Origin of the sequence: Nocardia crassostreae (assembly GCF_001613405.1) — a bacterium.
GTDB classification, from domain to species: Bacteria; Actinomycetota; Actinomycetes; order Mycobacteriales; family Mycobacteriaceae; genus Nocardia; species Nocardia crassostreae.
The window spans coordinates 227,153-282,557 of sequence record NZ_BDCH01000028.1; the positions used below are offsets into that span (position 1 = coordinate 227,153).

The following is a 55,405-nucleotide window of genomic DNA, read 5'->3' on the forward strand; positions in this document are numbered from 1 at the left end:
GTCGGTCTCGCCGCCTGGCGGCTGGGCGCGGGCCGCGCGCGTCAGGGCGGTCCGGTGCAAGCGGGCGCGGGCATCCGAATCCATGCCAAGCCAGGCGATTCCATCAAGGCGGGCGAGCCGCTGCTGACCCTGCACACCGATACCCCCGAGGCGTTCCCAGCCGCGCTGGACGCCTTGCGGGACGCGTTCACCATCGAGGACGCCGCACCGCGCCCCGCTGCGCCCCTGGTGCTCGATCGCATTACGGCGTAGCGGCGGCCCTCCGCGAATATTCGATGACGCCCGCACGACCGGCAGCAACGTGCGGGCTACGAATCGCCAAATTGAGAATGGACACAGGCCCACCCGCCGCCCGACCACCACCCCTCACGGAGTCGCTGCGCGACGCGGTATTCGATCGTGGTGCCGCAGAACGTGAATGCGGCTACCGTTTGAACATGACTGGACCGACGCCTCTCACTCTCGCCTCAATCCGCCAGGCTCCGAAGGCGGTCCTGCACGATCGCCTGGACGGCGGGCTGCGCCCCGCGACCGTCCTGGAACTCGCCCGCGACTGCGGTTACGACCAGCTACCGGCCGACAATGCCGAAGCCCTCGGCGCCTGGTTCCGTGATGCGGCAGACAGCGGATCGCTCGAGCTGTACCTGGAAACCTTCGCGCACACCGTCGCCGTCATGCAGACGCCGGAGGGCTTGCGCCGGGTCGCCCGCGAATGCGCCCAGGACCTGGCCGCCGACGGCGTCGTCTACGCCGAGGTGCGCTTCGCCCCCGAACAGCATCTCGAGGCGGGCCTCACCCTCGACGAGGTCGTGGAACACACCCTCGCCGGATTCCGCGAGGGCGAGGCCCTGGCCGCCGCCGCGGGCACGCCCATCCGCACGGTCTGCCTCCTCACCGCCATGCGCCACGCGGCCCGCTCCCTCGAGATCGCCGAACTCACCGTCCGCTGGCGCGACCGCGGCGTCGGCGGCTTCGATATCGCGGGCGCGGAGGCTGGGTACCCTCCCACCCGCCACCTCGACGCCTTCGAATACATGCGCGCCAACAGCGCCCACTTCACGATTCACGCCGGTGAGGCCTTCGGCCTGCCGTCCATCCACGAGGCCCTGGCCTTCTGCGGCTGCGACCGCCTCGGTCACGGCGTCCGCATCACCGACGACATCACCGACGCCCCCGACGGCCCCCGCCTCGGCCTGGTCGCAAACTACGTGCGCGACAAGCGAATCCCCCTCGAACTCTATCCCTCCTCCAACGTCCAGACCGGCGCCGTCCCCTCCCTCGACAAGCACCCCTTCGACCTCCTGGCCCGCCTCCGCTTCCGCGTCACCGTCAACACCGACAACCGCCTCATGAGCGACACCACCATGAGCAAGGAAATACTGAAGCTCTCGGAAACCTTCGGCTACGGCTGGAGCGACCTGGAACGCTTCACCATCAACGCCATGAAATCGGCCTTCATCCCCTTCCCCGACCGCCTCCGCCTGATCGACGAAGTCATCAAACCCGGCTACGCCGTCCTCATCGGCTAGCGTTCACACCCTTTCTCCCCGGTTCACACCGTCTATCGCCGTCTATAGGGGGTGTGCACCGTGGACAAGGGGTGTGAAGCACCGGTTCGGGTCATTACCGTAGCGAAGTATGAGGACGTTGGAGATTCCCGCCAGATTCAATGGCCCGCCGGGCTCCGGCAATGGCGGCTATGTGGCGGGATTGCTGGCCGAGCAGCGGGACGAGCCTGTGGTGAAGGTGATTCTGCGGGGGCCGCCGCCGCTCGAGGTGCCGTTGCGGGTTGCGGAGGGGCGGCTCTACGACGGGGAGAACCTGTTGGTGGATTCCGCTGTGGGGGAGTTCGACGCGGATGCGCCACCGGCGGTGTCGTACGCGGAGGCCGCTGCTGCGCGCAGTGAATACCAGGGCAACGAGTTGTTCGGGCACTGCTTCGTGTGCGGGACGCAGCGGGAGGACGGGCTGGCGATCGAAGCCGGGGCGGTGGGCGAGGGCATGGTGGCCGCGCCGTGGACGCCGGATGGCACGGTGCCCATCGGCGCGCCGCTGCTGTGGGCCGCCATGGACTGTCCGGGCGGGTGGTCGCTGCCTGAAATGTTCTCTAGCCCAGCGGTTCTCGGGTCCATGACGGGTACCGTGCTGGATCGTCCGGCGGCCGGTGAGCAGTGCGTCGTGGTCGGGCAGCTGCGGGGGGAGCAGGGGCGCAAGGGGTTGACCGCGACCGCGGTCTACGGGGCCGACGGGCGGTTGTTGTGCCGGTCCGAACAGGTGTGGATCAGGCTCGGGGCGTCCTGACACCGGTGTTGAAATGACTTGGGCTGCACCTGATTACAGGTGCGGCCCACGTCGTGTTCGGGTGTGTCAGGCCTTGCGGAGGTGGCCTTCGAAGGCGACCTCGAGGGCGCGCCACTGCTCGGCCTCGGCATTGAACGGGGGGTTCGGGGCCATGCGGGTCGGGTCCGGGTTCAGCAGGTAGGAGACGTACCAGCCCAGCGGGGTGGAGACGGCGAGGGCGGTTTCCACCGCGTCGTCGTCGGCGTAATCGGCTGCGTCGGTGAACAATTCGACGGCGAGGTCGAGCTGGTCGGTATCGACGGACTGGGGTCCGGCGGCGAGATCGTCGGCAATGCCGGGCAGGACGTAGACGTTCTCCTCGTCGACCTCGACCACCAGGGAGCCGTCCACGGCGGCGGTCTGGACCTCGCCGTAGGTGCTGACATGGGCCAGGTCGTGATCGTGGTCGTCGGCCAGATAGCGGGCCAGGGCGCGCTCGGACGGGAAGACCGTGATGACGCCGTCGGCGCCGAGGAAGATCGGGTCGTCGTCGACATAGCAGCGCAGGGTGAATAAGGTACCGTCGGAGCTGATGATCTGGACCGGGTCGATGCCGACCTCGTGCCAGAAGGAGAGATCCTCGTCCTCCTCCTCGTCGTCCTCGTTGAGGTCGACGGTCTCGAACTCGTTCTCCTCATCGCTGTCGGCGGCGTCCTCGGCGTCGACGATGTTCTCCTCGGCCGCAAGCAGTTCCGCCTCGGCGACCGCCACCGCGTCGGCGTCCACGTCCGGGATGCTCACCACCGTGTCGATGGCGTCCAGGACCGCGTCCCAGTCCTTGCTGATGGCCGCGCCGATCTGATCCCAGAGCTCTTCGCCTTCCTTGCCGAAGAAGGTGCTCACGCCGCCCGCGAGGGCGCCCACCACCGGGTGCGAGCCGAAGAACTTGGTGACGGTGTCGAGCTCGCAGACATCGCCGATATTGCGGACGATATCGAGGGTCTCCTCGAGCTCGGACACGATCTCCGGATCCGGATCGTCGGCCGCCAGCTCCGGAACGCCGACCAGATCGAAGACGAACTGCTCCTCCGGCTCCAGTTCGGCGGCGGACAGACCTGCGATTATCTTCCAGGCCGGATGGTCGACGAGATCGTTGTCGGAGTTGGTGCGAATGAACGCCGCCAGCTCCGCGACCGACTCGAAACCGTAGAGGTCTTCCTCGTGACCGAGGAATGCCTGCCACTCATCGTCACCGTCTCGCCAGCGCGGTGCCCACAGGGTGACGAGATCGCCTTTGGTCAGGCCGAGCGCGATCGGTACGATGTCTCCAGAAGCCATGACCGGAAGCCTATCTAGTGGTCACCTCAGGCACTATCCGGGCCGCCCCCAACATTTCCCGCCACGAGGGACTCATTCAATCGGGCAACGATTTCCGAGCGCTGTGCGGTGGCTGCCGCGGCCGCTTCCCGGCACGCCCAGAGGATCAATTTCGACACCTCGGCGGGCGGTTGCGAGGTCACCGATTCGGCCAGCCACAGGCCGGTCAGCGCGCCCTCGCCATCGACCTCGGCGGTGACCGACCGGTCCTCGCTGGTGAACCGGCCGCGCACGTGGCGCAGGCCGTGCAGTGCCGTTTCTAGGGCTTCGAGCTGGTCGCCGATGCCCTTGACCAGCGCGTCCATTTCCGCGCTCATACCGTGTCCCTCCGGTTCGGGTGGTTGCTCACGCGCGGCCCGTCCAGCTCGTGGGCCCGGTGTCGGCGTCGTCGAGGCGATCCAGCTCGTCCACGGCGGCCTGGCGGGTGGGCAGGCCGAGCCGGTCGAGCACGTCCTCGGGCACCCCGGCCTCGGCCAGCAGTTCCCGCCGCCGGGACTTGGCGGCAATGGCCGAGCGCTTGGTCAGGCGCAGGATCTCGTCCGCGAGAGCCTGTGCGCCGTAGCGGTATTCGCCGCGCTCGAACCGGATCTCCACCGGCATGCCCTGATCGGTGGCGCGCACCGTGATGGTGCCCGCGCGATTGCCGCTCGCGGCCACCGTGACATTCGGGACCTGCGGCGCGCTCATGCCGTGGGCCTGTAGAACCCGAGGAATCGCATACCGGCGTTCTCCGTTCGTATCGGTCCGACCTGGACGGGATCGCCCGCCTCCACCAGCTGACCGTTCCCGATGACCATGGCCACGTGCCCGTCCCACACCACGAGGTCACCGGGCATCAAGTCCCCTGGATCGACCCGCTGATGCCCATCACCCTGTTCCTGCGCCAGCCCCGGCAGCGAAACCCCGGCCTCGGCGTACGCCCACTGTGTCAACCCGCTGCAATCGAGCCCCACACCCGGCGTGTTCCCGCCCCACACATACGGCGTGCCCACCGCGCCGAGCGCATTCCGAACCGCATCGGCAGCCTGCTGGTTCGGCGCCCCCACGCTACTGCCATCCGGCAGCGTCACCAGCACCCCGGCCCCCGCCGACCACGTCTCGGCCCCGCTCTCGATGCTTCGCGGCGGGTCACCCACCGCCGCCGGAACCGTCAGCACATCGCTCGCCAGCGCAGTCCCGGTATCCAGCAGCTGTCTGCCCGTGGACAATGCCGCCGACCCGAACTGCGCCCCGCCGACCGCGCCGATCTGCGGCACGCCGACCGAACCGGCCCCAGCCGGAACGACGGTCGCCCCGCCTGCGCCGGGATCCGGCACTCCGGCGGGCGGTGGTATCGGCGGCGGCTCGATCAACTCGCTCATCGCCGCCGTATCCGCTTCCAACTCCACGCGTACCCGCTCCACCACCCGCAGCGCCTGCCCGATGTGCTCGAGCGCCGCACCGACGAGCACCGCGATCCCGGCCGGGGTCAACCCGGCCGTCCCCACCGCCTGGACCCGCGACACGAATGAGTGCAGGATCTCCGCCACCTCCCGCTGCCCCGCCGCGACTTCCCCGGACGCCCGATCCACGATCTCCGCCATGGCATTCCCCCGATCCGACACGGTCGCCGCCGCGGTCTGCACCTGCATCGCCTTGTCCATCGCCGCATCCCCGGCGGGCCCCCGCCACGCGTCGTACATCTGATCGATCTCACCGCGCCCCACCGCCTGCACCCCCTCCACGACTGCCGAGGCCGCGCGCAACGCATCCCCCACAGCCCGGTCGGCCCCGCCCGGCCCGAAGCTGGCGAGCAGCTCGATAATCGGCCCCGCCAACGCCGCGACATCCAGCCCGCCGCTCATCCCCGCCCACCTCCTTCCTCGCCGATCTCCACCCCGCCCGGGCCGCACCAACCGCGCGCCCGAACCGGGCGACGGTGGGTTCACCCGGCCCGCCCGCCGGAGCCCAGCGACCGCAACAGGCATCGCGCGATGCCGCCGCCGATACGACCCCGCGTGCAGGTGGCCCGCCGCCGCGTGATCCGAATATCAGGTGCGAACGCGCGCACCGGTCGGGAGAGTGACCGGCGGGCGGTGGGCATCGGTGTGTCGAGCGGTGTGCCACAGCTTGGTCGCGCGAGTGGGAAGCGGTGCTCACGCGATCACCTCCGCGCTCGGTGCGTGCAGGGCGGTGGCGTAGGTCGTGTCGGTCGTCTCGTAGGAGGTGGCCGCGCCGGTGGTGGCCGTGCCGAGAGTGGCGAGGACCGTTGTGAGGGCGGTCAAGGTTGTCAGGTGGGCGGTGTGGGCGGCGGTGTAGGTGGTGACGAAGTCGGCGGCTATGAGGCCGAGGGCGGGGGTGAGTAGGGCGGGGGTGGCGGTGGCGGCTCGGGTGGTGGCCAGGGTGAGGTCGGCGGCCATGTGGGCGGCGGTGGCCGCGTAGGCGGTGAGGTCGGCGGGATGGATGGTGAGGTGGTGCATGGAAGCCCCCGTTGTGGCCGGTCGCTGGGTGGTTACGTCCGATACGGGATTGGACGCGCGACGGGGCGGGAATGGTTCCGGGGTGAGGAAATCCGACCGGCCCGGACCTCAATTTGCCTGGCTGACCTATCGTTTTCCTATGCGCACTGACATCGTGGACCACCCGCTCGCTGCCGCTTTGCTGACCACCATGAGAGATGCGCGTACCACAAACCCGACATTCCGGGCGGCGCTGCGCGACCTCACCGGGCTGCTGGTCTACGAGGCCATGCGGGACGCACCGACCGCCACCTTCCCCATCGCGACGCCGGTCGCCGCCGCCGAGGGCACCCGGCTGGCCAAGCCGCCGCTGCTGGTTTCGGTGCTGCGCGCCGGGCTCGGCATGGTGGAGACCGCCGAGAATCTCATTCCCGATGCGCGCATCGGCTTCGTCGGCCTGGCCCGCGACGAGGAGACGCACGAGCCGACCCCGTACATGGAGTCACTGCCCGAGGACCTCGCCGACACCCCCGTCATCGTGCTGGACCCCATGCTCGCCACCGGCGGCTCCATGGTCTACACCCTGGATCTGCTGGCCACCCGGCATGCCCGCGACATCATTGTCATCTGTGTGGTCGCGGCGCCGGAAGGCATTGCGGCGCTGGAGAAGTCCGGGCATCCGGTGCGCCTGGTGACCGCATCCGTCGACCGCGGCCTCAACTCCGACGCCTTCATCGTCCCCGGCCTGGGTGATGCCGGGGATCGCCAATTCGGACCGCGCTGAGGCCATCCGGTCCGAACGAGACCGCTAGGACGATCCGAACGAGCCGGTGCTCGGTCCGGTCGGCTGGCGCTGGTCGCCCTCGATCGTCCAGGTGCCGCAGCCGCTGGTGGAGAACACCGCATCGGTGGCGGGAATGCGCACGGTCACCGTGCCATTGCCGCCCTTGCCCTGCTCGATGATGTCGCCACCGGCGGTGAAGCGCGCCCACTCGCAGCCGGGGGCGGCGGTGTGGGTGGTGTAGTAGCCCGCCGAGATTTCCGTGTTCACCTGGTACGGGCCGTCGTGTTCCATGACGGACGCGGCGGCCGCGGCCGGACCCGCCGTGCTCAGCAACGCCGTGGCGGCGAGGCCGAATCCGGTGAGCCACAGGGTTTTACGCATGTGCGGGCATTCCTTTCGGGGGCTGACTAGCTCTGGACACGCTAGCCCCGGCCGGACCGGGCGGCAAGGCCTCATCGGTCCGGCCGAAACCCGCCGGGTGGCTATTTCCGCGGCGCGAACAGCTCCAGATGTGAGCAGGACCGGCAGCGGTGGGCGTGAACGGCGAAGCGGCGCTTACCTATCCGCTTCGCACCACCGAACGGCTCCAGCTCCAAGGGGCCGGGAATCCAGCGGGTGTAGCCGGGTGCGGAATCGCCCGCATCGTCGAGGAACCCCTGTTCGAGGTCGAAGCCTCCGCAGTGCGTGCAGTGCTGTTCGCTCACGGCCACCTCACAGCTTCTCGCAGAACTCCCTGATATTTGAGAGGGTAAGGGCGGTGGACGCTTTCGCGTGGGCTAATGCCGCACGCGAAGCGACCGGTTCGAATGCCTCCAGATAGCACTTGAGCTTCGGCTCGGTCCCGGACGGCCGCACCACCATGCGCAACGACTCGCCTTCGAACACGAGCGCATCGGTCCGCATCGGCCCCCGCACCTGCGCCATATCGGTGCAGGTGACCGGATGGCCCGCGATCTCGCCGGGCGGCATCTCCCGCAACCGCGCCACCACCGCGGCGGCCTCCTCGGCATCGGCCAGCCGCAGCGAAACCTGATCCCCCGCATGCACACCGAACTCGACGGCATAATCGTCGAGCACATCGAACAGCGTGCGCCCCGCCGCCTTCAGTTGCGCCACGAGATCGGCCGCCAGCACCGCGGCGGAGATCCCATCCTTGTCCCGCACGGCCGACGGATCCACACAGTGCCCGATGGCTTCCTCATAGGCGTAAACCAGCCCGTCACCCGCCCGCGCCAGCCACTTGAACCCGGTGAGCGTCTCCGCGTACCGCGCCCCCCGCGCCGGAGCCAGCCTGCTCAACAACCGCGACGACACGATCGTCGTAGCCACCAGCGAGTCCGCCGCAGCCGTCCGCAAGACGAAATCGCCCAGCAGCACCCCGGTCTCATCCCCGCGCAGCATCCGCCACCCATCCGCCCCTGGCACCCCCACCGCACACCGATCCGCATCCGGATCCAGCGCAATGGCAATATCCGCCTCCACCCGCTCGGCCAATGCCAGCAACAGATCCGAAGCGCCCGGCTCCTCCGGATTCGGAAATGCCACCGTCGGAAAATCCGGATCCGGTGCGAACTGCTCGGCCACCACATGCACATCGGTGAACCCGGCATCTCGCAGCGCGCTCACCGCGAGTTCCCCGCCCACCCCGTGCATGGCCGTCAACGCGATCCGAATCGCGGCCCGCGGCCCCGGCCCGCCGATCATGCTGGGCAGCGCCGAAACCCGCGCCAGATACCGCCGCACCAATTCCTCGCCGAGCGCGTCGGTGTCACTCGCCGCCACGGCGGGTGCGGCGGTCGCCGGGTCGGCGCGCGGGATCGGCTCCGGCACCGCCTCGATGCAGCGCTCGATCTCGGCGTCGGCGCGCGGCACCAGCTGCGACCCGCCGTCGAGATACAGCTTGTATCCGTTGTCGGTGGCGGGATTGTGCGATGCGGTGATCTGCACTCCGGCGACCGCCCCCAATTCCCGCACGGCATAGGCCACCACCGGAGTAGGCAGTGGTCGCGGCAACGCCAGCACCGAAAACCCAGCCGCGGCAAACACTTCCGCCGCAGCCGCAGCGAAGTCCGCCGACCCGTGCCGAGCATCCCGCCCGACAACCACCAGCCCCCCACCCAAGCATCGCCCCCGCAGCCACTCGGCCACCCCGGCGCTGGCCCGCGTCACCGTCTCCACATTCATGCCGTCCGGCCCGTCCTGCAACGGACCCCGCAACCCGGCCGTCCCGAACCGCAGCATGCGCGCCTCCTCGTCTTAGTTCCGGCGTGTCGCCCCCGATCATGCCGCCCCACCCCCGAACCCGGAGCAGACCACGCCACCACGGCACGATTACGCCACCCTCGACGATGATCCGCGCCCCGCATCGGTGGTGCGATAGCCGGATCGGAGAGTTCGGGCCGAAGCGAATGTCGATGACGACGGTGCCGGGTGTCCTTAGCGTGACCGATTGTGGGAGCCAAGCGATCGCATGTCGCGCGACACCTGTTCACGACCCTGCTGTACGGCGGCATGACGCTGCTCTGCGTGGGATTCGGTGTCGTGCAGCTCGTGAACGGCATCGGGTACGTGCTGGGCGAGGGCCGGTCCGCCACCGTCAGCATCGAGCGCGCGTATCCGCTCGGTGAAGGTCGGATGGTGGAGGGCTACTACTCCGACGATTCAGGTGAGCGGCGCAGGATCACCTTCGACAGCGGAAGTATTCAACCCGGCAGCACGGTCGAGGTCCGGTTCACGGTACTGCCGTGGGGGTGGCCGACGGTGATCAGTGCCGTGTGGCAGGTTTGGTTCCTGCTGTTTTCGGGGCTGGGGTCCCTGGGCGGTGCAGCATGCATCGGATGTGGCGCGTGGACCGAGGACTGACCGTCGCGCGAATCGGCTTACACGCGTTCGAGGATCCCGCGCAGCAGCTTGCCCAGACGCGGTGCGGCGGCGTGGCCTTCGGCGAGGACTTCGGCGTGGGAGAGGTGGGCGCCGGTGACGCCTGCGGCCAGGTTGGTGACCAGGGAGATGCCGAGGACCTTGGCTCCGCCTTCGCGGCAGGCGATGGCTTCGAGGACCGTGGACATCCCTACGAGGTCGGCGCCGAGGGTGCGGAGCATGCGGATTTCGGCGGGGGTTTCGTATTGGGGGCCGGTGAGGCCCGCGTAGACGCCCTCGGTGAGGCTCGGATCGATTTCCTTTGCGATGGCGCGGAGTTCGGGGTCCCAGGCGTCGACCAGGTCGACGAAGTCGGCGAAGTCGGCGCCCGTGATCGGGGTGCGGCCGGTGAAGTTGATGTGGTCGCTGATGAGGACCGGATCGCCGACGGTCAGGCCGTCGCGGATGCCGCCCGCGGCATTCGTCAGCAGGATCGTCTGTGCGCCCGCGGCAATGGCGGTGCGCACATTGTGCACGACCTGGTCGGGGGTGCGGCCCTCGTAGAGGTGCTGGCGGCCCATGAGGAGCAGGACGTGCTCGTCGTTGACGGGAACCGAATGGATGGTGCCCTGATGGCCTTGGGCGGTGGGCGATCCGAAGCCCGGGACCTCGCCCATGGGAATCGAGGTGGTGGGATCGCCGATTTCGGCGGCCGCCTCCTGCCATCCGGAGCCGAGCACCACCGCGACCCGGTGGCCCGGCACTCCAGTTCGTTCGGCGATCGTCTTCGCGGCCTGCTCGGCTTGCATGTCGCCCACCCTAGTCCCCGCCGATCTCCCGCGCAGTTGCGCAACTGTGACGTGCCCCATTTGCCGTGATTTCGCCCGGAATCGCGTTGGTCGCGGTCGGTGTCGGCGTCCTCGCCGAATGGGTGGCTACCCGCGAGTAGCAAGCCCGCGCGGGGCTATTACCCTGCACACATGCCGTATTTGAAGCGTGATGGGGACGTGTTCGTCCTGAACCTCGGGACCGAGGGCCAGAACATCGACAGTGAGAACCGCTTCCACCCGGACTGGATCACCGAAGTCCATGCGCTACTCGACGAGGCGGAGGCTTCCGAGGGGCCCGCCGCGCTGGTGGTCACGGCCAACGGCAAGTTCTTCTCCAATGGGCTCGATACCGATTGGCTGTTCGGCAATTTCGACAAGAACTGCTGTTACCTGGATCGGGTGCACTCGCTGTACTCGCGGCTGCTGGCCTTCTCCATGCCGACCGTCGCCGCGGTGAACGGGCATGCGTTCGGGGCGGGCGCCATGCTGGCGACCTCGTGCGACTTCCGGCTCATGCGCGCCGATCGCGGCTTCTGGTGCCTGCCCGAGGTGCATCTGGGCATGCCGTCCACGGTCGCCATGAACGCGCTGCTGACCGAGCGGCTCACCAATCAGGTGTGCGTGGAGGCCATGACCACCGGTCGCCGCTACGCCGCCGATGACGCCATCGCCAAGGGCATTGTGGACGGCAAGGCGGATGCCGAGGCGTTGCTCGCCGCCGCCGTCGCGCAGGCCGATGTGCTCAAGGGCAACCGCAAGCCCAACCTGCAGCAGATCAAGAAGGCGCTGCACCAGAAGGCGCTCGCGGGCCTGGCCGTGGAGACCACCCCGGAGAACCTGGGCTTCAGCCCCTCGTGATCGAGAACGCGAAGGCCGCCTGAGCGAGAACCCGACGGGGCTCCGGGGGAACACCCCCGGAGCCCCTAATCCTTCGGTGAGAGCGCGCCATGCCGTGAGATTTCCGGCTCGCCCGCTGCGACACCGCGCGCTCACAATGCAAGACTGTGTGCCATGCCACCATCGCGCAGCGGCGATGACCGGTCCGTGTTCACCGACGCCGATTCCGCCATCGCCGCCGCCCGCGACCGGCTGATCGCGCTCTCGCATTCGATTCACGCCGAGCCCGAACTCGCCTTCGAGGAATTCCGCAGCGTCGAGAAGACCATGGAGCCGCTGCGCGAACACGGCTTCCACATCGACAAGGGCGTCGCCGATCTGCCGACCGCCTTCACCGCCGAATACGGACACGGTGATCTTGTCGTGGGCATCTGCGCCGAATACGACGCGCTGCCGGAAATCGGCCACGCCTGCGGGCACAACATCATCGCCGCCTCGGCGGTCGGCGCGGCGCTGGGCCTGGCCGCGGTGGCCGATGCCTGCGGTATCACGGTGAAACTGCTGGGCACGCCCGCCGAGGAGAGCGGCGGCGGCAAGGTCCTCATGCTGGAGCGCGGCGTTTTCGACGATTGCGCCATGGCCATGATGATTCATCCGGGCCCGGAGGATATCGCCGGTGCGCATTCCCTCGCCCTGGCTGATTTGTCCGTTGTTTTTCACGGCCGTGAATCCCATGCCAGCGCCGCGCCCGAATACGGGCGAAATGCTCTGGATGCGCTCACGGTCGCTCAAGTTGCTCTAGGTTTGCTCCGTCAACATCTACTTCCTGGACAGCAACTGCACGGTATAGTCGGGTCGGGCGGCGTGGCCCCCAATATCGTGCCCGGACACGCGGAACTGCTGTATTACCTACGAGCAGTGAACTCCGCGGACCTCGAAGATCTGATGCGACGCGCATCGGCCTGTTTCGAGGCAGGTGCCCTGGCGACCGGATGCACACATGAAATCCGGAAGCTCGCGCCGACATATACCGAGCTCACTCCCGACAGCGCACTACTGTGTGCCTATCGCGAGCAGATCATCGAACTCGGACGCGAGCCCATTGCCCCGGAACTCGAGGCGCAACGGCCGCTGGGCAGCACCGATATGGGCAATGTCACCAATGTCATTCCAGGCATTCACCCGATCATCGGGATCGATGCCGGGGGCGCGGTGACCCACCAGCCCGCGTTCGCGGCCGCGGCCGTGAACACCTCCGCCGATGTGGCTGTCATCGATGGTGCTACGGCTTTGGCCCGCACCGCGATACAACTTGCAGGCGATCAATTGCACAGGGACAGGTTGTCGGAACGAGTCAGTCAACGGCAGTTTCAGCGACAGGAGGACATTCGGTGAGCACAACCGGCCGGTCCGCGGCGCGAGCTACGGGTCACACGGCGGCGGGCGCCTGCGTGGCGCCCGCGGCCGCGAGCGGCGTGAACGGCAGCTCGGTGGGGGTCGATATGGGCTTTGAAATGGGCACGGTGGGTGTTGACATGGATATGGTGAGCGGTCGAGACGTGGTGGACGCGTGGCTGGACGAGCATGCCGACGACCTGGTGTCCTGGCGGCGGCACATCCACGCCAATCCGGAACTGTCCCGCACCGAGTTCGGTACCACCGAGTTCGTGGAATCCTGGCTGATCAAGGCTGGTCTGGAGCCGCGCAAACTACCGAGCGGCACCGGGCTCATCTGCGATATCGGCCCCTCCGACGGCCCGCGCATCGGCCTGCGCGCGGATATGGACGCGCTGCCGCTGCAGGAGTACACCGGCCTGCCCTTCGCCTCGACCGTGCCGGGCGTGTCGCACGCCTGCGGGCATGATGCGCACACCACCATCCTGCTCGGTACCGCGCTCGCCCTCGCCGAGGTCCCGGACCTGCCGGTCGGTGTTCGCCTGGTCTTCCAGCACGCCGAGGAGGTCATGCCCGGCGGCGCCATCGACATGGTCGCCGCGGGCGCCATGGAAGACGTGTCCCGCATGTTCGCGCTGCACTGCGATCCCAGACTCGAGGTCGGCCGCGTCGGCATCAGAGTCGGCGCCATCACCTCCGCCGCCGATACCGTCGAACTCGTGCTGGACTCCCCGGGCGGGCACACCTCGCGCCCGCATCTGACCAGTGATCTGGTGTACGCCATCGGCACCGTCATCACCGGCCTGCCCGGCCTGCTGAGCCGCCGGATCGATCCGCGCACCAGCACCGTCATGGTGTGGGGCGCGGTGTCGGCGGGCAAGGCGCCCAATGCCATTCCGCAGACCGGCATGCTCACCGGTACCGTCCGCACCGGCGATCACGCCACCTGGTCGCTGCTCGAGCCCATGGTCCGCGAGATCGTGGAGGGCCTGCTCGCCCCGACCGGCGTGCGCTACCAGCTCAACTACAAGCGCGGCGTGCCGCCGGTGGTGAACGACGAACTGGCCGTGCGCATGTTCGAGGACGCCATTCGCGAAATCGGACCCGACGCCCTCGCCGACACCCAGCAATCCGGTGGCGGCGAAGACTTCTCCTGGTATCTGGAAGAGGTCCCCGGCGCCATGGCCCGCCTCGGCGTCTGGTCCGGCAAGGGCGAGCAACTCGACCTGCACCAGCCGACCTTCGACATCGACGAGCGCGCCCTCGCCGTCGGCGTGCAGATCATGACGAGCATCGTGCTCAACGCCTAGCGAGCAGTGAAAAGGCGGGCCGCACCCTGTGGTGCGGCCCGCCTTTCGTTCGTCTGTCAGAGGCCGAAGGTTCCGGGGCCCACGTTCTTGCTGTTGCGGGTGCGTAGCGCGTGGACGTAGTCGCTTGGCGCACCGGCCTTTTCGGCGGCGTCGGCGATCACTCCGAGGTAGCGGGCCGAGGGCAGGCCGCCCTCGTAGGCGTCGAGCACGTAGAGCCAGGCGAGCACCGGCTCGGTGGCCGGGCCCTGATTGGGCGTCACGCGCAGCCGGATCTTCTTGTGGATGCCGAAGTCCGAACCTTCCCAGCGGTCCAGGCTGACCTCGTCATTGTCGGGCACGTCGTACAGGACGACGAACACGCGTGAGCCAGGCTCCTCGACCACCGTGGCGAGCGGTCCCTCCCAGCCGATGTCGTCTCCGGCGAAGGTCAGACGCCAACCTTCCAGCCAGCCGGTTCCGTACACGGGGGAGTGCGGACAGCGCTTGAGCATCTGCTCGGGATCCATGTTGGACCCGTAGGCGGCGTAAATCGGCACTGTAAGAGCCTATCGAACAATCCCGGACAACCATCCCTGAACCCGATCTCCGGGCGGTTCGCACCGTCTCATTGGTCCGGAGTGCCGGATTCGGTGTGACCCGAGGCTCACTCGCGAAGGACGAGAATTGTGACGAAGCAGGCTACGCATGCGGTCGTAGCTGCACGGACGCCGCCCGATAACGTAATAGCGGGCACCGGAGATCCCGGGTGTCCAGGCAGAAGCGGAGGGACAATGACCCGCATTGCGATCATCGGTGGCGGCCCCGCCGGATACGAGGCGGCGCTGGTTGCGGCGCAGCACGGCGCACCGGTCACGCTGATCGACAGTGACGGCATCGGCGGCGCGTGCGTGCTGTGGGATTGCGTGCCGTCGAAGACATTCATCGCCTCCACGGGCGTGCGTACGGATCTGCGGCGAGCCCGGGACCTGGGCATCACCGTGCATCCGTCCCAGGCGCAGGTGCGCCTGGCCGAGGTGAACTCGCGTGTGAAGGCGCTCGCGCAGGCGCAGTCCTCGGATATCAAGGTGAAGCTGCAGCAGGCGGGCGTCGAGGTGCTGGCCGGGTACGGCGAGCTCATCGACCAGGCGCCCGGTTTGGCCACGCACCTGGTGAAGGCGACGCTCGCCGACGGACAGCAGCGGTTGATCGAGGCCGAGGTGGTGCTCATCGCCACCGGCGCCAGCCCGCGCGTGCTGCCCGGCGCGGAGCCGGACGGCGATCGCATTCTCAACTGGCGTCAGCTCTACGACCTCAAGGAACTGCCCGAGACCCTGGTGGTGGTCGGTTCCGGTGTGACCGGCGCCGAATTCGTCTCCGCCTATACCGAGATGGGCGTGAAGGTGAAGCTCGTCTCGAGCCGCGATCGCGTGCTGCCGGGCGAGGACGCCGACGCCGCGCTGGTGCTCGAGGAAGCCCTCGCCGAACGCGGCGTGGAACTGGTCAAGCACGCGCGCGCCGATGCGGTGGAGCGCACCGCCGACGGCATCGTGGTGAAGCTGTCCGACGGCCGCAACGTGACGGGCACGCATGCGCTCATGACCGTGGGCTCGATTCCCAATACCGACAAGCTGGGCCTGGAGCGGCTGGGCATCGAACTCGACAAGGGCGGCTACCTGCGCGTGGACCGCGTCTCGCGCACCACCGCGCCCGGCGTCTACGCGGCGGGCGACTGCACCGGACTGCTGCCGCTGGCCTCCGTGGCCGCCATGCAGGGCCGCATCGCCATGTATCACGCGCTGGGCCAGGGCGTGCAGCCGATTCGCCTGAAAACCGTTGCCTCCGCCGTGTTCACGCGCCCGGAGATCGCGACCGTCGGCGTCAGCCAGACCGCCATCGACAATGGCGAGGTCCCGGCGCGCACGGTCATGCTGCCGCTGAACACCAATCCGCGGGCCAAGATGTCGGGCCTGCGCCGCGGCTTCGTGAAGATCTTCTGCCGTCCCGCCACCGGCGTGGTGGTCGGCGGAGTCGTGGTGGCGCCCATCGCCTCCGAGCTGATCCTGCCCATCGCCCTTGCGGTGCAGAACAATCTGACCGTGAACGATCTGGCGCAGACCTTCTCGGTGTATCCGTCGCTCACCGGATCGGTCACCGAGGCGGCCCGTCAGCTCATGCGTCACGACGATCTCGACTGATAGCCATACCGTTTGACGTGATGTGATCCGGCTCGTCTTGCTGGTTCGCGAACCGTGTGGTTCACTTCGGCGCGGAAGCGATCGGTCGGGCGATCGCGAGTGACGTAGCGGGGGAGTCGATTCCGGTCCCTCGAGACCCCTCGCTCGCCTACAGTTCGATCGTGCCTGATGAGGGACGAAGGAATTGAGCGAAAAGTGAAGCACCGCAAGCCGAGTCGGGCCAAGGCGAGTACCTCCCTGCCGCTGGCCACCGCGGTCGTCGCGGTGAGCCTGCTGGCGACCCCCGCGAACGCCGCTCCCGCGGATCCGGGCGCCGTGCCGGCTGCTCCCGAACAGCAGCCCGGTGCCACCGACGACAATCCCGCCCCGGAACAAGCCGGTTCCACCAACGGGGGCAAGCCGGAGCAGGTCAAGCCGCAGCCGAGCCAGCCCGGCGTCACCACCCCGGGCTCGCCCAAGCCGGAGACCACCCAGCCCGCCGGTGAGGATCCCGCCAACCCGGAAGAGGAGCAGGTGCAGCCGGCCGGTGTCGGACCGGACGCCAAGCCTTCGCAGCCGGGCGTGAGCGTGCCGCGCGTCGCGCCGCTGCCGGTGCCGGGCCAGACCGTGCCGGGGCAGACCACCCCGGGCGAGGCGGTGCCCGCGGTCGAGACCGAGAACAAGCCGCAGCAGCCGGGCACCACCCAGCCGAGCGTGCCGAAGCCGGAAGCCACCACGCCGGGCACCACGGTCGACGAGACCCAGCCCGAGCAGCCGGACACCACGGTCAACACGCTCACCGGCGGCGAGCCCGTCGAGACCCAGCCGCGTTGGCAGGCCCCGGCCATCGAGACCGCGTCCGCCGCGCCCGTGGTCGAGATGACCGGCCCGCACACCGAGATCGGCGCCAGCCTCGACGGCGGCACCCTGCTGCCCGGCGTCGCGGCCAACACCCACCACTTCAGCAATCTGGACGGCTACGTCGGCACCATCGGCTACTCGACGCCGGGCGGTATCGGCGAAGCCGGTATGGCGCTGGACTTCACCACGATCAATCAGATCAGGGTGACCGCCTACACCCGCGTCGGCGAGGGCGGCGACAGCCAGCTGGAGTTCGTGCTGGACACCGCCGTGGTGAACGCGGTCAAGGCGGACACCGAGAACTTCATTCGCCTGCTCCCGGGCGGCGCCACCATCCTGGAGGCGGCCGCGCAGATTGGTAGGCTTCCGGCGGGCGAACACCCCGTGCAGTCGACCGACCTGGGCGGCGTGACCACGCAGGTGGGCGGTTCGGTCCAGTACTGACGAGCACGGCCCGAATTCGGTGCCGGCACGAGTTGAGTCGTGGCGTGGGGCGGTCGTCAGCGACCGCCCCACGAGTGTGTGGCGAAAGGACGGGTGATGGTTTCCGGAAAGGACGATCCCGCGCGCCCGGATCCAGAATCCACGTCGGTGCCCGCCGAGGGACAACCGGCCGGGCAGCCGGAATCGGAATTCGGCCCGCCGGTGCAGGCCGGTCCTCCAACCGGCGATTTCGGCCCGCCGCTCGCCCCGTCCGCCCCGGCGGCCGCTCCGCCCGACTCGGAGTTCGGCCCGTCCCTCAACGATTTCGGGCCCACCCCCGACACCGGGTCCGGCTGGTCGCCCGCACCGCCCGCGAGTCCCGACCTGGCCTGGCGGCCCGCGGACGCGGGCCCGCCGAGCGGGCAGTACCGGGCGTCCGAATCGTGGACTCCGCCCACAACCGGCCAGTTCCCGGTCCAGCACGGAACGCCACTCGAACCGAACGCCGGTAGCGGCGGAACGCCTTCGGCCCCAGCGCCTTCCACATCGGCCGCGGCGAGCGGCTCCGGATACGCCCCGGGGCCGGGCGTTTTCGGCGACGCCGACCAGACCAGGGTCGTCGGCGGGACGGCCGCGACGGGTGCGTCCGGATATGCCGCGGGGCCGGGCGTTTTCGATGATGCCGACGAAGCGGCGCGGGTCGGTGGGGCCGGAGCCGCAAGCGGGTCCGGGTATTCGGCGGGGCCGGGAGTTTTCGGCAATCCGGCGCAGACGACCGGCGTGACCGGGGCAGGTCCGGGAGCGTCCGGATATGCACCCGGGCCCGGTGTTTTCGGCGATGCCGAGGAGACGACCCGCTACGCCCCGACCGGCGGTGGGTCCGGGTATGCGCCGGGCGCAGGCGTTTTCGGGGATCCCGACCAGACGACCCGCTACGCCGGAACGGGTGGCGCGGCTGTATCGCCCGCTGCGCCGTCGAGCGCCGCGTCGCCGACTCCGGCCCGGAATGCGCCCGCTGACCCGTCAGCGTCGCAATCAGCCGCGAAAAACGCACCGTCCGGTACGAAGGCCGGGCCCGAGGCGGGCGGCAATGGGGCGCCTGCCTCCTGGTGGCGCACCACCGAGGAGGGATTCCCGCCCACTCCGCCGCCGGAACCCGTCACGACCCGAGGGGAATCGCTGTCGTGGGCGGATGATCCGATCGCCAAGCGGCTTGCGCCGAAATCCGTTCCGCCGGAACGGGAATAGTCGGACGGGCCACCGTGGGGCCGGATCGCCCTCGGCGGGGCGGCCGTCGTGGCCGGGCTGGCCATCCTCGGCGCGGTGATCGTGGCCGTCACCCGCGGCGGCGGGGACGACGAGCAGACGCCCGCGGTGGCGACCACCACCGGCAAGTCCGTGACCACCACCGCGCCCACGGCCGCCGCGCTGAGCTGCCCGACCAAGCGCGAGGGCAATCTGACCATCGGCAATGGCGAGGGCAGCACCGGCAGTGGCGCCGACGCCATTCTCGGATTCCAGCACGCTTTCTATGCCGACCGCAGCGGTGAGAAGGCGCGCACCTTCGTCGCGCCCGACGCCGCCAATGTGTCCCCGGCCGAGGTCATCCAGCAGGCCATCAACGACGTGATCCCGGTGGGCACCACCTACTGCCTGCGGATCGTCGAGGTCGCACCGGCCATCTACGACGCCGACCTCACCGAGCACCGGCCCGACTGCACCACGACCGTCTACCGCCAGCACATCACCACCGTGAACCGCGACGGCAAGAACCTGATCTTCGCCATCGACTAGCCCCGGCCAGCGGGTTCGGGCGCGCCCCCACGCGCCCGGCCTGTCTCAGAATATGAGAATGGAATTTCATATTCTGGTCTGGTTGTGACAGGCTGGTTCGCGCATACCCCGGCGTTCCCTCGGAGGTGTTTGGATGCCCGCGCTCACTCCGCCGCTGTCCTCGCGGCTCGACGGCCTGCAGAGCTCCGCGATTCGCGACCTGCTCAAGCTCACCGCGCGCGCGGACATCATCAGTCTCGCGGGCGGGCTGCCGGATGCCGAGCTCATGCCCCGCGACCGCATTGCGCAGGCCGCCGAGGACGCACTGTCGGACCGCTCGCGGCTGCAGTGCACCGAGTCTCCCGGCTGGGGCCCGCTGCGCGAGGTCGTCGCCAAGCGCGAATCCGGTCGTATGGGCCGCACCATCGCCACCGACGAGGTCTTCATCACCCACGGCTCCCAGCAGGCGCTGTCCCTGCTCTCCGAGGTCCTGCTGGATCCGGGCGCCCTGGTCGTCTGCGAGGATCCTGCCTACGTCGGCGCCCTCCAGGTCTTCCGCGCCGCGGGCGCCAGAATCGTCGCCGTCCCACTGGATTCCGAGGGCATGCGCACCGACGCCCTGCGCGAACTCCTCGCCGCGGGCGAACGCCCCGCCGTCGTGCACACGGTCAGCAACTTCCACAATCCCGGCGGCGTCACCATAAGCCCCCCGCGCCGCCAGGAATTGGCCGCGCTGGCAGAGGAATTCGGCTTCTGGGTGATCGAGGACGACCCCTACGGCGAACTCTGGTTCGACCGTCCCTCCCCGTTCCCCGTCGCGACCTACTCGCCCAACGTGATTCGCCTGTCCAGCGCCTCCAAAACCCTCGCCCCCACCCTGCGCGTCGGCTGGATGATCGCCCCCACCCGCGTCTGTCGCGCCATCGAACTCCTCAAACAAGGCGCCGATCTCTGCGGATCCGCCCTCACCCAGCAGATCACTGCCGACCTCCTCTCCGACTCGGCGTGGCTTGCGACGCACATCGATTCGGTCCGCACCGCCTACGGCACCCGCGCCCGCGCCCTCGTCGACGCCGTCCGAACCTGCTTCGGTGACCGCGTCGTCAGCACCAACGCCACCGGCGGCATGTTCGTCTGGGTCGACTTCACCGACGGCACCGACACCAAATCCCTACTCCCCCAAGCCCTCGAGACCGGCGTAGCCTACGTCCCCGGCTCCGCCTTCGCCGTCTCGACGGACTACACCCACTCCATGCGCCTGTGCTTCACCACCTCCGACGAGGCCACCCTCGCCGAGGCCGTCGACCGCCTGGCCAAGGCCCACGCCCTCACCGCGTCGGTTTGATCGGATCGTCCAACCTGTCCTTCGGCAAATGACAGCCAAGGGTGGCGGTGATGACCGTCGCCTTGTTCGTCATGATCCGGACGGTGGTGCCATTATCGGGATTGACGAAATTGATGTCATGACGGCCGTATTCCGGAGCGGCGGGGTCGTTCGAGGGCGCCGGACCGGTTGTGCCGGAAGGTTCTTCGCGTATCTGCTGTGACCAGGTCGCGCCGACGGTTGCCGCCAGCTCTTTCGCCTTCGCGAGGAATGCGGGCCATTCGGCCTCCGGATACGGCTGCCCCTGCGCCCACAACTTGCGCATGAAGACCTTGCGTCCGTAGGTCCGGTCGTAGGGCGCGTCACAATCGGGCATACTCCGATCGTCCACCCACTCGAATCGCACAGCGGGCACGAGTTCCGTTCCCGCCGCAGCGATCTGCTCCATGACCTGCTGGAGCTGGGCTTCCGCCTCCTCGAGACTCGGCCGCTGCTGCAGCCTACGCGCAGCCTCGTCCGTCTCCTGCTGCGTCGTCGGTTTTTCGTTGTCGCGCAACACATCACATCCCGTCACGAGTGTCGCCGTGGCTGCCAACGCGGCGGTCAGTAGGGTGATCTTCCTGCCGATGGTCATCGCTTCGCATTCTCCGGTAGGCCAGCCAGAACGGCGGCGAGGTTGTAGCCGGACCGGTGCAGCAGGCCTTTATCGCCCTCCCGGGGATATTCGGCGTGCCCTTCGGCGCCGGTGTATGTGCGTTCGTTGCCCTGCGAATCCGTCACTGTCAGCTGCGCGGTATCGAGATGCTCGATCCAATCGATCCGGTTCGGGCTGAGCCCGAACCGGTTGGCATTTGCAACCGGGTCTTTCACCTCGCTCATCTCGAATACGTGCCCCGAGGAAAGACCCAGATCGGAAGGGGATTTCACCGCATTGTTCCAATCCAGCCCCAGCACCTGTGGGGCCAGTACCAACTGGGACACGGGAGGAAGCTTCTCGCCGAGGCCGGGAGAACCGTAGAAGACGACATCGTCGACAGCTCTGCCGCTTTCCTGCAGCGCCAAGCTGGTCGCCAGGGAGCCGTAGGAATGACCCAACGCGGTGATGTGGGGATCGTTCTTCGTGCTGGCCGTGTCCAGGCCTTCGTAGAAGTTGGCGAGTACGGGCGCGGCACTTTCAGCTCGACCCTGGAGGACGACGTTGCCGATATCGAGGTTTGCGTATTCCTTCTGCGGCGGGTCGTATCCGATCCACGCGATCGTGGCCACCGTGTCACTCTTGTTCACGTCCCTGAGCTGGGACTCGGCTTCGAGTTTCAGCATTTGGGCTTCGCCCATCATGCTGCCGAGCGACTCGCGCAGATTCGTGCCCAGACCAGGAGTCGTCACCGATACGTGATCGGCATTGTCCGGGTCGCCCACGGCAATGGCGGCACGGCCCTGCAGCCCCGATTACATGTCGAATACCAACAGCTTTCGATCGGACCGCCCGTCCACCTGCGCTGCTACCGCTTCGAGATCATCCAGACGTTCCTGCAGCTCGTCGCTCCTGGTCCGCGCGCGAGCATTTCTCGGATCGGCTGCCACGAGCCCGTTCTGGATGGCGAGCTCCTGCTCTAGGCGAGCACGTTCGATCGGGATGAGATTTCGGTTCGCCCTGTCCCGCGCATCCGCGGGGAGGCCGTCGAGGTTGCCGACGCTGGCGGGTTGAGTGCTGATCAGATCGGTCTTCTCGGCCGCGGTGAGCGAATCCCACCAGGCCCGATTCTCGGCCGGGCTGCCGTCCTTCGGAGGCCGTGGAGCCGACCCTGATTTCGGTGTCGTGGCATTGCCGAAGGAGTCGGGGGTCGGCAGGTTCGCGAAGGCGGCATCGATCGCGGTCTGCGACTGCTGGTCGATCTCGGCGGCGAGATTCAAGGCTCGCTTGATGGTCGCGGTGTGCGCATCGCACGAGATCGTCAGGGCGGCGATCGCCGTGCTGTAAGCCTCGCCGCTGCGGTCGCTGCTGGCGACCGAGGCGTAGACGGCTTGCTTCTTCTTCTCGCTGATGGTGCAGGTTCCGTCGTGCGCCACGTCGAAGCCCGCCGAGGTGGCGCTGTCCACCGCATGCCGCAGGACGGATGTGGCGGTAGTGAAGTTCAGGCTGGCGATCTTGGCCGCATCGCGGCCGTCCTCCAGTGCGGCGAGGACCTGCCGTGCCTTGGTATGCACTCCATCGAAACGAGTGCGCAGTGCGCCACCCGAAGGGCCCTGCCAGGTTTCGTGGGTGCCGTCCACCGCGCGCCACTGCGCATCCATGCGGGTGCGCAGTTCCCCGGCCTGCCGATCCCATTCGCTTGCTTGCGCGATGAGCGCCGACGGTCAGGTGGCGGCTCATCGGACGCCCTCGGTCGCGGTATCGATGCCACGTGCGCGTTCGTCGTCGAGTTGCTGATGGGTGACGATCGCCGCGACGGCGAGTCCGCCCATCTCCAGTAGCGAGGTGCCGACGGCGTCCATGGCCTTGTCGGCTCGTCGCGCCACGGCTTGGTACGCGCCGGGTGTGCCAGCTCCCGCGAGGGCATCGGCCATGCCGTCGGCCAGCGCTCCGCCGCGGCCGATTATCGCGATCTCCTGGCCTGCGGTACCGAGACCGTCGGCGAGTGCTCGCACGGCGGCCTTGTCGAAATGAGAGTTGTCTTCTCCGCCCACACGCGACCCCTCGGGACACCCTATTGAAACCGGGCGATTGGTGCGCCAACTATATGCTGACGCTATCAATCGAGGTAGCTGGAGGTGTGCTCGTGGCTGATATCGATCCGCTCTCGGGTCTCATCGGGCAACTGGAAAGCGCACTCGGTGCAGCCGCGCCGAGTGTTGGGGACGCTGCTGTGACGGTGGAGGTGGAGCCGGACGGCGCGCTGCGGGCCATCCGGCTCACCGATGCGGGACGCCGGATGGATCCGGACGTGCTCGTCGAGACGATCGTGCGGTTGCACGGCGAGGCGCTGCGGCAGACGCGGAGCGCTGTCGTCGCGGCGATCGACGCCATCGAGAACGATCCGAGGCTGCGCGCCTATCGGGAGGGCGTCATCGACGCGCTCCAGCAGCCGCTGGGAAATCCGCGGCGGCGGTAGGGAACTCAGACCCAGTTGTAGGTGCGTTCGACGGCCTTGTTCCATTCGTGCATGAGGGTGTCGCGGTCGGTGGGGGACATGGTGGGGGTCCAGCGTTTGTCTTCGGCCCAGTTGGCGCGGATGTCGTCGGGGGAGGACCAGTAGTCGACGGCCAGACCGGCGGCGTAGGCCGCGCCGAGGGCGGTGGTTTCGGTGACTACGGGGCGGACTACGGGGGCGTCGAGGATGTCGGATTGGAATTGCATGAGGAGTTCGTTGGCGACCATGCCGCCGTCGACTTTCAGGGTGACCTTTTCGACGTCCAGGTGTTGGGCGGCGGAGTCGGCGCGCATGGCGTCGATGACCTCGCGGGTTTGGAATGCGGTGGCTTCCAGGACGGCTCGGGCTATGTGGCCGCGGTTGACGAAGCGGGTGAGGCCCGCGAAGACGCCGCGGGCGTCGGGGCGCCAGCGCGGGGCGAACAGGCCCGAGAAGGCGGGGACGATGTAGCAGCCGCCGTTGTCGGCGACCGTCTTGGCCAGGGGCTCGATGTCCTCGGCGGAGGAGATCATGCCGAGGTTGTCGCGGAGCCATTGGACGAGGGAACCCGTCACCGCGATGGAGCCCTCGAGGGCGTAGACGGCGGGCTGGTCGCCGAGGCGGTAGCAGACGGTGGTGAGCAGGCCGTGCTCGCTGAAGACGGGGGTGGTGCCGGTGTTCATGAGCATGAAATTGCCGGTGCCGTAAGTGTTTTTGGTGTCACCGGGGGACAGGCAGGCCTGGCCGAAGGTGGCGGCCTGCTGATCGCCGAGGATCCCGGCGATGGGCACACCGGCCAGGGCGGTGGTTGTGATGTCGCCGTAGACCTCCGACGAACTGCGGATGGTGGGCAGCATGGCCATGGGGATGCCGAAATCCGCGCAGATCTGCGGATCCCATTGCAGGGAGCGCAGATCCATGAGCATGGTGCGCGAGGTATTGGTGACGTCGGTGAGGTGCTCGCCGGTCAGATTCCACAGGATCCAGCTGTCGATGGTGCCGAAACACAGCTCACCGGCCAGGGCGCGCTCGCGCGCGCCGGGGACCCGGTCCAGGATCCAACGCAGTTTGGGGCCCGCGAAATAGGTGGACAGCGGCAGCCCGGTGCGGTCGGCGTAGCGGGTGGCGCCCTCGGAGCCGCCGAGTTCGACAGTGAGATCGGCGGTGCGGGTGTCCTGCCAGACGATGGCATTGTGAATCGGCTTGCCGCTGGCGCGTTCCCACACCACCGTGGTCTCACGCTGATTGGTCACACCGGCCGCGGCAATGTCCCCGGCGCCGATGCCCAGCTTCTCCAATACCTCGGCGATCACGGATTCGGTATTGCGCCAAATGGTTTCGGCATCGTGCTCGACCCAGCCGGGCTGCGGGAAAATCTGTTCGTGCTCGCGTTGCGCGACCCCGACGATCAACCCCTGCCGGTCGAAGATGATGCACCGAATCGACGTCGTGCCCTGGTCGATGGCAGCCACATAGCGACGCATTCCCAGCACGCTACTCGACAACGGCCGGTACTCGACGCCATGACACCACCCGCGTCGCATCGCACCGGGAGCGATTACTTTCGGATACGGTTACTTGCGAGTACGAGAGCTTCGACCAGAGCGTCATCATTACGAACGCGCGTCGTCTCCGCGGCGCGGGCTGGAGGAGTCGGGCATGACGAAGCAGCAACCGCGATCGCAGTTTCTCGGCCCCGAGCAGCGTGCGGCTGCCTGGGAAAAGCTCGGTGGCGAGCACTATGACGTGGTGGTGATCGGCGGCGGCGTGGTCGGCGCCGGGATCGCCCTCGACGCGGCCACCCGCGGCCTCGAAGTCGCCCTGGTGGAGGCCCGCGATCTGGCCTCGGGCACCTCCAGCCGCTCGTCGAAGATGTTCCACGGCGGCCTGCGCTACCTGGAGATGATGGAATTCGGCCTGGTCCGGGAGGCGCTCAAGGAGCGCGAACTGGCGCTCGCCACGCTGGCCCCGCACCTGGTGAAGCCGCTGCGCTTCCTCTATCCGCTCAGCCACTACGCCTGGGAGCGGCCCTATGTGGCCACCGGCCTGCTCATGTACGACACCATGGGAGGCGCGAAATCCGTTCCCGGACAGCATCATCTGACCCGCTCGGCGGCGCTGCGCCTGGCTCCCGGCCTGAAGCGCGACGCGCTCACCGGCGGCCTCACCTACTACGACACCGTGGTCGACGACGCCCGCCACACCATGACCGTGGCCCGCACCGCCGCCCACTACGGCGCGGTCATCCGCACCTCCACCCAGGTCATCGGCTTCCTGCGCGAGGCAGACCGGGTGGTCGGCGTGAAGGTGCACGACAGCGAGGACGGCCGCACCACCGAGGTCCGGTCCAGCGTGGTCATCAATGCCACCGGCGTGTGGACCGACGAATTGCAAGCCCTGGCCAAGCAGCGCGGTCGATTCCATGTGCGAGCGTCCAAGGGCGTGCATATCGTGGTGCCGCGCGACCGCATCGCCAGCGATACCTCGATCATTCTGCGCACCGAGAAGAGCGTGCTGTTCGTCATCTCGTGGGGCACCGACCACTGGATCATCGGCACCACCGACACCGACTGGAATCTGGACCTCGCGCACCCGGCGGCGACCAAATCCGATATCGACTACATCCTCGACCACGTGAACAAGGTGCTGGTGACCCCGCTCACGCACGCCGATATCACCGGCGTCTACGCGGGCCTGCGGCCATTGCTGGCGGGGGAGAGCGATCAGACCTCGAAGCTCTCCCGCGAACACGCCGTGGCCCGCATCGCGCCCGGCCTGGTCGCCATCGCGGGCGGCAAGTACACCACCTACCGCGTCATGGCCTATGACGCCGTCGACGAAGCGGCACAGGACATTCCGCGTCGCGTCTCGCCGACCATCACCGAGAAGGTGCCGCTGCTCGGCGCGGACGGCTACTACGCGCTCATGAACCAGACCCCGCACCTGGCCGAGAAGTACGGCATCCACCCGTACCGAATCCAGCACCTGCTCAACAGGTACGGCTCCCTCATCGACGAAGTGCTCGGCCTCGCCGACGGCAAACCCGAACTCCTGGAACCGATCACGGCGTCCCCCGGCTATCTGCGCGTGGAGGTCGTCTACGCGGCCGCCGCCGAAGCCGCCCTGCACCTGGACGACATCCTCGCCCGCCGCACCCGCATCTCCATCGAATATGCCCACCGCGGTGTGGATTGCGCCGAAGAGGTCGCCAATCTCGTTGCCCCCGTGCTCGGCTGGTCCGCCACCGAGATCGCCCGCGAAGTCGACACCTACAAGGCCCGCGTCAAGGCGGAGATCGAATCCCAGACTCAGCCCGACGACGCCTCCGCCGAAGCGCTGCGCCTGGAAGCCCCCGAAGCCCGCGCCAAGGTCCTGGTCCGCGAAGACCTGCCGATCGACAAGTAGTCAGCGAACAAGCTTGTAGTTGAACTGCTGGGTGCCGATCGCGCCCATCAGCCGCACCCACATGGGCAGCAGCATTTCGACGCCGCGCGCGGTGGTGATATCGCCGACATCGACGATGTCACGCCAGCCGAAATCGCGAAGCAGCTGTGTGACAGTACTTTTCGCGCCCGGATCATTGCCGCTGACGAATACGGTGTGATCGCCGTCGCCGACCTTGGCCGGGTGCGCCATGACATCCGCGGTGACCGTATTGAGGGTCTTCACCACCAGCGCGTCCGGGAAGGCGCGCTGGATCTGCTCGCCGATCGAATCGTCATTGCAGACCGCGAGCCGGGGCGGGAACCCGTGCGAGAAGTCGAGCGGGTTCGAGATATCGATCAGCACCTTGCCCGCCAGGTGCGCTGCGCCCGCACCCTGGAGCGCGGCAACGCTGACCTGCCCGCCGGTGGCATTTGATGACCAGCTCGGCGTGCGCGGCGGCCTCCGGGGCCGAACGCAGCGGCGCCGGGAACGGCTCCTCCGACTTCGCCTCGGTGGCGGCGACATCACGGGTGCCGATGACCACGTCGTGCCCCAGCTCAACCAGGCGCGCCGCGAGGGTCCGGCCGACCGAGCCGGTACCCAGGATTCCGATCTTCATGGCACTCACGATAAGAGCAAAGCCCCGGCCCGGCGCCGAATTTCGCTGCCGGCCAAATCAGTCGGGTCGGTTGAACTCCCCATCGGTGACACCGGCGGTGAAAGCGCCCCATTCACCCGGTGTGAAAATCAGCGCTGGACCGGTTGGATTCTTCGAGTCGCGGACGCCTACCTTGCCGCCCTCGAGGAAGGCGATCTCGACGCATTCCCCGCCTCCCGAGCTGTGACTGGACTTGAACCACTCGGCTCCGTGCAGGTCAACGTTCACTCTCGTGTCTCCTCGCAATCTCTCTGATCATGTCGCGGCTCGAACGAGCGTCCAAGCTGGCCTGTTGTAGCTTTCGGAACGCCTGCCTGAACGTCATTACGTCCGTTCGGTTCTCGAGATACGCGCTACCCGCGTACCCCTCGCAGTAGACCTGCTGAGGTTCTACCACCTGTTTGCCGCGAGGGCTACTCCCGAAGTCCATGATCGTGAACGGCGGCACCGCCATCCCAAGGGGTAGACCTGCGCGATATGGCATCACCCGGACATCGATGTTGTCGCGTGTGGAGATGTCGGCGACGTGTCGGCATTGCGCCGCCATCACCCGGCTGTTTCCCACCACAATCCTCAGCACGTTCTCGTGCAGAATAATCGACATCCTGGTCGGTTGGCGGGAGCGTGTGAGGATGTGTTGCCGCTGGACCCGGACCTGGATGCGGCGCTCGAGCTCGTGCTCGGTGTCGTCCGGGAAGAAGAGCCGGTCGAGTGCCCGGGCGTAATCGGGCGTCTGGAGCAGACCGTGCATGATCAGCGGTTGAAAGATGGTCAAAGACGTTGCGGCGGACTCTAATCCGACGAACAGGTTGGCCCATGCCGGTACGAGGTCGCTGTAGGCCTGCCACCAGGACTTGGCGGGCGTCTGCTCGGCGAGCCCCTTCGCGACGGCGGTCGCCTCCTCGTTCAGGCCGTAGGCCTCACACAGCGCCAAAATGTCGGTGACGCGCACCTTCTCGGTCTCTCCCCGTTCGAGTCGGCTCAGCGTGGGTCGGCTCCACTGCACCAGGGCGGCGGCCTGATCCAGATTCATCCCGGTGGCTGTCCGTGCGTCCCGTAGCAATCGGCCGAGCTGTCGACGTGGCAAGGTGGTGCCGGTATCTGCCGATTCGTTCTCCGCCATCTGCGGGGCCCTCTCACCAGGTCGAACCATTCCTCTCATTTTGAGACCGAGGGCATGCTTCCCGTGAGAGGTGAGCTGCGGATTCGAGCCGATCCAGCCGGTTCGCCATTCGGGTCATCCCGGCGCGGGCAGTCGGCGCATTGTTTCGGCATGATGCGAAAGATGTTGCATACGACCGAGAGTGGAGATCAAGCGGCAACCTGGACGGTCGTCGGCGAGCGGATCGCCCTGGAGACGATGACCGACGCCGCATCGACCCATCGGGCGGCCTATCGCGTGCTCACCGATGGATCGGTTGTCGACGCCCCCGACGGTGCGCCGGGGGCCGTGTACTTCGGACGAGACGACGATCGCCCCGATCTGGTCCAGGTACGCGACTGGTTCCCGAGGTTCGTTGCACTGTGGGATGCGGTGAGATCCCAGTACTGGGATGAGGTTCTACCGCTGTCACATCCGCAGTACAGGGGGCTCGACGAACTCGCCGCCCTGCTCTACCGCCGCTGAGGCGGCGGCTGGCAGTGGGGGCAGAAGTAGATGCCGCGGTCCGCGCGAGACGGGTAGGTTTCGGGGTCGCCGATGAGGTGGACGACGATCGTGGTTCCGCAGCGTCGGCACGGCCGCCGTTGCCGTCCGTAAGCCAGTGCGCGCCAGGGTGGTTCGTGCGCGGCCCGGGTGAGGACGCGGTGTGCTTCGTCGACCAGGCCGGACAGGTCGGGAATCTCGCCGACGGGGGTGGCGGGGTGGATGCGGCGCAGATAGCAGATTTCGCTGCGATAGATATTGCCGATGCCCGCGAGGTTCCGCTGATCGAGCAGAGCCAGGGCTATCGGTAGCTCCGGGTCTCGCTCCAGCCGCCGGACCGCTTCGGCCGTACCCCAATTCGGGCCGAGCAGATCCGGGCCGAGGTGATCGGTCGCCTGGTGCTCATCCGCGCGGCGCAGGACCTCGACAGTCCCGAGCGAGAACCCAACGGCTTCGGCCTCCGTGCTGACGAGTACCAGGCGCGCGGTGAATCCGGGCTTGGTCCAGCGTTGTCCCGGCCGGTAGACCCGCCACTCGCCCTCCATCTTCAGGTGGGTGTGAATACTGAGCTCGGGCGTGCGGACGAACAAATGCTTGCCATAACTGCCGACGCTCTCCACCATCTCCCCGCGCAGATCGAGCGTCGCGTACCTGGGCACCCGGAAGTCGCTGCGCACCAGCTCCTTCCCCGCCAAAGCGGCACGCAACCGCGCGGCCGTCAGAAAGACGGCGTCCCCCTCAGGCATAGCGCTTCACGGACGGCTCCGCAGCCGGAAACCCTTCGGCGTGGCGGCGAAACCAGCCTCGTTGAGGAACGTGGCGAAGGTATTGCCGTGCACCGATTCCCCGTTCACCCGATCGATCACCAGCGAATCCACCCGCCGATCGTGCACCAGCGAATCCACCCGCCGATCGTGCACCAGCCCCGCCAGCGCCGTCGCCGCAGCGGTCCGCACCTGCGGATCCTCGGTGAACGTGAGCAGCGTCTTCCCGCCCCGCTCCAGGTACAGCGCCAGCTCACCCGCCACCAGCACCACCAGCGCCCCCGCCTTGCGCCCCGGTCGATGCCCGGCGCCCTCGGCCGCCGCCTTCGGCCAAGGCAGCGCCGCCCCATAGGGATTCGCCGGGTCGCATGCCGCCAGGGCCAGCGCGGTACCGTCGCCCCCGTATCCCTCGCCGCGCGATCGATCGATATCGAAGGACCGCAACCGATCCACCACATCGGTCGTCGAGAACTGCGCCCCACCCAGCGAATCCACGAAGTACCCGCGCCTGCACCGCCCCCGATCCTCGAATTCGGTGAGCACCCGATACATCAGCGCGAACCCGCCCGGCACCCCCTCGCTCTGCACCGCCCCCCGAGTCAGCACCCCATACCGCTCCAACAGCACATCGGCCGTCGCATGCGCCCGAATCGTATTGTCCGCCACCCGCTCCGGCAGCAGCGACCACCGCCCCGCCGCCGACGGAGGACTCGTCCGCACCGGAGCCCCGCCCCCGGGCAGATACATCCGCCCCCGCGGCGCCCGCCGCGGCGTGCGATGCGCCGTGGTCGTCCGGGTAGTGCCCGACAGCAGCGCCCGCACCGGCGCGAAGGTATCCCCGGCCGCATATCCGGCCCACACCAGCTCCCACAACGCCGCGACCACTGCCGCCTCGTCCTCGACCCCGGTGGCCTCGGCCAGCTGCCGGAAGAAATACGCCCCACCGGCCGCCGTGGTCAAGACCTGATACCCCGAACCATCAGCGGGCGCGGCATCCGGCTCGTCGGCGGAACCGGATGCGGTGTGCCGCCCTATGACAGTTGCGCCCATGGCCATGAGGAGGCTGATCTGGGTTTCGGTGAGGTCGATATCTGCGGGTGGGGTGAGGGTCAGGGGCGCTTGTTCGGCGGGGTGCAGGGCGATCCAGCCGTCCTTGGCGGTGATGGAGCCGTGGCCGGACCAGATGACCTCGCCGGTGGCCATGAGTTCGTCCAGCATGGCGGGGGAGTAGTCGCGCACGCGCGAGGGGAGGATCAGGGATTCCCAGGCGGAGGCCGGGGTGGGTACGCCCGCAAGCTGTTCCACCACGGCGGCGACGCCGTCCACGCCGCGCAGTTCGCCGGTGCCGATGTGCTGCCAGGCGGGGAGGAAACGACCCAGCGCGCTGGTCGCTACCGGTTCGACTTCCTTGCGGGCGGCGGTCAGGGAGCGGCGGCGGAGGCGGCGCAGGACTTCGTTGTCGCACCATTCGGCACCGGCCGCACCCGGCGTGAATTCGCCTTCCACCACTCGGTTTTCGAGGGCCAAGCGGTGCAGGGCGGTGGCGGCCACAGCCGATCCGAGGCCGAAGCGGGCGGCCGCGGCGTCGAGGGTGAACGGCCCGTGGGTGCGGGCATAGCGGGCGATGAGATCGCCGAGGGGGTCGGCGACCGGTTCGATGAATGCGGCGGGAACGCCGATGGGCAGCGGTACCCCCAGCGCGTCACGCAGGCGGGCGGCATCCTCGATCGCCACCCACCACCGCGATCCTGCGAACGAGACCTCCAGGGCACGACGGGATTTCACCAGTGCGGCAAACCATTCGCGCGGGTCCTCGACACAGCGGTCCGCGGCTTCGGCGGCGGTGAGCGGCCCGAGCAGCCGCAGCAGATCGGCCAGCCCCTCCATATCGCGAGCCTGGCGTTCCGGCGTCAGCCGCTGCAATTCCCGCTCGGTCTGTTCGAGCACGGCCGCATCCAGCAGCTCCCGCAGCTCGACCCGGCCCAGCAGTTCGGCGAGCAGGCTGGAATCCAAAGACAGTGCGGCGGCGCGCCGTTCGGCGAGCGGACTGTCCCCCTCGTACATGAACTGCCCGATGTAATCGAACAGCAGCGAATTCGCGAACGGCGACGGCGTGGCCGTCTCCACCTCCACCAGCCGCGCCTGGCGCCGCGCCACCCGCCCCAGAAGGTCACGCAGCGAGGGCAGGTCGTAGACGTCCTGCAAGCACTCCCGCACCGTCTCGAGCAGCATGGGGAACTCCGGGAACTTGCGCGCCACGTCCAGCAACTGCGCCGACCGCTGCCGCTGCTGCCACAGCGGCGCCCGCTTCCCGGGATCTCGCCGCGGCAACAGCAGGGCCCGCGCCGCGCATTCCCGGAACCGCGAAGCGAAAAGCGCCGACCCGCCGACCTGCTCGGTCACCAGATCATCGATCTCATCCGGCTCGAACACGAACAGCTCCGCCCCCGGCGGCTCGTCGGTGGTATCCGGCAACCGCACCACGATCCCGTCATCCGACGGTGTCGGCGCCGCATCCACCCCGAACCGCTCCCGCAGCCGCGAGGCCACCGCCAGCGCCCACGGCGCATGCACCGGCAACCCGTACGGCGAATGCAACACCAGCCGCCAGTCCCCGAGCTCGTCCCGGAACCGCTCCACCACCAGCGTTCTGTCCGTAGGCAACTGCCCCGTAGCCACCCGCTGCTCCTCCAGCAGCGACACCAGATTCGCGGTGGCATTCGCATCCAGCCCCGCCGCGACCGCGACCGGCGCCAACTCCTCCAGCGCGCTCGTTGTGGCCGCGGCGCCCGCCCGGCCCCCCTGCTCCACCGCTTTCCCGGCGATACGCACGAATTCGCCCAGGGCGGCGCCCAATTCGGCGGGGCGGCCCAGGCCGTCGCCGTGCCAGAAGGGCAGACGGCCGGGAAGGCCGAAGGCGGGGGTGACCAGGACGCGATCGAAGGTGATCTCCTCGATGCGCCAGCTCGTCGCGCCCAGGGCGAAGACATCGCCGACGCGGGATTCGTAGACCATCTCCTCGTCGAGTTCGCCTACGCGGGAGGCTTTCTCGCCGACCATGAAGACCGGGAACAGGCCGCGGTCGGGGATCGCGCCGCCGGAGGTGACGGCGAGGCGCTGCGCACCGGGGCGGCCGGTCAGGGTGCCCGCGTCGCGGTCCCAGACGATGCGGGGCCGCAGTTCGGCGAATTCGTCGGAGGGATAGCGGCCCGAGAGCAGGTCGAGCACGGAGTCGTAGGCCGAACGGGGCAGGGCCGCATAGCTTCCGGTGCGGCGGACCGTGTCGAACCAGGTCTCGGCGTCGATGGGTTCCAGCGCGCAGGCGGCGACGGTCTGCTGGGCGAGAATGTCGAGGGGGTGGGCGGGAATCTGCAGTTCCTCGATCTGCCCGGCGGTCATGCGCTGGGACGCGACGGCGCAGTGGATGACATCGGTGCGGTGCTTGGGGAAGATGACGCCGCGGGAGATCTCCCCGACCTGGTGACCGGCGCGGCCGACGCGCTGCAGGCCGCTGGCCACCGACGGCGGAGCCTCCACCTGGACGACCAATTCGACCGCGCCCATATCGATCCCGAGCTCGAGGCTGCTGGTGGCGACCACGCACCGCAGGCGGCCGCTCTTGAGATCGTCCTCGATAATGGCGCGCTTCCCCTTGCTCACCGACCCGTGGTGGGCGCGGGCCAGCAGCGGAGCGGCCCCGTGAATCACCTCGGTGGACGCGCCGAGCAAGGCGGGCGGCGCGTGCTCGGTCTCCACGGCCGCACCGGTCCGCGCCGCGTACTCCTCGTTCAAGCGCGCGGTCAGCCGTTCGGCCAGCCGCCGCGAATTCGCGAACACAATGGACGACCGATGCTCGAGCACCAGATCCACGATGGCCTCGTCCACATGCGGCCAGATCGACCCGGGCTGATCCGAATCCTCGTTGCCCGCATCGGGTTCGGTCATATCCGCGACCGGCACCCGCACCGACAGATCGAAGGTCTTGGGCGCGGGCAACGATACGATGGTGATCGGCGCGCTCCCGACCAGGAACCGCCCCACCCGCTCCGGCGGCCGCACCGTCGCCGACAAACCGATCCGCTGCGCGGGCCGACCGCCATCGGCCTCGGTCAAGGCGTCCAGCCGCGCCAGTGAAAGCGCCAGATGCGCACCGCGTTTGGACCCGGCAATGGCGTGCACCTCGTCCACGATCACCGTGTGCACCTCGCTCAGCGATTCGCGCGCCGCCGAGGTGAGCATGAGGAACAGCGATTCCGGCGTGGTGATCAGAATGTCGGGCGGCGTGCGCTGCAACAGCCGCCGATCCGCCGCGCTGGTATCGCCCGACCGCACGCCCACGCTGATCTCCGGCGCGTCCAGCCCCAGCCGCTTGGCCGTCTGCGTCACCCCGACCAGCGGCGCCCGCAGATTCCGCTCCACATCCACCGCGAGCGCCTTCAGCGGCGAGATGTAGAGCACCGAGGTCTTGCGCCGCTTCTCCACGACCTCCCGGGTGGCCAGCCGGTCGATGGCCCACAGGAAGGCCGACAGCGTCTTACCCGATCCGGTCGGCGCGATGACCAGCGTGTGCTCCCCGGCGGCAATGGCCTCCCAGGCCCCCAGCTGCGCGGCGGTCGGCGCGGGAAACGCACCGTCGAACCACTGCCGGGTAGCGGGGGAGAACCGATCCATGGCCCCAGTCTGCACCCGCGCACCGACAATCGGACTGATGCCCGACCCTGAGCGAAGGTCGGGCAATCGAGTTACGGCCGTAGCGCCCGCGCGTAGTCTTCCAACCGTGCAGAAGGTGCTAAGACTCGATCTCGTTAGTCACGGGATGACCGAGGCAATGCGCAAAGCACGATTCCCCGTCGACGAACCGCTCACCGAGGCCGGTCGCCGGGCGGTGTCGGCCACCGGCCGCCTACAAGCCTCCCGGGTGCTCACCACGCCCGAACGCCGCACCGTCGAAACCGCCGCTCTCATGGGTCTCATGGGCGAGGAGGACGACCGACTACGCGATCTGGACGCCGACGCCTGGCGCGGCGGCGAACTCATGTCGGTGCCGAAGGAGGATCTCTACCTGTGGCTGACCGATCCGGCCTATCGCGGGCACGGCGGCGAATCGGTGGTCGATGTCATCGAGCGCACCGGTGAGTGGCTGGCCGATATCGCCGTCGAGGGTGAGCCCACGATCGCCATCACCCACCCCGCCGTGGTCCGCGCCGCACTGCTGATCACCCTGGACGCGCCCGCGAAATCCTTCTGGCGCATCGATGTCCCGCCGGTCTGCATCACCCGGCTGCACTACCGCGGGGAATGGACACTGCACTTCCGGTCGTGACGACTCAGGGCCGCGCCGGGGTGCCGAGCCGGACCAGCCCGCGCACCGCATCGGTGATGAGCCCGGCCGACAGGCTCGGATCGACCGCCCGCTGAATGCCGAGCCCCAACCCGAGGCTCAGTACCGACGTGGCCGCATCCTCCGCCGACATGGGCAGCTCCACCCCGATCGACTCCGCCAACGTCTGCAGCTGCGCGGCCACCATGCCGCGCATGAGCGCCAGATTCGACACCAGCGCGGCCTGCAGCGCCGGATCGTCGCGGGCCACGATGGCGAATTCGAATTCCAGCATGGTCCAGCCGACATCGCCGAGGGTCCGCTCGGCCCACTGCTGGAGCCGGGCCAGCCGCTCCTCCAGGCTGTCGTCGGTGTTCACCAGATCGGTGACCTCGCCGAACTTGGTCTCGTGAATCAGCGTCAGCACTTCCAGGCACAGCTGCGACTTGGTCTTGAAGTTGGAGTACACCGCGCCCTTGGAGAACCCGGCCACCTCGGCGACCCGTTCCAGGCTGGTCTTGGCGTATCTGTCGGCCAGGAAGAGCTCGCGCGCGGTCGCCAGCAGGTCCGCGCGGGTGCGGGCCTGGCTCTCGGACCGGGTCAGTCGTGCCATATCGCAATTCTATGTACCACAAGTTTTGGGATACCGTCGGTATCTGAAAACTGATACTGTTCGAAACCATGAGTAACAGGAACGGGTCACAGCGACGTGGCCTGGCCATCGGCTGCGGGGGCACGCTCGGCGAGGCCTGGATCGTGGCGGCACTGGCCGCGGCCCGGGACGCACTGGACTGGGATCCGCGCGAGGCGGACGTCATGATCGGCACCTCCGCGGGCGCGGAAATGCTGACCATGCTCGGCAGCGGTATCGGCGTGGACGATTTGGTGGCGATGCAGCGGGGTACCTCCACCAATCCGATCCTCACCGCCCATATGCGTTGCGAGCCGGGACGATTCCCGCCGCTGCCGCGTCCGAGCCTCACCGCCCCGGGGCGCGCGATGCGTGAACTCCTCGCCCGGCCCGGCAATGGTCATGCCCTGCTCACCGCGGGCAGCGGCCTGCTGCCACGCGGCGGCGGCGATGCCAGCTGGCTGCAGCGCCTGGCCGACCGGCTCAATCCTGGCCGGAACTGGGTCGAGCATCCGGCCACCTGGCTGGTGGCCGTGGACGATGCCACCGGCGAACGCGTCGCCTTCGGCTCCCCGTCCACTCCGGATGCGAGTCTCGGTGCGGCACTGCGCGCTTCGTGGGCAGTCCCCGGCTGGTTCCCGGCCGTCCCGATCGCGGGCCGCACCTTCATCGACGGCGGCGCGGCCTCCACCGCCTCGGTGGATCTGCTCATTCCGGCGCGGCTGGACGAGGTCCTGGTCATTACGCCCATGGCCTCCACCGGCCGCCTGCCCGCCACCGGCGCGGGTCATTTCCTGGAGCGTCAGCTGCGAAATCGCATGAGCGAGAAGCTCGACGCCGAGATCGCCCTGCTGCGCGCGGCCGGGACCAAGGTGCTGCGCATCGATGCCACCGCCGCGGATCTCGCGGTCATGGGCCCCAATTTCATGGACGGCAGTCGTCGTCTCGCCACCTTCGAACACAGTCTGGGCAGCACCCGCCGGGCAATGGAGCAAGGAGTCTTCGCATGAGCATCCTCGGAAAGAACTACCCGGCAATCGATCTCGACGGCGCGCGAGTACTCGTCACCGGCGCGGGCCGCGGCATCGGGCAATGCACCGCGGAACTGTTCGCACGCAACGGCGCCGAGGTCGCCATTGCCGATGTGGACGTCGAGGCCGCGCAGCTCACCGCGGCCTCCCTGGGCGCCAAGGCCTTCGAGCTCGACGTGCGCGACCACGAACAATGGGACAAGGCCGTCGCCGACTTCGGCCGCATCGACATCCTGGTCAACAATGCCGGTGTCATGCCCGCCGGAGCCTTCCTCGACGAACCGGATGCCGTGGGCCACACCACCATCGACGTCAATGTCTGGGGCCTGATCCACGGCATGCGCGCCGTCGCCCCCGGCATGATCGATCGCGGCAAGGGCCACATCGTCAATGTCGCCTCCCTGGCCGGAAAGATCCCCATCGCGGGCCTGGCCGTCTACAACGCCAGCAAGTTCGCCGCCGTGGGCTTGTCCGCCGCGACCCGTCTGGAGTTCGAACCGCACGGCATCAGCGTCAGCTGCGTCATGCCCTCGGCCGTCCGCACCCGCCTCTCCTCCGGCCTCACCCTCGGCGCGGGCCTGCCCACCGTCGATCCGGAGGACGTGGCCGCCGCGGTCGTCGCCACCACCCGCACCCGCAAAGCCGAAGTGGCCGTACCGAACTACCTCGGCCCCCTCGACGTGGCGCTGGCCGCCGCCCCCGAACCGGCGGTCCGCCTGGTCCGCCGCCTCTTCAACGGCGACCGCGCCCTGCACCCCTCCGATGAGGGGACCCGCGCCAAGTACGAGGAGCAGATCCGCGCCATCACCACCGACGACAGGCGCGACTGACCGCCGCGCTCGCGGGGTCACTCATTCGAACTTGATGCCCTGTGCCAGTGGGAGTTCGGTGGAGTAGTTGATGGTGTTGGTCGCGCGGCGCATATAGGACTTCCAGGAGTCCGAACCGGATTCGCGGCCGCCGCCGGTCTCCTTCTCCCCGCCGAAGGCGCCGCCAATCTCGGCACCCGACGTACCGATATTGATATTGGCGATACCGCAGTCGGAGCCGTCGGCGGCCAGGAAGCGCTCGGCCTCGCGCTGGTTCTGGGTGAAGATGGCCGACGAAAGGCCCTGGGGGACTGCGTTGTGCAGGTCCACGGCGGTGTCGAGCTCGTGGTAGGTGAGGACGTAGAGGATGGGGGCGAAGGTTTCCTCGCGGACCACGGCGGTCTGGGCGGGCATACGGACGATGGCGGGGCGGACGTAGTAGGCGTCGGCGCCGAAATCGTCGACACGGTCACCGCCGCAGATCAATTCGCCGCCGTCGGCCTGGGCGCGCTGCAAGGCTTCCTGCATGGCCTCGTAGGAGCGGCCGTTGATCAGGGGGCCGACGAGGACGCCGTCGTCGAGCGGATTGCCCACGCGCAGTTGCCGATACGCGGCGGCAATGCGATCCAGCAGCGGGCCGAACACATCCACGTGCACGATGAGCCGCCGCAGGGTGGTGCAGCGCTGCCCGGCCGTGCCCGCCGCCGCGAAGACGATGCCGCGCGCGGCCAGATCCAGATCCGCCGAGGGCGTCACCACCGCGGCATTGTTGCCGCCCAGTTCCAGCAGGCAGCGGCCGAAGCGCGCCGCGACCCGCGGCGCCACGGTCCGGCCCATGCGCACCGAGCCGGTCGCGCTGACCAGCGCCACCCGCGCATCGTCCACCAGCTGCGAGCCGACCTCGGCCCCGCCCTGAACGAGCTGGTGCACATGGGGATCCGCGCCCACGTCGATGGCCGCCTGCTGCAGCAGCGAATGACAGGCCAGCGCCGTGAGCGGCGTCGCGTCCGAGGGCTTCCACACCACGGTGTCCCCGCACACCAGGGCCAGGGCGGTATTCCACGCCCACACCGCGACCGGGAAGTTGAAGGCCGAGATCACCGCGACCACGCCCAGCGGATGCCAGGTCTCCATGAGCCGGTGCCCGGGCCGCTCCGAGGGCATGGTCCGGCCGTACAGCTGCCGCGAGAGCCCGATGGCGAACTCGCAGATATCGATCATTTCCTGTACTTCGCCGCGCGCCTCGGCCCCGATCTTGCCCGCCTCCAGCGTGACCAGTTCGCCGAGATCGTCCTTGTGCTCGGTGAGCAGCTCCGCCAGCCGCCGCACCACCGCCGCGCGCTGCGGCGCGGGCACGGTGCGCCAGGCGCGGAAGGCGTGCTCGGCGCGCCCGATGGCGGCGTCCACATCGGCGGCCGCAGTCGGTTTCAGGCTCGCCAGCTCGCTCCCGGTAATGGGGGAGCGGGCCGAGAGCGCGCCCGGTTCGGGAAGTTTCGTGCCGAGGGCGCGCAGCAGTGCGTCGGCGCGGTCGCGCAGTTCACGGCTGGTGTTCGGGCTGAGTGTGTCGGTCATCTACGGCTCCAGGGATGGGTTCCGGCCACGAGTTCGGTTCGCTGAGTTAGCCTTCGCTGATGGCGGATACATCGGCGAAACCCATACTCGACGACATCGATCGACTGCTGATTCGTGAGCTGATCGCCGATGGTCGCGCCACCCTTTCCAATCTGGCGGAAAAGGCGAACCTTTCGGTGTCGGCGGTGCAGTCGCGGGTGCGGCGGCTGGAGGCGCGCGGCGTGATCCGCGGGTATACGGCCAATGTGGGTCCCGAAGCGCTGGGGCAGCTGCTGTCGGCATTCGTCGCGATCACTCCTCTCGACCCGTCGCAGCCCGATGACGCACCCGCACTGTTACAGCACATTCCGGGCATCGAGGCATGTCATTCGGTGGCCGGAGACGAGAGCTACATGCTGCTGGTGCGAGTGGCCTCGCCCCGTCATCTGGAGCAGTTGCTGCAGGAGATCCGCGCGACCGCCAACGTCAGGACTCGATCCACGATCATTCTGCAGACATTCTACGACAAATAGGGTCGTTTCGTAATTTCTTCGGAACTTCCGGACGAAACCGTAAATATTCATTTACGCTGGATGGCGTGACGCTCGAACTCGATCGGCTCGGGGCGGTTGCCGAAACGCCACTTATCACCCCCGCCCGGGTGCATGAGATCCTGTCCGCGAACATCCTCGCCGACGGCTTCGAACTAGTGCTCGACCTGCGGAAATCCCGCGGGCGCAGGCTGGTTGACGCCCGTGACGACACCGCGTACCTGGACATGTTCGGGTTCTTCGCATCGTCGACGCTGGGGATGAACCATCCCGCCCTGGTCGGAGACCGCCACTTCCTCGCGAACCTGACCGCGGCGGCCCTCAACAAGCCCAGCAACTCCGATGTCTACACCGTCGAGATGGCGCGCTTCGTGGACACTTTCGCGCGTGTCCTGGGCGATCCCCGGCTACCGCACCTGTTCTTCATCGACGGTGGCGGACTCGCGGTGGAGAACGCGCTCAAGGCGGCCTTCGACTGGAAGTCCCGGCACAACGAGATGCATGGCCGCCCAGCCGAACTCGGCACCAAGGTGCTGCATCTGACCGGCGCCTTCCACGGCCGCACCGGCTACACCCTGTCGCTCACCAATACCGATCCGGTCAAGACCGCGCGCTTCCCGAAATTCGACTGGCCGCGCCTGGACACCCCGTACGTGGGCCCGGACCATCCCGATATCGAGGCCGCCGAGGCGCACGCCCTCGACCAGGCTCGCCGCGCCTTCGCCGAAAACCCGCACGACATAGCGTGTTTCATTGCCGAACCCATTCAGGGCGAGGGCGGCGACCGGCATCTGCGGCCGGAATTCCTGCGCGCGATCCAGGAGTTGTGTCACGCGCACGACGCCCTGTTCATCCTCGACGAGGTGCAGACCGGCGTGGGCATGACCGGCACCATCTGGGCCTACCAGCAGTTGGGCCTGGAACCCGATGTGGTCGCCTTCGGCAAGAAGACCCAGGTGTGCGGTATCATGGCCGGTGGTCGCATCGACGAGGTGCCCGACAATGTCTTCCATGTCAGCTCCCGGCTCAACTCCACCTGGGGCGGCAACCTGACCGATATGGTCCGGGCGCGCCGCGTATTCGAGGTGGTCGAGCACGAGGACCTGGTGGAGCGCGCCGCCAAGCTCGGCCCGCACCTGCTGGAGCGGCTCACCGAGATCGCGGAAACCCATCCCGCGGTGAGCGATCCGCGCGGCCGCGGGCTCATGTGCGCCATCACCCTCGAATCGGCGGACCTGCGCGACAAGGTGGTCACCCGGCTGCGCGAGGAGGAGCGCGTGCTCATTCTCGGCACCGGCGAGCGCGGCATCCGCTTCCGGCCGCCGCTGACCGTCACCACCGCCGAACTGGACGAGGCGGTCGACGCGCTCGCCCGCGTCCTGGGCTGAGCGCTCGGAGCCCGAGCGATCCGGCGGGTCGGTTCCGACCCGCCGGAAATGCCCGAGCCGCCGGACACCCCGGCGCGATTGCCGCGAAACCGCATGTCATTGCCTACGATTCGGCGATATGTCAGCTCGTTGCAAGAATGACTTGGCACGGTCGCGTGGGTGATCGCGCGGCGTGCTCGTCTGGTTCTGATCGCTTCGCTCGTTGTCCTGACCGGTTGCTCGGGAAGCACCGCCGGAACCGTGGACAAGACGGCCGCGCCGTCCAGCACCACCGCCCCCGCCGCCGCCACATCCGAACAACCCATCCTGCTGCCCGGTATGCCGCCGCCGCTGTCGCCCGACGACGTGTACGCGGCGACCCGGGAGCTGAGCCCGGCGGTGGCCGGTCACCTGCCGCGCGTATACGTGCCCAATAGCGAGGCCAACACCATTACGGTGATCGATCCGGCTACCTTCCAGGTCGTCGGCACCTACCACTCCGGCGGGCGGGAACCGCAGCACGTCGTGCCCGCCTACGACATGCAGACCCTCTACGCCAACAACGACCTGCCCATCGGCGGCGGCAGTCTGCTGCCCATCGATCCGCGCACCGGGCAAGCGGGACAATCGATTCCGGTGCGCGACCCGTACAACCTCTACTTCACCCTGGACGGCAGGTTCGCGATCGTCGTCGCCGAGGCCGATCGTTCGCTGGACTTCTACGATCCCGTCACGTGGCGGAAGACCCACGCCATCGCCGTCCCGGACTGCGGCGGCGTCAACCATATGGACTTCACCGCCGACGGCCGCATGGCCCTGGTGAGCTGTGAGTTCAGCGGGCGCATGGCCGTGGTGGACCTGGTCGGTTTCCGGCTGGTGCGCATGATCGACCTCCCGCAGGGCCGCCACGTCAAACCCCAGGACGTGAAGCTCGCGCCGGACGGCCGCACCTTCTTCGCCGCCGACATGGTCGCCAACGGCATGCACGTGTTCGATGCGAAGACCTTCGACAATGTCGCATTCGTGCCCACGGGTGACGGCGCTCACGGCCTGTATGTGACGCGCGATTCCAAGGCCATGCTGATTACCAACCGGCACGAGGGCAGCATCTCGGTCTGGGATTTCGGCACCGGGCAACTGGTCCGCAAGTGGCAGCTGCCCGGCGGCGGCAGTCCGGATATGGGCAATCTCTCGGTCGACGGCCGCATCTTCTGGGTGGCGGGCCGCCACCACAGCGAGGTGTACGCCATTGATATCGTGGACTGGAAGCTGTTGGCCCGCATCCCTGTTGGCAAAGGCGCGCACGGACTCACGGTCTGGCCCCAGCCCGGCCGTTATTCGACGGGGCATACGGGGGTCATGCGCTGACCGAATTTCACCCCGAATCCGGCCTTCTACCAGGGCATTTCTACTGGCGGGTAGTCAATAACCATACTGGTGAGTAGCCCCGCCGGGATTACAAGGAGGGGTTGGTACTGGTTACACTCCCGGTCATGACGAGTGTCCAGCAGCAGCCTTTGCCGGGGTCGGCGGGCGCCCCTGATATCCACACCACCGCCGGCAAGCTGGCTGATCTGCGCAATCGGCTGGACGAGGCCAAGCACCCCATGGGCGAGGCCGCCGTCGACAAGGTGCACGCCAAGGGCAAGATGACCGCGCGCGAGCGCATCCTCGCCCTGCTGGACGAGGGCTCGTTCGTCGAACTCGACGCGCTCGCCCGCCACCGCAGCGTGAATTTCGGGCTGGCAGACAATCGTCCGCTCGGCGACGGCGTGGTGACCGGCTACGGCACCGTCGACGGCCGCGACGTCGGCATCTTCTCCCAGGACGTCACCGTCTTCGGCGGCTCGCTGGGCGAGGTGTACGGCGAGAAGATCGTCAAGGTCATGGATCTGGCGCTCAAGACCGGCCGCCCGCTGGTCGGCATCAACGAGGGCGCGGGCGCGCGCATCCAGGAAGGCGTTGTCTCCCTGGGCCTTTACGGTGAGATCTTCCACCGCAATATCCAGGCCTCCGGCGTGATCCCGCAGATCTCGCTCATCATGGGCCCGGCCGCCGGTGGCCACGTGTACTCCCCGGCGCTGACCGACTTCGTCGTCATGGTCGATCAGACCTCGCAGATGTTCGTCACCGGTCCGGACGTCATCAAGACCGTCACCGGCGAAGAGGTCACCATGGAGGAGCTGGGCGGCGCCCAGACCCACATGGTGAAGTCCGGTGTCGCGCACTATGTCGCCTCCGGCGAGCAGGACGCCCTCGACTACGTCAAGGATCTGCTGTCCTACCTGCCCAGCAACAACCGCGCCGAGGCCCCGCGCTTCCCGGCCTCCGACCCGATCGACGGAGCCATCGAGGAATCCCTCACCGAGGAAGACCTCCTGCTCGACACGATCATCCCGGATTCGCCGAACCAGCCGTACGACATGCACGAGGTCATTCGCTGCCTGGTGGACGACGACGAATTCCTGGAGGTGCAGGCCGAGCGCGCGATGAACATCATCGTCGGCTTCGCCCGCATCGACGGCCGCAGCGTCGGCATCGTGGCCAATCAGCCCACCCAGTTCGCGGGCTGCCTGGACATCGACGCCTCGGAGAAGGCCGCGCGCTTCGTGCGCACCTGCGACGCCTTCAATATCCCGATCATCACCCTGGTGGACGTGCCGGGCTTCCTGCCGGGCACCGGCCAGGAATACAACGGCATCATCCGCCGCGGCGCCAAGCTGCTCTACGCCTACGGCGAGGCCACTGTGGGCAAGATCACAATTATTACCCGCAAGGCCTACGGCGGCGCCTACGACGTCATGGGCTCCAAGCACATGGGCGCGGATGTGAATCTGGCGTGGCCCACCGCACAGATCGCGGTCATGGGCGCCTCCGGCGCGGTCGGCTTCGTCTACCGTAAGCAGTTGCAGCAGGCCGCGGCCGAGGGCTCCGATGTGGACGCCCTGCGCCTGGAACTGCAGAACGAGTACGAGGACACCCTGGTCAACCCCTACGTGGCCGCCGAGCGGGGCTATGTGGACGCGGTCATCCCGCCCTCGCACACCCGCGGGCAGATCGTGTCGGCACTGCGCCTGCTCGAGCGCAAGATGGTGTCGATGCCGCCGAAGAAGCACGGCAACATTCCGCTCTGATGAAGCGATATAGCGCGGGATGGGGCGCACACTGTGCACAGGACATACCGCGCATTACCGCCTCATCCGAGCAAAGATGGTAGAAGACTGCCCTCGCCACCGGGGGTCGTAACGAATACCGTTTGCGGACCGGAGACCCCATTCCGCGAACTCAGCCGCCCCGGCGGCGATTGGACAGGAGGACTGGCGCTGTGACGACCATGGCTGACGAAGAGGTACTGCGCGCCGCCGAACTGGATCTAGCGGTCGACGAGTTGGCGGAAGCGGTCGATACGGCCGTCGTCGCCGGAACCGAACCGTCGCCCGGGAGCGCGGGTCCGCTCATCCAGGTCTTGAAGGGCAATCCCACCGATGAGGAGCTCGCCGCCCTCGTCGCCGTGTTCACCGCCGCCGCGGCGAGCGCCGCGGCCGCCCCGTCGAAGAACGGCCCGGCCGATATGTGGGGCCGCCCCACGCTCTCGCACCGCGGCTCCTCGCCGTTCTCGCCCTACGCCTTCCCGGCCCTGTCGCACCTGCGCGACTGACCGGCATGAGCGGTCAGGCCCGGAGGCGGCAGCTTGCGTAACCACGGAGGGCCCCGCTCATGCCGAATTGGGCGCAGCCTGTGACGACTTTCGTTCTGGCGTCCCAGTCGCCCGCCCGGCTCGGTGTGCTCCGCAATGCGGGGGTCGAGCCGGTGGTACGGGTATCCAATGTGGACGAAGACGCGGTGGCTGCCGCCCTGCCGGAGGGCACCGCGCCCGAGATCGTCGTGATCGAACTGGCCAAGGCCAAGGCTCGTGACATCGCCGCGGCCATCGCGGCCGAGGGCAATGCCGCCGGTGAATTCGCCGATTCCGTTGTGGTCGGCTGTGACTCGATGCTGCTGGTGGACGGCGTGCTCCAGGGCAAGCCGCTGACCCCCGAGGTGGCGCGGGCGCGCTGGGCCGAGATGGCCGGGCGCAGTGCGGATCTGCTCACCGGGCATTGCGTGCTGCGCGTGCGTGACGGCGAGATCGTCGGCGAGGCCGCCGAGTGCAGTTCCACCACCGTGCATTTCGCCAAACCCGAACCCGAGGAGCTCGACGCCTATATCGCCTCGGAGGAGCCGCTGTGGGTGGCGGGCTCGTTCACCCTGGACGGTATGGGCGGCTGGTTCGTGGACCGGATCGACGGGGATCCCTCCAGCGTGATCGGGATCGGGCTACCGCTGGTTCGTCGACTGCTTGCCGACGTAGGGGTCGGCATTGCGCAATTGTGGGTCGCCAGTGCGCAATTGCGGGGCGATACGGCCCGTTGAGGTCGCCAGCCGGGGCTCCCCGGCGGTGTCGTCCACATCCGGAACCGATTCGGGCGTGCGGGCTTTCAGCCATTCCAGGCGCGCCACGCACAGTTCCGGCTCCACGAACGGATGCAGGCGGACCGAGACCTGATCGCGGCCGCCATTGCGGTCCAGGACTTCTCGCATGAGCCCCAGGTGCACACCGCACACCACTTCGGAATGCGTGCGCGCGAGTTCGCGCAGCGGGCAGGCGGTGAGCCGGATCATGACCTGCTCGTCGGTCTCGGTGTCGTGCTCGCGCTCCGGCGCGAAACCGAGTTCCGAGGCCAGGGTGACGGTGAGATCCTTTGCGTCGTCCAGGGATTCGACGGGCTGATCCACCGATTCCATTTTCGCGCCCCAGGCGCGGCCCGCGGCTATCGCGGCATCGGAGCGCCGCCGCGGATCACTGCCGAGTTGATCGGCCAGCACTTGCGCCAATTCCTGATAGCCGACCGATCGCTGCACCGCGGTATATCCGATTCGCGGACGGCCGCGACCGCGTGGGGGCTGTTGAAATTGGCGGACCAGGGATTCCCGGGTGAGGACGTCCAAATGGAAACGAACCGTAGTCACATGTTGACCGGTGACGCGCGCCAGTTCCTGCGCGTCGAGAGGCTCGCTGGCGCCACGTAGGATCGCAAGCAGTCGCCGTCGCGGCCAAGAATCGGACATAGCTCACCCCTCCTCCCGGGAGACTTTATCGGATGAAGCTGCGCTTAATTCGCCCAATCACCCGATTCGTGATCTGAAACGAGTTTGGTATCCACCACATGCCTACGATCGGTGTCGAGAATCGAACCGCCAATACTTAACCCAACCACGCGCTAAGGACCACACTGTGCCCGTCGCCCCGGATCCGCATCACTCGTTCGGCTCCTACGCACATCCTCACCTACTAGTAACCACAGAATGGCTGTCGGCAAACATCGGCGCGCCGGGGCTCAAGATCATCGAGTCCAACGAGGACATATTGCTATACGACATCGGGCATGTCCCGGGGGCCATCAAGCTCGACTGGCGGAACGAGCTGATCGACCCCCTGACCCGCGATGTGATCGACGGGCAGCGCTTCGCGGCCCTCATGCGCGCCAAGGGCATCGGCCGCGACGACACCGTCGTCATCTACGGCGACCGGGCCAATGGCACCGCGGCGGCGACGCTGTGAATCTTCAGCCTCTTCGGGCACGCCGACGTGCGCCTGCTGGACGGCGGCCGCGATGCCTGGATCTCCGAGGCCCGCGACACCACCTTCGAATTCCCGGTCACCGGATACGGGGAATACCCCACCGCCGAGCGCGACGACAAGTCCGCGCGCGCCTTCCGTCAGGACGTCGTGGCCAATCTCGACGTGCCGCTGGCAGACGCTCGCGTCTTCGAGGAGTACACCGGCGAGCTCGTGGAGCTGGATCGCCCGGACGAGCAGGCGCTGCGCGCGGGCCACATCCCGTCGGCCGTCAGCATCCCCTGGACGGCCGCGGTGGGCCCCGATTCGCGTTTCCGGCCCCGCGCCGAACTCGATGTCATCTACGGCGGCGTGCTCGGCGCCAGCGCGCCCATCGTCTACTCCCGTATCGGCAGGCTGTCGGCGCACACCTGGTTCGTTCTCACCTTCCTGCTGGGCGTGGACCGGGTCCGCAACTACGACGGCGGCTGGACCGAATGGGCCAATTCGGTCGGTATGCCGACCGCCACGGGGGCCGAGCCCGGTGTGATTCCCACGGCGGCGCACCCCTGACGTCTACCCGGCTACCGCCCGATAACTTGACTGAGGCGTTCGAGGCGATAGGTTCGATGAAACCCTCGCTACGAGAGGTGTTCCTACTCTCGGGTAGCCCTATCCCCGTTCGGCGCTTGTTGGCAGACTGCCTACACTCGCCCACGACGAAAGTTTTCAGAGCACAGGAGGCTCAGTGCCCAACCATGCCAACGCGCAGATCACAAAGGTCCTCGTAGCCAATCGAGGCGAGATCGCCGTGCGCGTGATCCGGGCCGCCAAGGACGCCGGAATCGCCAGCGTCGCCGTGTACGCGGAACCGGACGCGGAGGCGCCGTTCGTACAGCTCGCCGATGAAGCCTTCGCCCTCGGCGGCCAGACCTCGGCCGAGTCGTACCTGGTGTTCGACAAGATCCTCGACGCCGCCGCCAAGGCCGGCGCGGACGCCATCCACCCCGGTTACGGCTTCCTGTCCGAGAACGCCGATTTCGCCCAGGCCGTGCTCGACGCGGGCCTGATCTGGATCGGCCCCTCCCCGCAGTCCATTCGCGATCTGGGTGACAAGGTCACCGCCCGCCACATTGCCGAGCGCGCGCAGGCGCCCATGGCCGTGGGCACCAAGGATCCGGTCAAGAACGCCGACGAGGTCGTGGCGTTCGCCAAGGAGTACGGCGTTCCGGTGGCCATCAAGGCCGCCTTCGGCGGTGGCGGTCGCGGCATGAAGGTCGCGCACACCATCGAGGAGATTCCGGAGCTGTTCGAGTCCGCCACCCGCGAGGCCATTGCCGCCTTCGGCCGCCGCGAATGCTTCGTGGAGCAGTACCTGGACAAGGCCCGCCACGTCGAGGCGCAGGTCATCGCCGACAAGCACGGCAATGTGGTCGTCGCGGGCACTCGCGACTGCTCGCTGCAGCGCCGCTTCCAGAAGCTGGTCGAGGAGGCCCCGGCCCCCTTCCTGTCCGACGAGGTGCGCTCCAAGATCCACGAGTCCGCCAAGCGCATCTGCAAGGAAGCCAGGTACTACGGCGCGGGCACCGTCGAGTACCTGGTGCAGGGCGAGACTGTGTCGTTCCTCGAGGTCAACACCCGCCTGCAGGTCGAGCACCCGGTCACCGAGGAGACCGCGGGCATCGACCTGGTGCGCCAGCAGTTCCGCATTGCCGAGGGCCACGAGCTCACCATCAAGGAGGATCCGGCGCCGCGCGGGCACTCCTTCGAATTCCGCATCAACGGTGAGGACGCCGGGCGCGGCTTCCTGCCCGCCCCCGGTCCGGTCGTCGTCTACAAGGAGCCCGCGGGCCCCGGCGTGCGCGTCGACTCCGGCGTGGTCGAGGGCTCGGTCATCGGCGGCCAGTTCGACTCCATGCTGTCCAAGCTCATCGTCACCGGCGAGAACCGCGAGCAGGCGCTGCAGCGCGCCGCCCGCGCCCTGGCCGAGTACCGGATCGAGGGCCTGGCCACGGTCATCCCGTTCCACCGCCACATTGTCGAGAACCCGGCGTTCATCGGTGACGGCACCAAGTTCGACGTCTACACCAAGTGGATCGAGAACGAGTGGGACAACCCCATCGAGCCCTACACCGGTGGCGTGGCCATCGAGGAGGACGACGAGGCCCCGCGTCAGAAGGTGGTCGTCGAGGTCGGCGGCCGTCGCCTCGAGGTGTCGCTGCCGGGCCAGTTCTCCGTCGGCGCCGGTGCGGCCGGAAACGGCGCGGGCGTCATTCGCAAGAAGCCCAAGCCGCGCAAGCGCGGTGGCGGCGCGGGCGGCGCGGCCTCCGGTGACGCCGTGACCGCGCCCATGCAGGGCACTGTCGTCAAGGTGGCCGTCGAGGAAGGCCAGACCGTCGAGGCCGGTGACCTGGTCGTGGTGCTCGAGGCCATGAAGATGGAGAACCCGGTCACCGCCCACAAGGCCGGTGTCATCACGGGCCTGTCGGTGGAGGCCGGAGCCGCCATCACCCAGGGCACCGTGCTCGCCGAGATCAAATAACAACTCTCGTAACTCTCAGGGGTTCCCCTGAAACCCCACGAGATTCGATCGGGCCGCTCACCAATGGTGAGCGGCCCGAATCGCTTTCGGGGTCCGGGGCTTGCCCCGAGGTCGTGTGGGGGTTCGGGGGCGAAGCCCCTGAGAGCTTCCGAGAGTTGGGTTCGGGGCTAAGGTCGTGGCATGGCTGAACCACCGGAGATTCGCATCGGCACCGCGGAGCGGGAAGAGGCCATGAAGCAGTTGTCGGATCATTTCGCGGCCGGGCGGCTCAGCGTGGCCGAGTTCGACGAGCGCAGTGCGATCGTGGACGCGCGGGGATCTGGCGCCCGTGTTCGCGGATCTGCCCGCGCCGGTGGTGGAGAAGGCCGCCGGGGAGCGGCAACCCAAGGGGCGGAGTCAGTGGCGCGAGCAGCGGGTCATGCCGCTGGTCCTGATTCTCGCCATCGTGCTGTTCTTTCTCACCAAGCACTGGTTGGTATTCCTGCTCATTCCGGTGGCGGCCACCCTGCTGTTCGGGAACATGTGGGCATGGTGGGCGGACGACCGCGACGAGAAGAAAAAGAAGCGCGAGGATTGATGGAACCCATCGAAATCAATGCGGGCAGTTGGTACTTGCGGGCATTGCGGGCCGACGAGCGGATCGACGACCGACCCGCACTGGCCGACGGCGGGATCACCGATCCGGAGTACGTGGCGCGGCGCACCGTCGAATGGGCTGACGAGACGCATTTCTCGTGGGCGGTGTGCGTGCCGACGACCGCGGAAATGGTCGCGGAGATCGGCGTCACCCCCGGCACGGACGGCACCGCCGCGGTGACCGGCTGGGCCCGCACGGGATTCGAAGCGGCCCTCGAGGACGGCCTGGTGACGGTGCGCAGGTTCACCGCCGGAGCGCTCGGACTGGAGCCCCGGGACCTCGCGTGATGCCATTTCCGCCGCACCGGGTGGGGTAGCCTGCGGGCATGGACAGGCCAGCGTTGGATATCGAGCGGTTGCGGCGCGAATCGGCGGCGGAGAGGTTCTTCTCCGGCGTGGAGGTGGTGGAGTCGACGGGGTCGACGAATGCGGATCTCGTTGCGCGCGCGGCCGATTCGGACCTCGATCGGGTGGTGCTCATCGCCGAGGCGCAGGAGCACGGGCGCGGGCGGCACGAGCGGGTCTGGGTGAGCCCGCCGCGGGCGCAGCTCGCCATGTCCCTGCTGGTGCGGGTGCGCGGTATCGATCCGGCGGTGCTGGGCTGGCTGCCCCTGCTGACCGGGGTGGCCGTGGTCGACGCGGTGCGGGCGGTCACCGGGGTGAAGGCCGTGCTCAAGTGGCCCAACGACGTTCTGGTGGACGGCCGCAAGGCGGCGGGCATCCTGGCCGAGATCGCGGCGGTGGGCCCCGATCCGGCCGTGGTGGTCGGCGTCGGCCTGAATGTGAGCCTCACCGAGGCGGAACTGCCTGTCCCGCACGCCACCTCGCTGCTGCTGTCCGGGGCCGCAGAGACCGATCGCACCGAACTGGCGGCGGCCGTCATGCGCGAATTCGGCCGCCGCTTCACCGCCTGGGAAGCGGTGCGCTGGGACATCACGGAATTGGCCGCGGCCTATCGGGAGCGCTGTTCCACCATCGGCGCCCAGGTGCGCGCCGAACTGCCCGGCGGCGAGATCCTCACCGGCATCGCCACCGGCGTGGACGAGAACGGTCGCCTGCTCATCGGTGACCGCGCCGTCTCGGCGGGCGACGTCACCCACCTGCGCGCCGAGTACTGACCTCCGCCGCCTCCCCGGGACTACCCGGACCTCGCGAGATCGGTTGTCACGTTCCGGGGAGGCGAGGGACGTCAGGCGGGCTGGAGGTGGCCGCGGGCGGCCTCGCGGGCGAGCATGCGGTCGCGCTGCTCCTCGAACTTGAGCACATCGGCCTCGAGCTTCTCGACATAGGAGCCGAGCTCCTCGCGCGCCTTCTCGCCGCGTGCGCCGAAGTCGTTGCGGCCGAAGATGTTCCAGTGCTTGATGACCGGGTTGACGACCTCTTCCATGTGCTGGCGCAGATCGTAGATGCCGTGTTTGGCCATCATGACGCCATTGCGGCGGAAGTTGGGCATCCCGGCGCCGGGCATGACGAAGTTGGTGAGCACCTTCACGATCGCCTCGAGCGCCTGATCGGGCACCAGATCCAGTCCGGCCCCGCACATGGTGCGGTAGAAGATCATGTGCAGGTTCTCGTCGGCGGCGATGCGCTGCAGCATGCGGTCGGCGATGGCGTCATTGCACACCTTGCCGGTATTGCGGTGCGAGACGCGGGTCGCGAGCTCCTGGAAGGTCACGTAGGCGACGTTCTCCAGGAAGCCGCCCCAGTCGTCGGGGGACTGCGCGCCCTGGGTCATGTGGATCATCCGGGCCTCTTCGAGCGCGACCGGATCCACGCCCCGGGTGACCACCAGATAGTCGCGGATGACGATGCCGTGCCGGTTCTCCTCGGCCGTCCAGCGGCCCACCCAGGTGCCCCAGGCGCCGTCCTGGGAGAAGTTCTCGGCGATCTCGCGGTGGTAGGAGGGCAGATTGTCCTCGGTCAGCAGATTGGTGATCATGGCGATCTTGGCGACCTCGGACAGCGTGGACTGCGCGGGATCCCAGTCCTCGCCGCCCATGGCGGCGAAATTGCGGCCCCGGTCCCACGGCACGTAATCGTGCGGGTTCCAATCCTTGGCCATGGACAGGCGGCGGTTCAGGTTCTCCTCGGCCACCGGTTCGAGCTCTGTGAGTATCTGGAACTGCGTCAACTCTCGGGTCACACACGCCTCCTGTGTCATGCGCCGGTCAGGCTCCGGACGGGTCGTGCAGGGGACAGCTCGCGAAAGGCAGATCGTGGTCGCCGATGCTACGCGGCGGACGCAATATTGTGCTTCACACCGCTGCTCGGCGTCAGGCATTCTGACATCTCGGCGCGGTAGGTTGTGCGCATGGGTTATCCGGAGGAGGCATTGGCGCCGGAGGAGCAGCTGCTGCTGCACCGTCATCCGCATTGGAAGATGTTGTTCTGGCCCGCTGTAACTTTCATCCTGATCACCGCATTGGCCGGGTTCGCCGCGGGCGTGGTTTCGCGGCGCGTCGCCGATCCGCTGCGCGGTTGGCTGCTGCTCGCGATACTGGTCCTCTGGCTGGGGATCGTGTTGTGGCGCAGCGTCTCCGCACTCATTCGGTGGAAGTCGACGCATTTCATCGTGACCGATCGGCGGGTGCTGATCCGCCAGGGTGTGCTGACGCACACCGGAATCGATATTCCGATGAACCGCATCTCGAATGTGCAATTCCGGCACGGCCTGTTCGATCGGATGCTCGGCACCGGAACGCTCATTATCGGATCGGCCTCGGACGAACCTCTCGAATACGACGACATCCCGCATGTGCAAAAGGTGCACGCCATGCTGTATCACCAGGTCTTCGATGTGGTGCAGAACAATGGAAACGGCGGCGGCTACTACGGATCCGAGGCGGGCTACCCGTAGGCTTGTCCCGTGACCGCCGTACTGCTGGCCGAAGACGACGAGGCGATCGCCGCGCCGCTATCGCGAGCGCTGGGGCGCGAGGGCTATTCGGTGACCGTGGAGAGCTACGGCCCCGCGGTCCTGGAGCGAGCCCTCGAGGGCGGCCACGACCTGCTGATTCTCGATCTCGGCCTACCCGGTATGGACGGCCTCGAGGTCTGCCGCCAGGTGCGGGCCCAGGGCGCGGATCTGGCGGTGCTCATGCTCACCGCGCGCACCGACGAGGTGGATTTCGTGGTCGGCCTGGATGCGGGCGCCGACGACTACGTGGGCAAACCCTTCCGGCTCGCGGAATTGCTGGCGCGGGTGCGAGCCCTGCTGCGGCGCAGCGGAATCGGGGACGAGGCGGTGGAGGTCGGCGGCATCCGGCTGGAACCGGCCGCCCGGCGGGTGCTGGTGAACGGGCTCGAGGTGAATCTCGCCAACAAGGAGTACGAGCTGCTCAAGGTGCTCATCGACCGGGCCGGGCAGGTGGTGTCGCGGGAGACCATACTGCGCGAGGTGTGGGGTGACGCCGACCTACGCGGGTCCAAGACCCTCGATATGCACATGTCCTGGCTACGCCGGAAGATCGGCGACGAGGGGCCGGTGGCCGAGCGCCGGATCGTGACCGTGCGCGGCGTAGGCTTCCGCTTCAACACCGACTAGCACGCTCATTCCTCCCGAAGGCCCGGCGAAGCGAGGCATCTCGACGATGAGACGCAGAATTCTGCTGTCCATGGTGGCTGCGCTGACCCTCACCACCCTCGTCCTCGGTGTGCCGCTGGCCTTCACGGCCTGGCAGTGGGTGGAGGACATCAGCCGCGGCGAACTGCGCAGCCGGCTCGACCGGATCGCGGTCGAGGTGGTGGCCCAGGAGCAGGACGACGGGCTCGTGCACGGCGAACTCGATCTGCGCTCGATGAAACCGCTCATTCCCACCGGCGGGCGGCTGACCATCGTGTACCCGACGCCCCAGGACAATGCCTCGCGCATCGATATCGGCGTGGAACTGGTGCGCGATCCCATCTCGGAATCCCTGGCCATGGGCACCTCCGGCTCGCTGCGACTGGAAACCCCCGCGGCGCCGATGCATTCGATGCAACGCCAGGCCCTGGGCGCGGTGCTGGGCCTGGTGCTCATGTCGCTGGGCGCGGGCATCGCGGTGGCGGTGGTGACCGCGCGCCGGGTGGCCGATCCGCTGCGCGATGTGGCGGCGCGCGCCGCCCGGCTGGCCAAGGGCGACTTCCGCGCAGATCCGCGTCGGCACGGCATCACCGAACTGGACCGGGTCTCCGACGTGCTGGATTCGGCGACGGTGGAGATCGCGGGCCGCTTGCAACGCGAGCACGCCCTGGTGGCCGATGTCTCCCATCAGCTGCGCAGCCGGTTGACGGCGGTCCGCCTGCGCCTGGACGAGCTGTCCACCCACGACGATCCCGATGTGGTGCACGAGGCGGAAGAGGCCATGGCGCAGGTGGATCGGCTCACCGACGCCATCGACGAGCTGGTGCGCGCCTCCCGCGACGAGGGCGCCGCCGACCGCGATCCGGTGCCGGTGGTGGCGGAACTGCGCGGGGTGGTGGCCGAATGGCGGCATCCGTTCGCGGAGGCGGGCCGCAAACTGGTGCTGCTGGGCGATCCCACGCTGACCGCGCCGGTGACCGGTTCGCGGCTGCGGGAGGCCCTCGCGGTGCTGGTGGACAATGCCCTCATGCACGGCGGCGGCACCTGCACGGTCTCGGTTCGCACCGTGGTCTCGGCGCGCACGGTGACCGGCGGCCGGGACGATCGCGATCCGCTGGTCTGCGTGGAGGTCGCCGACGAGGGCGACGGTGTGCGCGACGAACTCGCCCCGCACATCTTCGACCGCGGCTTCTCCGCCGCCGGATCCACCGGCGTCGGCCTGGCCCTGGCCCGCGCCCTCATCGAGGCCGACGGCGGCCGCCTGGAACTACAGCGGCGCCGCCCGGCCCTGTTCGCGGTCTTCCTCGGTTCCTCGACGGCGGACCGGCCCTCGAATACCGCTATGGCAGAACCGCGTTGACGCCGCACGGCCTTTCTATCGATTCCCTAACCATTCGCTAGCGTCCGCTGAGAAATCGCTCCATACCTTCGGACTCGTCCAGAACAGACCGGTGAGCTATCGCCGACGAGATCGAAGGAACGCTTATGCAGAAGTCCACTGTCCGCCGGGGCATCATCGGCGGCGGCGTCGCGGGCGC

At 68.1% G+C, this 55,405-nt stretch carries 58 protein-coding genes and 1 pseudogene (2 of these 59 cut by a window edge); 34 read left to right on the forward strand and 25 right to left on the reverse strand.

Annotation, left to right across the window (positions count from 1 at the left end; genetic code table 11):
• From NC4_RS27925 to NC4_RS27935, 3 genes are all read left to right on the forward strand, one after another.
• Nucleotides 1-252: the final stretch of a thymidine phosphorylase gene (locus NC4_RS27925; protein ID WP_067544077.1), read on the forward strand. Its footprint begins 1,041 nt before the window's first position; the window shows 252 of its 1,293 coding nt (coding positions 1,042-1,293); its start codon lies off the left edge, out of view; the stop codon is at nucleotides 250-252.
• Nucleotides 253-437: 185 nt separating this feature from the next.
• Complete coding sequence (locus NC4_RS27930; RefSeq protein WP_067544244.1) at nucleotides 438-1,529, forward strand: adenosine deaminase; 1,092 nt, start codon at nucleotides 438-440, stop codon at nucleotides 1,527-1,529.
• A 109-nt stretch (nucleotides 1,530-1,638) separates the two neighbouring features.
• Nucleotides 1,639-2,301, forward strand: coding sequence for a hypothetical protein (locus tag NC4_RS27935; protein WP_067544079.1), 663 nt, complete (start codon nucleotides 1,639-1,641; stop codon nucleotides 2,299-2,301).
• Nucleotides 2,302-2,367: 66 nt separating this feature from the next.
• Here NC4_RS27935 and NC4_RS27940 read toward each other — a convergent pair whose 3' ends face one another.
• The 5 genes from NC4_RS27940 to NC4_RS27960 all read right to left on the reverse strand — a co-directional run bounded on the left by NC4_RS27940 (nucleotide 2,368) and on the right by NC4_RS27960 (nucleotide 6,116).
• Nucleotides 2,368-3,618, reverse strand: a complete 1,251-nt coding sequence (locus NC4_RS27940; RefSeq protein ID WP_067544081.1) for a SatS C-terminal domain-containing protein — start codon at nucleotides 3,616-3,618, stop codon at nucleotides 2,368-2,370.
• A gap of 26 nt (nucleotides 3,619-3,644) precedes the next feature.
• Complete coding sequence (locus NC4_RS27945) at nucleotides 3,645-3,962, reverse strand: YbaB/EbfC family nucleoid-associated protein (protein ID WP_245721967.1); 318 nt, start codon at nucleotides 3,960-3,962, stop codon at nucleotides 3,645-3,647.
• Between the two features lie 40 nt (nucleotides 3,963-4,002).
• On the reverse strand, nucleotides 4,003-4,344 hold the full coding sequence (locus tag NC4_RS27950) for a hypothetical protein (RefSeq protein ID WP_067544085.1): 342 nt from the start codon (nucleotides 4,342-4,344) through the stop codon (nucleotides 4,003-4,005).
• Nucleotides 4,341-5,501 (reverse strand): bifunctional WXG100 family type VII secretion target/C40 family peptidase, encoded by a 1,161-nt coding sequence (locus NC4_RS27955; protein ID WP_067544087.1) that lies wholly within the window; start codon nucleotides 5,499-5,501, stop codon nucleotides 4,341-4,343. The genes NC4_RS27950 and NC4_RS27955 overlap by 4 nt, the downstream gene beginning before the upstream one ends.
• A gap of 291 nt (nucleotides 5,502-5,792) precedes the next feature.
• Nucleotides 5,793-6,116 (reverse strand): DUF2563 family protein, encoded by a 324-nt coding sequence (locus tag NC4_RS27960; protein ID WP_067544089.1) that lies wholly within the window; start codon nucleotides 6,114-6,116, stop codon nucleotides 5,793-5,795.
• Nucleotides 6,117-6,255: 139 nt separating this feature from the next.
• Between NC4_RS27960 and upp the strand changes: the two genes are divergently transcribed.
• Entirely contained in the window at nucleotides 6,256-6,879 is a 624-nt protein-coding gene (gene upp / locus NC4_RS27965) for a uracil phosphoribosyltransferase (protein WP_067544091.1), read from the forward strand.
• Nucleotides 6,880-6,903: 24 nt separating this feature from the next.
• Here the strand turns inward: upp and NC4_RS27970 are convergent, their stop codons facing one another.
• From NC4_RS27970 to NC4_RS27980, 3 genes are all read right to left on the reverse strand, one after another.
• Nucleotides 6,904-7,260 (reverse strand): Rv1352/Rv1906c domain-containing protein, encoded by a 357-nt coding sequence (locus NC4_RS27970; protein ID WP_067544093.1) that lies wholly within the window; start codon nucleotides 7,258-7,260, stop codon nucleotides 6,904-6,906.
• A 101-nt stretch (nucleotides 7,261-7,361) separates the two neighbouring features.
• Nucleotides 7,362-7,583, reverse strand: a complete 222-nt coding sequence (locus NC4_RS27975) for a hypothetical protein (RefSeq protein ID WP_067544246.1) — start codon at nucleotides 7,581-7,583, stop codon at nucleotides 7,362-7,364.
• A 7-nt stretch (nucleotides 7,584-7,590) separates the two neighbouring features.
• The gene (locus NC4_RS27980; RefSeq protein ID WP_084529843.1) at nucleotides 7,591-9,120 is read right to left on the reverse strand and encodes a phospho-sugar mutase; all 1,530 of its coding nucleotides are present in this window, start codon (nucleotides 9,118-9,120) and stop codon (nucleotides 7,591-7,593) included.
• Nucleotides 9,121-9,330: 210 nt separating this feature from the next.
• Between NC4_RS27980 and NC4_RS27985 the strand changes: the two genes are divergently transcribed.
• Complete coding sequence (locus NC4_RS27985) at nucleotides 9,331-9,741, forward strand: hypothetical protein (RefSeq protein WP_067544097.1); 411 nt, start codon at nucleotides 9,331-9,333, stop codon at nucleotides 9,739-9,741.
• 17 nt (nucleotides 9,742-9,758) lie between these two features.
• Here the strand turns inward: NC4_RS27985 and NC4_RS27990 are convergent, their stop codons facing one another.
• Nucleotides 9,759-10,607 carry a purine-nucleoside phosphorylase gene (locus tag NC4_RS27990; protein WP_439957562.1) on the reverse strand — a complete coding sequence of 283 codons (849 nt, stop codon included), beginning with the start codon at nucleotides 10,605-10,607 and terminating at the stop codon, nucleotides 9,759-9,761.
• Between the two features lie 111 nt (nucleotides 10,608-10,718).
• On the opposite strand from NC4_RS27990, the gene NC4_RS27995 reads away from it, so the two are divergent.
• The 3 genes from NC4_RS27995 to NC4_RS28005 all read left to right on the forward strand — a co-directional run bounded on the left by NC4_RS27995 (nucleotide 10,719) and on the right by NC4_RS28005 (nucleotide 14,110).
• A complete protein-coding gene (locus NC4_RS27995; protein ID WP_067544099.1) occupies nucleotides 10,719-11,426 on the forward strand; it encodes an enoyl-CoA hydratase/isomerase family protein in 708 nt (235 codons plus the stop codon).
• Between the two features lie 186 nt (nucleotides 11,427-11,612).
• A complete protein-coding gene (locus tag NC4_RS28000) occupies nucleotides 11,613-12,800 on the forward strand; it encodes a M20 family metallopeptidase (protein ID WP_067544101.1) in 1,188 nt (395 codons plus the stop codon).
• 146 nt (nucleotides 12,801-12,946) lie between these two features.
• A complete protein-coding gene (locus tag NC4_RS28005) occupies nucleotides 12,947-14,110 on the forward strand; it encodes a M20 family metallopeptidase (protein ID WP_067544250.1) in 1,164 nt (387 codons plus the stop codon).
• 56 nt (nucleotides 14,111-14,166) lie between these two features.
• Here the strand turns inward: NC4_RS28005 and NC4_RS28010 are convergent, their stop codons facing one another.
• The gene (locus tag NC4_RS28010; protein WP_067544103.1) at nucleotides 14,167-14,646 is read right to left on the reverse strand and encodes a gamma-glutamylcyclotransferase family protein; all 480 of its coding nucleotides are present in this window, start codon (nucleotides 14,644-14,646) and stop codon (nucleotides 14,167-14,169) included.
• A 234-nt stretch (nucleotides 14,647-14,880) separates the two neighbouring features.
• Here NC4_RS28010 and NC4_RS28015 point away from each other — a divergent pair, with 234 nt between their 5' ends.
• The 5 genes from NC4_RS28015 to NC4_RS28035 all read left to right on the forward strand — a co-directional run bounded on the left by NC4_RS28015 (nucleotide 14,881) and on the right by NC4_RS28035 (nucleotide 20,665).
• Nucleotides 14,881-16,284, forward strand: a complete 1,404-nt coding sequence (locus tag NC4_RS28015) for an NAD(P)H-quinone dehydrogenase (protein ID WP_067544105.1) — start codon at nucleotides 14,881-14,883, stop codon at nucleotides 16,282-16,284.
• Nucleotides 16,285-16,479: 195 nt separating this feature from the next.
• Complete coding sequence (locus NC4_RS28020; protein ID WP_245721968.1) at nucleotides 16,480-17,568, forward strand: hypothetical protein; 1,089 nt, start codon at nucleotides 16,480-16,482, stop codon at nucleotides 17,566-17,568.
• 96 nt (nucleotides 17,569-17,664) lie between these two features.
• Nucleotides 17,665-18,795, forward strand: a complete 1,131-nt coding sequence (locus NC4_RS28025) for a hypothetical protein (RefSeq protein ID WP_067544107.1) — start codon at nucleotides 17,665-17,667, stop codon at nucleotides 18,793-18,795.
• A 48-nt stretch (nucleotides 18,796-18,843) separates the two neighbouring features.
• Nucleotides 18,844-19,341 (forward strand): DUF8176 domain-containing protein, encoded by a 498-nt coding sequence (locus NC4_RS28030; protein ID WP_067544108.1) that lies wholly within the window; start codon nucleotides 18,844-18,846, stop codon nucleotides 19,339-19,341.
• A gap of 133 nt (nucleotides 19,342-19,474) precedes the next feature.
• The gene (locus tag NC4_RS28035) at nucleotides 19,475-20,665 is read left to right on the forward strand and encodes an aminotransferase-like domain-containing protein (RefSeq protein WP_067544110.1); all 1,191 of its coding nucleotides are present in this window, start codon (nucleotides 19,475-19,477) and stop codon (nucleotides 20,663-20,665) included.
• On the opposite strand, the gene NC4_RS28040 is transcribed toward NC4_RS28035, so the two are convergent.
• The 4 genes from NC4_RS28040 to NC4_RS28055 all read right to left on the reverse strand — a co-directional run bounded on the left by NC4_RS28040 (nucleotide 20,649) and on the right by NC4_RS28055 (nucleotide 23,332).
• Entirely contained in the window at nucleotides 20,649-21,278 is a 630-nt protein-coding gene (locus tag NC4_RS28040; RefSeq protein ID WP_067544112.1) for an LppA family lipoprotein, read from the reverse strand. The genes NC4_RS28035 and NC4_RS28040 overlap by 17 nt on opposite strands.
• Nucleotides 21,275-22,087, reverse strand: coding sequence for an alpha/beta hydrolase (locus NC4_RS28045; RefSeq protein WP_084529844.1), 813 nt, complete (start codon nucleotides 22,085-22,087; stop codon nucleotides 21,275-21,277). Before NC4_RS28045 ends, NC4_RS28040 begins: the two co-directional genes overlap by 4 nt.
• Nucleotides 22,088-22,093: 6 nt before the next feature.
• Nucleotides 22,094-22,939, reverse strand: coding sequence for a hypothetical protein (locus tag NC4_RS28050; protein WP_067544115.1), 846 nt, complete (start codon nucleotides 22,937-22,939; stop codon nucleotides 22,094-22,096).
• A gap of 75 nt (nucleotides 22,940-23,014) precedes the next feature.
• A complete protein-coding gene (locus NC4_RS28055) occupies nucleotides 23,015-23,332 on the reverse strand; it encodes a hypothetical protein (RefSeq protein ID WP_067544118.1) in 318 nt (105 codons plus the stop codon).
• Between the two features lie 92 nt (nucleotides 23,333-23,424).
• Between NC4_RS28055 and NC4_RS28060 the strand changes: the two genes are divergently transcribed.
• Nucleotides 23,425-23,757: a hypothetical protein gene (locus NC4_RS28060; RefSeq protein WP_157555267.1), complete on the forward strand. Its 333-nt coding sequence runs from the start codon at nucleotides 23,425-23,427 to the stop codon at nucleotides 23,755-23,757.
• A 5-nt stretch (nucleotides 23,758-23,762) separates the two neighbouring features.
• Here the strand turns inward: NC4_RS28060 and glpK are convergent, their stop codons facing one another.
• Nucleotides 23,763-25,259 carry a glycerol kinase GlpK gene (gene glpK / locus NC4_RS28065; protein WP_067544254.1) on the reverse strand — a complete coding sequence of 499 codons (1,497 nt, stop codon included), beginning with the start codon at nucleotides 25,257-25,259 and terminating at the stop codon, nucleotides 23,763-23,765.
• Between the two features lie 175 nt (nucleotides 25,260-25,434).
• Here glpK and glpD point away from each other — a divergent pair, with 175 nt between their 5' ends.
• Complete coding sequence (glpD, locus tag NC4_RS28070) at nucleotides 25,435-27,180, forward strand: glycerol-3-phosphate dehydrogenase (RefSeq protein ID WP_067544122.1); 1,746 nt, start codon at nucleotides 25,435-25,437, stop codon at nucleotides 27,178-27,180.
• Here the strand turns inward: glpD and NC4_RS43305 are convergent, their stop codons facing one another.
• From NC4_RS43305 to NC4_RS28085, 4 genes are read right to left on the reverse strand one after another with little or no spacing between them, the layout of a single operon-like run.
• The gene (locus NC4_RS43305) at nucleotides 27,181-27,564 is read right to left on the reverse strand and encodes an NADPH-dependent F420 reductase (protein WP_245721969.1); all 384 of its coding nucleotides are present in this window, start codon (nucleotides 27,562-27,564) and stop codon (nucleotides 27,181-27,183) included.
• Nucleotides 27,494-27,820, reverse strand: a complete 327-nt coding sequence (locus NC4_RS43310; protein ID WP_245721970.1) for an NAD(P)-binding domain-containing protein — start codon at nucleotides 27,818-27,820, stop codon at nucleotides 27,494-27,496. The genes NC4_RS43305 and NC4_RS43310 overlap by 71 nt, the downstream gene beginning before the upstream one ends.
• 57 nt (nucleotides 27,821-27,877) lie before the next feature.
• A complete protein-coding gene (locus NC4_RS28080) occupies nucleotides 27,878-28,087 on the reverse strand; it encodes a DUF397 domain-containing protein (RefSeq protein ID WP_067544124.1) in 210 nt (69 codons plus the stop codon).
• Complete coding sequence (locus NC4_RS28085) at nucleotides 28,077-28,982, reverse strand: helix-turn-helix domain-containing protein (RefSeq protein WP_067544126.1); 906 nt, start codon at nucleotides 28,980-28,982, stop codon at nucleotides 28,077-28,079. The genes NC4_RS28080 and NC4_RS28085 overlap by 11 nt, the downstream gene beginning before the upstream one ends.
• Before the next feature lie 162 nt (nucleotides 28,983-29,144).
• Between NC4_RS28085 and NC4_RS28090 the strand changes: the two genes are divergently transcribed.
• Nucleotides 29,145-29,486 (forward strand): hypothetical protein, encoded by a 342-nt coding sequence (locus NC4_RS28090; protein ID WP_157555268.1) that lies wholly within the window; start codon nucleotides 29,145-29,147, stop codon nucleotides 29,484-29,486.
• Here NC4_RS28090 and NC4_RS28095 read toward each other — a convergent pair.
• Both NC4_RS28095 and NC4_RS28100 read right to left on the reverse strand, forming a co-directional pair.
• Nucleotides 29,474-30,250 carry a DNA-formamidopyrimidine glycosylase family protein gene (locus NC4_RS28095; RefSeq protein ID WP_067544130.1) on the reverse strand — a complete coding sequence of 259 codons (777 nt, stop codon included), beginning with the start codon at nucleotides 30,248-30,250 and terminating at the stop codon, nucleotides 29,474-29,476. The genes NC4_RS28090 and NC4_RS28095 overlap by 13 nt on opposite strands.
• 6 nt (nucleotides 30,251-30,256) lie before the next feature.
• A complete protein-coding gene (locus NC4_RS28100; RefSeq protein ID WP_067544132.1) occupies nucleotides 30,257-34,939 on the reverse strand; it encodes an ATP-dependent helicase in 4,683 nt (1,560 codons plus the stop codon).
• 157 nt (nucleotides 34,940-35,096) lie between these two features.
• Between NC4_RS28100 and NC4_RS28105 the strand changes: the two genes are divergently transcribed.
• Nucleotides 35,097-35,591, forward strand: coding sequence for a histidine phosphatase family protein (locus tag NC4_RS28105; protein WP_245721971.1), 495 nt, complete (start codon nucleotides 35,097-35,099; stop codon nucleotides 35,589-35,591).
• A gap of 4 nt (nucleotides 35,592-35,595) precedes the next feature.
• Here the strand turns inward: NC4_RS28105 and NC4_RS28110 are convergent, their stop codons facing one another.
• Nucleotides 35,596-36,201 (reverse strand): TetR/AcrR family transcriptional regulator, encoded by a 606-nt coding sequence (locus NC4_RS28110; protein WP_067544137.1) that lies wholly within the window; start codon nucleotides 36,199-36,201, stop codon nucleotides 35,596-35,598.
• 68 nt (nucleotides 36,202-36,269) lie between these two features.
• Here NC4_RS28110 and NC4_RS28115 point away from each other — a divergent pair, with 68 nt between their 5' ends.
• A complete protein-coding gene (locus tag NC4_RS28115) occupies nucleotides 36,270-37,229 on the forward strand; it encodes a patatin-like phospholipase family protein (protein ID WP_067544139.1) in 960 nt (319 codons plus the stop codon).
• The gene (locus tag NC4_RS28120) at nucleotides 37,226-38,080 is read left to right on the forward strand and encodes an SDR family oxidoreductase (RefSeq protein ID WP_067544141.1); all 855 of its coding nucleotides are present in this window, start codon (nucleotides 37,226-37,228) and stop codon (nucleotides 38,078-38,080) included. Before NC4_RS28115 ends, NC4_RS28120 begins: the two co-directional genes overlap by 4 nt.
• 21 nt (nucleotides 38,081-38,101) lie before the next feature.
• Here NC4_RS28120 and amaB read toward each other — a convergent pair whose 3' ends face one another.
• On the reverse strand, nucleotides 38,102-39,631 hold the full coding sequence (gene amaB, locus NC4_RS28125) for an L-piperidine-6-carboxylate dehydrogenase (RefSeq protein ID WP_067544143.1): 1,530 nt from the start codon (nucleotides 39,629-39,631) through the stop codon (nucleotides 38,102-38,104).
• A 59-nt stretch (nucleotides 39,632-39,690) separates the two neighbouring features.
• On the opposite strand from amaB, the gene NC4_RS28130 reads away from it, so the two are divergent.
• The 6 genes from NC4_RS28130 (at nucleotide 39,691) to NC4_RS28155 (ending at nucleotide 45,941) form a co-directional block, all read left to right on the forward strand.
• Nucleotides 39,691-40,143 carry an Lrp/AsnC family transcriptional regulator gene (locus NC4_RS28130; protein WP_067544145.1) on the forward strand — a complete coding sequence of 151 codons (453 nt, stop codon included), beginning with the start codon at nucleotides 39,691-39,693 and terminating at the stop codon, nucleotides 40,141-40,143.
• 113 nt (nucleotides 40,144-40,256) lie between these two features.
• Nucleotides 40,257-41,549 (forward strand): L-lysine 6-transaminase, encoded by a 1,293-nt coding sequence (gene lat / locus NC4_RS28135; RefSeq protein ID WP_067544256.1) that lies wholly within the window; start codon nucleotides 40,257-40,259, stop codon nucleotides 41,547-41,549.
• Between the two features lie 240 nt (nucleotides 41,550-41,789).
• Nucleotides 41,790-42,896, forward strand: a complete 1,107-nt coding sequence (locus NC4_RS28140) for a YncE family protein (RefSeq protein ID WP_245721972.1) — start codon at nucleotides 41,790-41,792, stop codon at nucleotides 42,894-42,896.
• 125 nt (nucleotides 42,897-43,021) lie between these two features.
• Nucleotides 43,022-44,662 carry an acyl-CoA carboxylase subunit beta gene (locus tag NC4_RS28145; protein ID WP_067544148.1) on the forward strand — a complete coding sequence of 547 codons (1,641 nt, stop codon included), beginning with the start codon at nucleotides 43,022-43,024 and terminating at the stop codon, nucleotides 44,660-44,662.
• A 200-nt stretch (nucleotides 44,663-44,862) separates the two neighbouring features.
• A complete protein-coding gene (locus NC4_RS28150; protein WP_245721980.1) occupies nucleotides 44,863-45,186 on the forward strand; it encodes an acyl-CoA carboxylase subunit epsilon in 324 nt (107 codons plus the stop codon).
• Nucleotides 45,187-45,266: 80 nt separating this feature from the next.
• Nucleotides 45,267-45,941 (forward strand): Maf family protein, encoded by a 675-nt coding sequence (locus NC4_RS28155; RefSeq protein ID WP_067544152.1) that lies wholly within the window; start codon nucleotides 45,267-45,269, stop codon nucleotides 45,939-45,941.
• Here NC4_RS28155 and NC4_RS39440 read toward each other — a convergent pair.
• The gene (locus NC4_RS39440; protein ID WP_245721973.1) at nucleotides 45,846-46,538 is read right to left on the reverse strand and encodes a helix-turn-helix transcriptional regulator; all 693 of its coding nucleotides are present in this window, start codon (nucleotides 46,536-46,538) and stop codon (nucleotides 45,846-45,848) included. The two genes, NC4_RS28155 and NC4_RS39440, sit on opposite strands and share 96 nt — an antisense overlap.
• A gap of 265 nt (nucleotides 46,539-46,803) precedes the next feature.
• Between NC4_RS39440 and NC4_RS28165 the strand changes: the two are divergent.
• From NC4_RS28165 to NC4_RS28185, 5 genes and pseudogenes are all read left to right on the forward strand, one after another.
• Nucleotides 46,804-47,700: pseudogene (locus NC4_RS28165) on the forward strand (sulfurtransferase).
• 175 nt (nucleotides 47,701-47,875) lie between these two features.
• Entirely contained in the window at nucleotides 47,876-49,669 is a 1,794-nt protein-coding gene (locus NC4_RS28170; protein ID WP_067544156.1) for an ATP-binding protein, read from the forward strand.
• A gap of 295 nt (nucleotides 49,670-49,964) precedes the next feature.
• A complete protein-coding gene (locus tag NC4_RS28175) occupies nucleotides 49,965-50,246 on the forward strand; it encodes a hypothetical protein (RefSeq protein ID WP_245721982.1) in 282 nt (93 codons plus the stop codon).
• Entirely contained in the window at nucleotides 50,246-50,593 is a 348-nt protein-coding gene (locus NC4_RS28180; RefSeq protein WP_067544158.1) for a hypothetical protein, read from the forward strand. The genes NC4_RS28175 and NC4_RS28180 overlap by 1 nt, the downstream gene beginning before the upstream one ends.
• A 38-nt stretch (nucleotides 50,594-50,631) precedes the next feature.
• The gene (locus NC4_RS28185) at nucleotides 50,632-51,423 is read left to right on the forward strand and encodes a biotin--[acetyl-CoA-carboxylase] ligase (RefSeq protein WP_067544160.1); all 792 of its coding nucleotides are present in this window, start codon (nucleotides 50,632-50,634) and stop codon (nucleotides 51,421-51,423) included.
• A 71-nt stretch (nucleotides 51,424-51,494) separates the two neighbouring features.
• Here the strand turns inward: NC4_RS28185 and NC4_RS28190 are convergent, their stop codons facing one another.
• Nucleotides 51,495-52,448 carry an acyl-ACP desaturase gene (locus tag NC4_RS28190; protein WP_067544162.1) on the reverse strand — a complete coding sequence of 318 codons (954 nt, stop codon included), beginning with the start codon at nucleotides 52,446-52,448 and terminating at the stop codon, nucleotides 51,495-51,497.
• 168 nt (nucleotides 52,449-52,616) lie between these two features.
• On the opposite strand from NC4_RS28190, the gene NC4_RS28195 reads away from it, so the two are divergent.
• The 4 genes from NC4_RS28195 to NC4_RS28210 form a co-directional block, all read left to right on the forward strand.
• Nucleotides 52,617-53,162 (forward strand): PH domain-containing protein, encoded by a 546-nt coding sequence (locus tag NC4_RS28195; RefSeq protein ID WP_067544163.1) that lies wholly within the window; start codon nucleotides 52,617-52,619, stop codon nucleotides 53,160-53,162.
• A gap of 9 nt (nucleotides 53,163-53,171) precedes the next feature.
• On the forward strand, nucleotides 53,172-53,849 hold the full coding sequence (locus tag NC4_RS28200; RefSeq protein ID WP_067544166.1) for a response regulator transcription factor: 678 nt from the start codon (nucleotides 53,172-53,174) through the stop codon (nucleotides 53,847-53,849).
• A 46-nt stretch (nucleotides 53,850-53,895) separates the two neighbouring features.
• Nucleotides 53,896-55,227 (forward strand): sensor histidine kinase, encoded by a 1,332-nt coding sequence (locus NC4_RS28205; RefSeq protein WP_067544168.1) that lies wholly within the window; start codon nucleotides 53,896-53,898, stop codon nucleotides 55,225-55,227.
• Between the two features lie 125 nt (nucleotides 55,228-55,352).
• On the forward strand, nucleotides 55,353-55,405 hold the start of the coding sequence (locus tag NC4_RS28210) for a hypothetical protein (RefSeq protein ID WP_067544169.1). It continues 331 nt past the right edge of the window; only the first 53 of its 384 coding nucleotides appear in the window; its start codon is at nucleotides 55,353-55,355; the stop codon falls past the right edge of the window.

What these genes read in the sequence shown, in the direction of transcription:
- NC4_RS28050 (WP_067544115.1), bottom strand. Translation starts at nt 22,939, where the DNA reads ATGGATGCGCAGTGGCGCGCGGTGGACGGCACCCACGAAACCTGGCAG.
- NC4_RS28015 (WP_067544105.1), top strand. Translation starts at nt 14,881, where the DNA reads ATGACCCGCATTGCGATCATCGGTGGCGGCCCCGCCGGATACGAGGCG.
- NC4_RS27945 (WP_245721967.1), bottom strand. Translation starts at nt 3,962, where the DNA reads ATGGACGCGCTGGTCAAGGGCATCGGCGACCAGCTCGAAGCCCTAGAA.
- NC4_RS28095 (WP_067544130.1), bottom strand. Translation starts at nt 30,250, where the DNA reads ATGCCTGAGGGGGACGCCGTCTTTCTGACGGCCGCGCGGTTGCGTGCC.
- NC4_RS27970 (WP_067544093.1), bottom strand. Translation starts at nt 7,260, where the DNA reads ATGCGTAAAACCCTGTGGCTCACCGGATTCGGCCTCGCCGCCACGGCG.
- NC4_RS27980 (WP_084529843.1), bottom strand. Translation starts at nt 9,120, where the DNA reads ATGCTGCGGTTCGGGACGGCCGGGTTGCGGGGTCCGTTGCAGGACGGG.
- NC4_RS27935 (WP_067544079.1), top strand. Translation starts at nt 1,639, where the DNA reads ATGAGGACGTTGGAGATTCCCGCCAGATTCAATGGCCCGCCGGGCTCC.
- NC4_RS27950 (WP_067544085.1), bottom strand. Translation starts at nt 4,344, where the DNA reads ATGAGCGCGCCGCAGGTCCCGAATGTCACGGTGGCCGCGAGCGGCAAT.
- amaB (WP_067544143.1), bottom strand. Translation starts at nt 39,631, where the DNA reads ATGACCGACACACTCAGCCCGAACACCAGCCGTGAACTGCGCGACCGC.
- NC4_RS28090 (WP_157555268.1), top strand. Translation starts at nt 29,145, where the DNA reads ATGTTGCATACGACCGAGAGTGGAGATCAAGCGGCAACCTGGACGGTC.
- NC4_RS27990 (WP_439957562.1), bottom strand. Translation starts at nt 10,607, where the DNA reads ATGGGGCACGTCACAGTTGCGCAACTGCGCGGGAGATCGGCGGGGACT.
- NC4_RS28205 (WP_067544168.1), top strand. Translation starts at nt 53,896, where the DNA reads ATGAGACGCAGAATTCTGCTGTCCATGGTGGCTGCGCTGACCCTCACC.
- NC4_RS28105 (WP_245721971.1), top strand. Translation starts at nt 35,097, where the DNA reads ATGCGCAAAGCACGATTCCCCGTCGACGAACCGCTCACCGAGGCCGGT.
- NC4_RS28035 (WP_067544110.1), top strand. Translation starts at nt 19,475, where the DNA reads ATGCCCGCGCTCACTCCGCCGCTGTCCTCGCGGCTCGACGGCCTGCAG.
- NC4_RS27955 (WP_067544087.1), bottom strand. Translation starts at nt 5,501, where the DNA reads ATGAGCGGCGGGCTGGATGTCGCGGCGTTGGCGGGGCCGATTATCGAG.
- NC4_RS28185 (WP_067544160.1), top strand. Translation starts at nt 50,632, where the DNA reads ATGGACAGGCCAGCGTTGGATATCGAGCGGTTGCGGCGCGAATCGGCG.
- NC4_RS28195 (WP_067544163.1), top strand. Translation starts at nt 52,617, where the DNA reads ATGGGTTATCCGGAGGAGGCATTGGCGCCGGAGGAGCAGCTGCTGCTG.
- NC4_RS28025 (WP_067544107.1), top strand. Translation starts at nt 17,665, where the DNA reads ATGGTTTCCGGAAAGGACGATCCCGCGCGCCCGGATCCAGAATCCACG.
- glpK (WP_067544254.1), bottom strand. Translation starts at nt 25,259, where the DNA reads ATGCGTCGCTATGTGGCTGCCATCGACCAGGGCACGACGTCGATTCGG.
- NC4_RS28040 (WP_067544112.1), bottom strand. Translation starts at nt 21,278, where the DNA reads ATGACCATCGGCAGGAAGATCACCCTACTGACCGCCGCGTTGGCAGCC.
- NC4_RS28180 (WP_067544158.1), top strand. Translation starts at nt 50,246, where the DNA reads ATGGAACCCATCGAAATCAATGCGGGCAGTTGGTACTTGCGGGCATTG.
- NC4_RS28085 (WP_067544126.1), bottom strand. Translation starts at nt 28,982, where the DNA reads ATGGCGGAGAACGAATCGGCAGATACCGGCACCACCTTGCCACGTCGA.
- NC4_RS28120 (WP_067544141.1), top strand. Translation starts at nt 37,226, where the DNA reads ATGAGCATCCTCGGAAAGAACTACCCGGCAATCGATCTCGACGGCGCG.
- NC4_RS27960 (WP_067544089.1), bottom strand. Translation starts at nt 6,116, where the DNA reads ATGCACCACCTCACCATCCATCCCGCCGACCTCACCGCCTACGCGGCC.
- NC4_RS28110 (WP_067544137.1), bottom strand. Translation starts at nt 36,201, where the DNA reads ATGGCACGACTGACCCGGTCCGAGAGCCAGGCCCGCACCCGCGCGGAC.
- upp (WP_067544091.1), top strand. Translation starts at nt 6,256, where the DNA reads ATGCGCACTGACATCGTGGACCACCCGCTCGCTGCCGCTTTGCTGACC.
- NC4_RS27940 (WP_067544081.1), bottom strand. Translation starts at nt 3,618, where the DNA reads ATGGCTTCTGGAGACATCGTACCGATCGCGCTCGGCCTGACCAAAGGC.
- NC4_RS43310 (WP_245721970.1), bottom strand. Translation starts at nt 27,820, where the DNA reads ATGAAGATCGGAATCCTGGGTACCGGCTCGGTCGGCCGGACCCTCGCG.
- NC4_RS28130 (WP_067544145.1), top strand. Translation starts at nt 39,691, where the DNA reads ATGGCGGATACATCGGCGAAACCCATACTCGACGACATCGATCGACTG.
- glpD (WP_067544122.1), top strand. Translation starts at nt 25,435, where the DNA reads ATGACGAAGCAGCAACCGCGATCGCAGTTTCTCGGCCCCGAGCAGCGT.
- NC4_RS27995 (WP_067544099.1), top strand. Translation starts at nt 10,719, where the DNA reads ATGCCGTATTTGAAGCGTGATGGGGACGTGTTCGTCCTGAACCTCGGG.
- NC4_RS28115 (WP_067544139.1), top strand. Translation starts at nt 36,270, where the DNA reads ATGAGTAACAGGAACGGGTCACAGCGACGTGGCCTGGCCATCGGCTGC.
- NC4_RS28100 (WP_067544132.1), bottom strand. Translation starts at nt 34,939, where the DNA reads ATGGATCGGTTCTCCCCCGCTACCCGGCAGTGGTTCGACGGTGCGTTT.
- NC4_RS27930 (WP_067544244.1), top strand. Translation starts at nt 438, where the DNA reads ATGACTGGACCGACGCCTCTCACTCTCGCCTCAATCCGCCAGGCTCCG.
- NC4_RS28005 (WP_067544250.1), top strand. Translation starts at nt 12,947, where the DNA reads ATGGTGAGCGGTCGAGACGTGGTGGACGCGTGGCTGGACGAGCATGCC.
- NC4_RS28150 (WP_245721980.1), top strand. Translation starts at nt 44,863, where the DNA reads ATGGCTGACGAAGAGGTACTGCGCGCCGCCGAACTGGATCTAGCGGTC.
- NC4_RS28145 (WP_067544148.1), top strand. Translation starts at nt 43,022, where the DNA reads ATGACGAGTGTCCAGCAGCAGCCTTTGCCGGGGTCGGCGGGCGCCCCT.